Origin of the sequence: Streptococcus nasisuis (assembly GCF_040836615.1) — a bacterium.
GTDB classification, from domain to species: Bacteria; Bacillota; Bacilli; order Lactobacillales; family Streptococcaceae; genus Streptococcus; species Streptococcus suis_V.
In genome coordinates this window covers 2,475,320-2,529,399 of sequence record NZ_CP162268.1, presented here as the reverse complement: position 1 = coordinate 2,529,399, position 54,080 = coordinate 2,475,320, and the positions used below count along the sequence as shown (strand labels likewise).

The following is a 54,080-nucleotide window of genomic DNA, read 5'->3' as shown; positions in this document are numbered from 1 at the left end:
CCATACTTTTGCAGAATATATGGCTATCAAGGAGCATTTTGACAACAAGTCCTGGATTGATTGGGAGGATCAGGGGGCACGTTTGCGCTATCATGATACCTTGGAATACTACCGTCATCTCTTGGTGGAACGCATCGATTACCACCGCATCACCCAGTATTTATTCTTTAAGCAGTGGCAGGCTTTGAAGGCTTACGCCAATGCCAAAGGGATTGAGTTTGTTGGGGATATGCCCATTTATATCGCGGCAGATTCTGCTGATATGTGGGCCAATCCACATTTCTTTAAGATGGACGAAGAAGGGAAACCGAGCGTAGTTGCGGGTTGTCCACCAGACGCCTTTTCAGAAATCGGTCAGCTCTGGGGCAATCCAATTTATGACTGGGAAGCTATGAAGCAGGATGGTTTTACTTGGTGGGTGGCTCGTTTGCGTGAGTCCTTCAAGATTTATGACATGGTGCGGATCGACCACTTTATCGGCTTTGCCTCTTTCTGGGAAATTCCTGCGGGCGAAGAAACGGCTGTCAACGGCTATCGTGTTGAGGCGCCGGGCTTTGAATTGTTCGATACCATAAAACGCGAGCTGGGCGATTTGAATATCATCGCGGAAGATTTGGGAACAGTGACAGATAAGGTTATTCAATTGCGTGAAAGGACTGGTTTCCCAGGCATGAAAGTCTTGCAGTTTGCATTTGACCCAACTGGAGATAGTATTGAGATGCCACACAACCACCGCAATAATGTTGTTGCCTATACAGGCACCCACGATAACGATACAATTAGCGGTTGGTACGAAAGGGAAACAACCCCAGAATCCAGAGCGTTCTTAGACAAATACAGCAATCGAGCAGTAGGTGAAAGTATCCACCATGCCCTCTTCCGTCTTCTCTTTGGCTCACCAGCCTTTATGGCGATTGTGACCATGCAAGATTTGCTAGAATTGGACGGGACTGCCCGCATGAACCTACCAAACACCCTCGGTGGTAACTGGACTTGGCGAATGACAGCAGACCAGCTGACACCAGCAGTAGAAGCCAACTTGCTGGACTTGACCGTCACCTACCGACGTGAGAATGTTCTTGTAACAGCTAGTGAATAAGAAACCACAGGAACATCAGCTTAGGCTGGTGTTTTTTGTAAAGTCTTGCAAGATGTGGTATACTGTTTAGGTAAGGATAAATAGGTGCAGTGGGGGGGCTGGTATGGATTTAGGACAAAAAATCGAGCAACTGAGGCTAGAAAAGGGACTGAGCCGTCCAGATTTTTGTGGAGATGAATCCGAGTTGACGGTACGGCAATTAGCTCGGATAGAAAGTGGTCAATCGCAGCCTTCTATACCTAAGTTAGAGTACATTGCCCAGCGTTTAGGCATTCCAGCCTATAGCCTGATGCCAGACTATAAGGAATTGCCACAAGGTTATTTGGAACTCAAGTACAAGTTGCTGCGGGAGCCGATATATAATAAGGTCGAGGTGTTGGATAAACAGGATGGGTATATCGAAACCATATATAATACCTATTTTGAAGAACTACCTAAGACTGAGCAGCTTATCTGTGAGGCTATGCAGGCTATGGTTGATATGGTGCGGACCAATCAACCAGATTATGCAGTAGCTCTATTGACAGAAAACTTACCACTTCTTATGGCAAAGAAAGTGTGTGATGTCAATGACTTGATTCTTATTCGGCTCTTTTTTGTCCAGCAAACAATAGGAGAGAATACAGTCAGTAGAGTTCAAAACAACTTTGAATCTATCTCGTATTTAATGAAAAAACTAGCCAACAGTCAGACATTTGTTCGATTAGAAGATACTTTTTATTTAAGAGATGCGATTATCTCAGGGTTTGCCTGCTTTGAACTAGTAGAATACTATGACGATGCCCCTATCTATATTGATTGTCTTCGTGAAATAATGGAAGAGACACAAGATTATCAAAAGAAACCTCTCTTGTTTATGATGGAATGGAAAGCGGCTTTGAAATTAGAGGGGAATTATGAAAGAGCTGAAAAAGTTTACCAATCAGCAAAATTGTTTGCACAGGTTATTGGTAATGACTATCTGGCACAGAAATTAGCAGAGGAGTGGCAGAAGGATTTGAAAAAATATTTATAACTATAATTTATAGGTGACATGAATGTCATCATTGAAAGACCTAAGAGATATGATTGTTCGTCTTTTAGGTCTTTTTTGATCTCTTGAATGTCTTTTTACGATTTATAGACTATTTTCGATGACATTGTCGTCATTGGTGATTTTGTAAAAAGAGGATATACTAGGCACATAAAAAGTTATATGTAAGAAGGAGATACGAGATGCTTAAATATTTTTTTGGTAAGCTAGGCGATGTTTGGTGGACAATTTAATCACTTTTAGAAAGGTTAGGAGAAAATTAAAATGAAAAAGACACTTAAAAAATTTGCACTCATCGCGGGACTTGCAGCAACAATTGGCGGAACAGCAGTGGCTTCAGCGGCTGTACAGTATCCTGGCGGTGGAGTTTGGACGTACGGAGCAGCAAATGGTGGTGCTATTCAAACTATTACCACGGTAGTCGCTACCATAGTTCAACAGTGGTAAGTCGATGGACTGGAGCCTCAAGTAAAGGGTATGCACAGGCAGGACAGACCTCTCGTGCATGGATTAGTACAAAACTTGGAGAGCAAGCAGCTTTCTATTATAACTATTAACACAGTACACTTTGCTTGGAACTACTCTTGTAGTTCCAAGCAATTCTTTGGAGGAGATGATGAAACGTTTATTTATTCTAGTGTCGACTGTATTGGTAGCGATTTACCTGGGTATTTCTTTGGCTGGTCAGGTTAGTCTTGTAGAGTTTGGTTCTTATCAGGCAGTGGATGTCATCGGGAAAGATACCAATAGACAGACAGTCAATCGTGACCAGGTGACAGAGGTCTTGACCGACTTGGCAGAGGAACATAAGAGTGTGATTGCTAGACGGATTGTCGAGCCTAATGCTTCTGGGGAAACCAGTTTTACCTACGCCATCTATGGTAGCGGACAGGTTCCAGAAGGTTTGACCGTTTCCTCCAAGGAAAGTGCTGAAACCAGCGACTTGGTTAGTACTTATCTGATTGTTTCAGGAGATTTGGACAACCAAGTCTTGAAAGAAAGCTTGGAATCACTGGGTTACAGTGGCATGGTCCATCATGGCTATTCTCTCTTTAGCATCTTCCTATCCACAGTCGTTTCAGAAGTAGCCATGCTGAGTTTCTTTGTCTTTCTCTTGACCTTCATGGCTCTCACCTTAATCTATCGGATTAAGACCTTACGATTTGCAGGAATTCGTCTGATTTCAGGTGAAAGTTTCTTACAGGTGGTGGCTCGACCTTTATGGGAGGATATTCGTCAGATTGTGATGGCTACATCGGTGGGGGCTATAATCGGACCTCTTATTATCTATCTTCAAGCTGGATTTTTACTATCCATCTTGCAGGTCTTTTTCCTGGGGCTTTTCCTCTATGCACTGGCTCTTGCTAGTATTTCTGTCCTACTTAGCCTAGTGTATTTCCTGGGGTTGAGGCAAAATAGCTTGGTTGATTTGCTCAAGGGAAAACTTCCTCTCAAACGGATGTTGGCTATGATGATGGTTGGGCAACTTCTGGCTATTTTGGTAGTAGGTTTTAGCTCTAGCCGTCTATTGCAGGGCTATCAGGAAATTCGCTTGCTTGAACAGGCACAGGAAGAATGGGCATTGAGAGATGATTATTACAAATCTGTTTTTAGTTACAGCTCTGCTATGATGACCGAGGAGGAAGTGGCCCAGCAGAATAAAAAGTGGCGAGAGTTTGCGAAAGTACAGCTAGAGACGACAGAAGCCCTCTTTGTGAAAAGCAATGTCGACCAGTACGCCTTCGGTGGCGAGGTGGATCCTGAGGGCAATCGCCTGACGGATTATAATCCTCGTGGCAATGTCATCTACGTATCTCCTCGCTATCTGACAGAGCAGGGAGTGATGGTAGACCAAGCCTTCTTGGAGGAAATGAATCATCTGAGCCTGGGTGAGTATGGTTTGATTTTACCAGCTAGCTTGCGAGAACAAGCTGAGCAAGTACAAAATATGTTCCAGACAGAATTAGAGGCATTTTCCCGACAAAGCCTAGAAAGTAACAGCCAACAGATGTTCGCTACCAAGATAAGTCTGGCCTTTACAGACAGTGGTCAAGAGCGGTTTCTCTACAATGATGGCGATCGGAGCCAGACCCAATATCTGACAGACCCGATTATTGTTGTTTTGACTCCTGAGTCAACAGGTGTGACACCAGTTTCGGATATGTTCTGGGGAACTAGTCTGGATTTAGGGATGAAGTTTGTAGGCTATGAGGCGACTATTGAAGTCATGAAAGAGCAGGGTGTTTATAACTGGGTATCCTATTTGGTGAATCAGCGGTTGGCCTTTGTCAGCGTTTTGAACACCAAGCGAACAGAGTTTTATTCGCTTCTCATCGGTACAGTATTGACACTGGCAACGGCTGTTTTGCTTTTTGATGCGATGAGTTTGCTCTATTTTGAACAATTCAGACGAGAGCTGTTTATCAAGCGTTTGGCCGGAATGACCTTCTATGAACTTCATGGATCTTACCTCCTAGGCCAAGCTGGTGTGTTTGTACTGGGCTTGCTGGTATCAACTTGGTTGACAGGAGATGTGGTTATGAGCGGTCTGACTGTAGGCTTGCTCACCTTAAATGCCCTGGTCATACTGGGAAGACAAGATAAGAAAGAACAAACTGCCAACGTAGCAGTGTTGAAAGGACAATAAAATGATTGAAATTCAGGGATTGGAAAAGCGATTTGAAGAACGGGAGATTTTTTCAAACTTACATCTGACGTTGGAAAGGGGCAAGGTCTATGCTTTAATTGGAAAAAGCGGTAGCGGAAAGACTACCTTGCTAAATATGCTGGCCAAGTTGGAAAAAGCTGACGGCGGACGGATTGATTATCAGGGTCAAGATTTGTCGAAGCTAGCTTCCCAGCAGTTCTTTCGAGATCACATGGGCTACCTCTTCCAAACGATTGGTCTCCTGGATAATCAATCAATCGGAGACAATTTAGACTTGGGATTTGTCGGACAGAAGGTCAAAAAAGAGCAGCGGCAGCGACTACAAAATGAAGCTTTGGAGCAGGTGAACTTGGGCTACTTAGACTTAGAACAAAAGGTTTATACCTTATCGGGAGGTGAAGCCCAGAGGGTTGCCTTGGCCAAGCTTATCTTAAAAAATCCACCACTGATTTTGGCCGATGAACCGACTGCGGCACTCGACCCCAAAAATTCAGAAGAGGTCATGCAACTCTTGACAGGGCTAAAAAATGACAACCGTGTGATTGTCATTGCGACTCATAACCCTGCTGTCTGGGAAAAAGCAGATGTGGTCATTGACATGAAGGAGATTGGACATGGATAAAAAATTTCACTACTATAGAGTTCCAGAATATACGATCGGACGTAGAAAGATGGATATGTTGGTCATTGAAAATTTAACGGATAAGTTGATGTTGTATCAAGTTCGGGTGAATGGGTATTTGCTGGACTTTGTCAGTGCGGAGGGGCGCGTAATCAGACGTTATAGACTGAAGGATTTGCCCTTGGATGTGGAATTAACTGTGGCAGATGTGGAAGACGATGTAGATTTGACCTTACCGGAAAATCTGACCTATCGCCAATTTGACTTTTTCCAAAATATTGCCTCTAAATAAAAATCATCTCCTCTAGGTCGAACTTAGAGGAGATTGTTCTTATTTCTTCTGTTTACGTACATAGATCCAGTAGCTGATCCAGTAATAAATCAGGTAGAGTAGCCAGGCTAGAACCGTAAGAGTCAGTAGGCTGTTCAGGACCTTGGAGACGCTTGGGAGAAGCCAGTTTATCAGCAAAGTTGTTACAAAAATTGCTATTCCCGAATAAGTCGGTAATTTTTTCATCTCAAAGCCCTCCTTTGTGATTATTATATCAAAATTATATTGACAAAACAAATATAAGCGTGTAATATAATGTAAAAAGGAGTATTCTTATGAAAAGACCAATTCATCTCTATATTTTTGTAGCTCTATCAGCTATTGCCAGTCTCTTGCGGGTCTACAATGCATTTTTCTCACATTATAATGAGGAAGCCATGCTTCAACTGGTGCAAAGTGCTCCAAGTATAGACGAAAACTTCCTCATCTATACCAAGGAGGCTATCGGTTTCCAAACAAATCTTATCAATAAGGTTCTGGCAGCGCTTTTGCTGTTGACCGTAGTAGCAACAATCGTCTTCCTCTTCATGAAAAAGAACGAGCAGGCCTCCTTTACCTATCTCGGTTATGTCTTTGGAGCCTTGTTATTTAACACCTACGCCTTTATTGGTGGTAAGGGCTTAGTCTCTATCTTCACGGATGAATTGACCCGCCAAGGAACATCTGCAACCTTGATGGGAGGCTATATTGTCAATATTGTCTTGTTTGCTATCTATTTTGGTGTGACTGTATTTTTCCATTTGCGTAAGCCCAAGGAAAAGCCAAATGCAGCAACCAATGCAACCGATATCTAATAATTAGAAAATGCACAGCTGATGTAGCGTGTGCATTTTTTGTTGCTTAAGGTAGGGCAATGTAGCGACGAGCACCAGAATAGGATAAGTAGCTCAACCACTGCTTGCCTTCTGCCTGGACGATTCGGTCATAGTTGACGCTTTGACCGACGTCATAGTAGGCTAGAATCGAAGCTGATAAACTAGCTTGATTTCGAATGGCCAATCGGTTCTTGAAGGTATAGGTGCCCGACGAAGGTAGGGCAGGTGTGCTTGGGCTGGTTGGTGCAGGTTTTGGAGTAGGTGTGGTCGTAGTAGTAGCGGTTGTTGTCAATTTTTTAATCGGTATATAGCGACGATTTCCAGCAAAGCTGAGGTAGCTAATCCACTGGTAGCCGTCTGCTTCCAAGACACGGTCGTAGTTAACGCTTTGCCCTGCTTGATAGTTTGCCAAGGTTGGACTAGCTATTTTTGCCTCAGCCTTGATGGCGGTTTGGGCGGTGAAAGTGTAGGTTCCGCTCGGAGCTAGGTTGGTTGTTGAACTTGCAGGCTTGGTTGGTGTCATCGAGACCGGTGTAGTGGTAGTCGCTCCAGAATAGCCGGTCAAGTCCTTGAAATGAATATAGCCGCTGACTGAATTTTTATGAATCCAGCGTTTATTGTAACTTTCATTATAATTAATATTATATTCTTCAATCTCTACCATATCACCATTGATAGCGGATACCCAGGCCACGTGCATGCTATTCCACCAAGCAACAGAGCCGATGGCAGGGTTCATGTCTACGCGGTAGCCTTCACGTTGGGCGCGGTAACCCCAAACATCGGCATTACCGTAAGCACGCGGTAGGGTAAAGCCGTTTGTAGTACTGAGGCGGAAGGCGACGAAGGATGTGCACTGGCGCGTGTACATTCCCCAAGGGTCGACCTGCCAGCCAATTTTATAGGGATAGTTGTCCCCAAGGGCTACAGATGTGGTTGTTGTGCTAGCTGTTCGCGTTTGGTTACTTGGAGCGACCGCAGTGCGCGTGGTCCCAGTATTTGTCGTGGTATTGCTTGTCCCAGCTGTTTGCTGGATTGTTACGGTTCTGGCTTGGTTTTGGGAAATGGCAGAGCTACTGCTGGTAGTTGCAGGAGCTACTGCTTGTATCGTACTTGTATTTGTTTGTGGGGTAATCACTTCTTGTGGCTTGGAAATTATTCCTGCATCACTGGTCTTTGTAGCAGTCGTTTGCTGGCTGGCTTGGTTTGTATTGGTAGAAGATGTACTTGTTTGACTTGCCTGACTCGTTTGAACTGGGCTACCTGCTTGTGCCGTAGAAGGATTGGCGGTAGAAGCTGTCGTATTAGCCGCAACCAATTGGGCATTTAGCAGACTGACTGTTGCCAGCAGGACTGAGGCAGCACCGAAAGAATATTTTCGGATAGAAAAGCGTGATGCATGGTGTGTAAGTGATTGTTTTGTCATTCAGACTCCTTTGAAAAAATTTTTATGTGGAAGTTTCGGAGGCAGTCAATCATATTGTTCAGGATTGGGGGTTAGAACCTGTATTCACAGCTCGGCATTTGAGCTAATTAAAGTAGCTTACTTGTGACTACAGTTTCTTAGTTCTTTATGAAATTTAGATTTATATTGAATGAACTCACATTCAGATTCGTTGCTTATACTCAATGAAAATCAAAAGTAGCCTAGGAAACGACGCCGAAGGTAGAACTGGAGTCCACCAAGGCAAGTTGACAACGGATAAGATGATTTTCGAAGAGTATTAATCTGGATATGACCTTCATTGAGCATTCGGAGTTGATTGACTGCTCCTCGCCTCCTCACTTACTCTGTTCGCAAGTCGGCTGGAATTTTTCCAAAAGAATTTGAAAAAAATAAAAAATCCTTAACCAAAATGGTCAAGGATTGGGATGAATTACATTTTTTCAGGGGCTTGGACACCGAGAAGGCGGAGAGCCTCTTTGAGAACGACACCAGTTGCGTAGGCAAGGGCCAGACGGCTGTCACGTTCTGGGCTTTCGTCCAGGATACGTGTGTGGGCGTAGTATTTGTTGAAGGCTTGAGCCAGATTGATGGCGTATTTGGCAATCAAAGATGGGTCAAATTTGTCACCGGCACGTTCAATAACATTTGAGAAGTTTTGGATGTGCTTGATGATATCCCAGCTTTCTGCGTCAGCCAGCTTGTAGTCATTGTCAGCGCTTGGTATAAAGTCAGCCTTGCGCAGGATAGACTGGATGCGGGCGTATGCGTATTGAACATAAGGACCAGTCTCGCCTTCGAAGGATACCATAGCCTCTAGGTCAAAGTCATAGCCGTTGTCGCGGTCGGTTTTGAGGTCGTAGAACTTAACAGCTCCGACACCGACTGCATGCGCCACTTCTTCCTTGTTTTCCAGGTCTGGATTTTTAGCTTCGATTTGAGAAAGGGCGCGTGAGATAGCCTCATCAAGCGTCGGCTCGAGCAGGATAATATTTCCCTTACGAGTAGACAATTTTTTCTTGTCTTTTGTCACCAAGCCGAAGGTGACATGTTTCATATCGTCGCTCCAGTTGAAACCCATTTCCTTGAGAACAGCTTTCAGTTGCTTGAAGTGGTTAATTTGCTCCTGACCAACGACGTAGATGTTTTTCACAAAGTCATAAGTGCGCTTGCGGTACATAGCTGTAGCCATGTCGCGGGTGATATAAAGTGTGGCACCGTCTGTTTTCATAATGAGGGCTGGTGGTAGGTTGTAGCTTTCCAAATCTACAATGCGGGCACCTTTAGACTCATGGAGCAGGCCTTTTTCTTCTAAGATTTGAATTCCTTCATCCATCTTGTCATTGTAGAAGGCTTCACCGTTGAAACTGTCGAAGGTAACGCCTAGCTTGTCGTAGATGCGGTTAAATTCCACCAAACTTTCGTCGCGGAACCATTGCCACAATTCTTTTGCTTCAGGGTCGCCGTCTTCCAATTTTTTGAACCATTGGCGAGCTTCTTCGTCCAGTTCAGGTTTTTCTTCGGCCTCAGCATTGATACGGACATAGAGTTTGAGCAATTCAGAGATTGGGTCAGCTTCAACCGCTGCCTTGTCGCCCCAGAGTTTGTAAGCAACAATCAGCATACCGAACTGTTTGCCCCAGTCGCCCAGGTGGTTGATACGAATTGGCTTGTAGCCCAGTTTTGCATGGATATTTGCCAGAGCGTCCCCGATAACGGTCGAACGGAGGTGTCCAACAGAGAAGGGTTTTGCGATATTAGGACTAGACATATCGATAGTGACATTGCGGTCTTGACCGATAGCTAGTTGACCGTAGTCTGCCTTTTCGGTGATGACCTGGGTCAGGACATCGTGCGAAATTGCGGCCTTGTCCAAGAAGAAGTTGACATAAGGACCAGTTGCCACGACTTTTTCAAAACCTGCAGTATCTAGCTTTTCAACAATGTCAGCTGCGATGGCTTGTGGTGCCTTGCGCTCAACCTTTGCTAGTGAGAAAGCCGGAAAGGCGATGTCGCCCATTTCGGATGACTTTGGTTTTTCAAGCAGTGCATAAATGGCTTCAACTTCCAAGCTAGGAAGCACAGCAGCCAATTTTTCAGCAATCATTTGTTTATGATTCATAGAAATCCCTCCAGGAGTTATTGATTCTATTTTAACATAATTCTAAGTCAATAGTTGTGAAAAATGATATAATATTTATAAATATACATTCAGAGGTAAGATGATGAACAAGCTAGAACGCCATGACTTGATCAAGTCTATGATTCGTCAAGAAAAAATCGGTCGTCAAACAGATATTCAAAGAGGCCTGGAAGAGCAGGGGGTTGTGGTAACGCAGACCACTCTTTCTAGGGATTTGCGAGAGCTGGGAGTTGTGAAAGTGTATGAGGGTGGACGATCCTATTATTCCATGACTGTCGAGGATGACCAGGTCCACTTTGTCCAATTGCTGGCCCAGTATGCCTACAAGGTCGAGCGCGCTAGTTTTATCTTGGTACTCCACTCAGACTTGGGTGAAGCGGCCTTGATGGCCAATATTATTGACGCGGAAAAGCCTGCGCCAATCTTGGGAACCATTGCAGGAGCTGATACCCTCTTAGTCATTTGCCGAGACGAGTCAGCGGCCCAGCAGGTAGAGGCAGAGATTAACTCTTATTTAGTATAGAAATGTGAGAGACTATGGCAATAGAAAAAATTTCTCCAGGAATGCAGCAGTATCTGGATATTAAGGCACAATATCCAGATGCTTTTTTGCTTTTCCGTATGGGAGACTTTTACGAGTTATTTTATGAAGATGCGGTCGAGGCGGCACAGATTTTGGAGCTGTCTCTGACTAGTCGCAATAAGAATGCGGACAATCCTATTCCCATGGCCGGTGTGCCTTATCATGCGGCCCAGCAATATATTGACACGTTGGTGGAGCTGGGGCATAAGGTCGCCATTGCTGAGCAGATGGAGGATCCTAAGCAGGCTGTCGGTGTGGTCAAGCGTGAAGTAGTTCAGGTCATCACTCCGGGGACGGTGACGGATTCCTCGAAAATGGGATCCGACAGCAATTTCTTGGTTGCCATTGAGCGTAGCGGGGCTCATTTTGCCCTGTCTTATATGGACGTGGCAACCGGACAATTTTTCGTGACTAGTTTGGATGATTTTGCTAGTCTCTGCGGAGAAATCCGCAATCTGCGGGCGCGTGAAGTGGTCATCGGATTTACCCTTTCTGAAGAGGAAGAGCAGGTATTTGCCAATCAGATGAATCTGCTCCTGTCTTTTGAGGATGAGGTTGCAGATGATGTTCATCTGATTGACCAATCCTTGACGGACTTGGAGAAGGCTGCGGCAGGGAAATTGCTATCTTATTTGCATAGGACCCAGATGCGAGATTTGGCGCATTTGCAAAAGGTAGTCCACTATGAAATCAAGGATTATTTGCAGATGGATTATGCGACCAAGTCCAGTCTGGATTTGCTGGAAAATGGGCGGACTGGTAAAAAGCATGGCAGTCTTTACTGGCTCATGGATGAGACCAAGACGGCTATGGGGATGCGGCTCTTGCGGACTTGGATTGACCGTCCTTTGATTGATCAGGGGCGAATTGAGGCGCGGCAGGCAGTTGTGCAGGTCTTTTTGGATTATTTCTTTGAGCGTAGTGATTTGATTGAGGCGCTGAAAGGGGTCTATGATATTGAGCGCTTGGCCAGCCGAGTATCCTTCGGGAAAACCTTGCCCAAGGATCTCTTGCAACTTTCTCAGACCTTGGGAAATGTGCCGGCTATCAAAAATATCCTGTCGCAGATGGGAGAGCCTGCTCTGGCTAGCTTGGTTCAGGGGCTGGATCCTATCCCAGAACTTCATGCGCTGATTAGCTCTGCTATTGACCCAGAGGCCAATGGACCGATTACCGATGGCAATATCATCAAGACGGGCTTTGATGAAAGGCTGGATCAATACCGCCTAGTCATGCGTGAGGGTGCGGGCTGGATTGCGGAAATTGAGGCCAAGGAGCGGACGGCGTCTGGTATAAATAATCTCAAGATTGATTATAACAAAAAAGATGGTTATTATTTCCATGTGACCAATTCTAATTTGGGCAATGTGCCAGCTCATTTTTTCCGTAAGGCAACGCTGAAAAATTCGGAGCGCTATGGGACGGAAGAATTATCCAAAATCGAAGGTCAGATGCTGGAGGCGCGTGACAAATCAGCCAATCTGGAGTACGAGATTTTTATGCGCATCCGTCAAGAAGTGGAGAAATACATCGGTCGCCTGCAGAAATTGGCTCGTACCATTGCGACTATTGATGTCCTGCAGTCTTTTGCGGTTGTGGCGGAGCAAGAGCGCTTGGTTTGTCCGACCTTTAAGGAGCATCGCGAATTGACCATTGACCGAGGTCGCCATGCCGTAGTGGAAAAGGTTATGGGTAAGCAGGCCTATATTCCCAACTCAATCCATCTGGATGCGGAAACTCACATGCAGCTGATTACGGGGCCCAACATGTCTGGTAAATCGACCTATATGCGCCAGCTGGCTGTGATTGTTATCATGGCGCAGATGGGTTCCTATGTGCCGGCTGATCAGGCGGAATTGCCAATTTTTGATGCGATTTTCACTCGGATTGGTGCGGCGGATGATTTGGTCAGTGGGCAGTCGACCTTCATGGTAGAAATGATGGAGGCCAACAAGGCCGTGCGTTTGGCGACAGACCGCTCGCTCATTCTCTTTGACGAGTTGGGGCGTGGGACAGCGACTTACGACGGTATGGCTCTGGCCCAGTCCATTATTGAGTATATCCACGACAAGATTGGTGCTAAGACCTTATTTGCGACCCATTACCATGAATTGACCGAGCTAGGACAGACCTTGGAGAACTTGGAGAATGTCCATGTGTCGACCTTGGAGCAAAATGGTCAGGTGACCTTCCTTCACAAGATTGCGCCAGGTCCTGCCGACAAGTCTTACGGTATCCATGTGGCCAAAATCGCAGGTATGCCAGAGGACTTGCTCAAACGGGCGGATAGTATTTTGCAGCAATTGGAAAATCATGCGCCGTCCAGTCAGCCTAGTCAGCCAAATCAGCCAAATCTAGTGAGTGAACCAGCCTTGGGGCAGTTGGATTTGTTTACAGAAATTAGCAGCCATCCTGTGTTGGATGAATTGCAGGCTCTGGACATCTACAATATGACCCCGATGGAAGTCATGATGGTGGTGGCAGAGCTGAAGAAAAAGTTGTGAGATGAGTATCGGCAAGAAGAAACAATTGAGGTAAGGAATGAAGAAGATTACAACAACTCGTTTTATATGGTTGGTGGCTGATGCGGGCGAGACAAAAGATATTGATTTTTTGAAGGAAAACCTCCATTTGGACTCGGAGATCCTATCCTATGTATTGGACAAAAATGAATTCGCGCGCTTGGAATATGATAAACATAGTCAGGAGCTGTTGGTGATTTACAATGCCCTACGTTCAAATTCTAAGTCAGATTTGACCTACCAGACAGCTCCGGTGTCTTTCTTTGTATCTGGCAATCAGTTACTGACGATTTTTGGTGAGGATACCAATTATCTGCAGGCCAGTTTTGAACGAATATTGCAAAGGCGACAGGATGCGACCATGCTAGAATTTGTTTTCACTGCCCTGTTTCTGATTTCAAAAGCCTATTTCCCAGTTCTGGAGAAATTGAACCGCAAAAGTTCGGAATTGAACAGGGTCTTGCGCGATGAGACGACCAAAAAATCTCTTTTGGAATTGTCAGATTTGGGAACTGGTCTAGTTTATCTGGCCTCTGCCAGCAAGCAAAATGCTTTGTTATTGGAACAATTGCAGGGGCAGACCTTTTACAAAAGCTTGTCGGAAGATGAACTGGAACAATTGGAAGATGCCCACATCGAGGCCCGTCAGCTGATGGAAATGACCAATCTATCAGCCCAAGTCATCGAGAAGTTGGAAGGCACCTACAATAATGTCCTTAACAACAATTTGAACGATACCATGAAAACCATGACCAAATTATCTATCCTTTTGGCCATCCCAGCCATTGTGACAGGATTTTTCGGTATGAACGTGGAACTTCCTAGTATTTTCATGAACATCAGCCAGTCTTGGTTTTGGGTCATTGTCCTCTCGGCGGGGCTGTGGGTAGTGATTGCACTCTTTCTCAATCGCATTATGCGCAAGGAGACCAGACGTTAAAATGATGTTAGTCAGAACAGTGGTTCTGGCTTTTTTGCCGTTTAGACGTTGAATTTGACCGAATGGCGACAGGCTATTGAAATTCGTCTGTTAATGGGTTTTAATAGTCTTAGAAGTTAGCTGGCTTTGAAAAAAGAAAGGAGAGTTTATGAAAGTGAAGGTTGCTATCTCGTCCGAAATCCTAGAAGATTTGGTTACGGTTGAAGCGAGAAAATTAACAGCACAGATTAGTAGCTTGGTGGAAATGATTGAGACCTTTGGCAGGCAGGCGGAGCGTCTGACGGTCAAAAAAGGTGAGGAGGTTCACTTGTTGGAGTTATCGGAGATTTACCGGCTCTATTTGGAAAATAAAATATTGCAGATTGAGACGAGGGATGCAGTTTACCAGTCAGATTTGCGGCTTTATCAGGTCAAGGAGGTATTGTCATTGGATTTTCTGCAGGTCTCTCAGTCGGAAATCATCAACATGAGACGACTGGACCACTTGAAACTGACGTCCAATGGCTTGGTCAAGTTAGTCATGAAAAATGGGGCGGTGACCTATTCCTCTCGCCGTTATTTGAAAGTTATTAAAGAAAGGTTAGGATTATGAAAAAATATCTCTTATCGGCATCTTTGGGTGTCACCATTGGTAGTTTAATTTCAATTGTTATGGCAAGCTTCTTTGGCGAAGGGTACTATTTGCCAATTAATCCTCATTCGACCATGGGAGCCATTTATCTGGAGCGGTTTTCGCAGCCACTGATTATGCTGATTTCGGTTGTTATTTGGGGGGCAATTGGTGTGCTCTTCCAAGCTGCGGACAAGATTTTTGAGCAAGATTGGAGCTTGGTTCGGATGACGGTAATGCATTTTCTGGTAACGGCAATCGGTTTTACACCACTATCGATTTTAGCGGGATGGTTTCCAGTCAATCTTGCTGGACTGCTCTTTTTCTGGATGCTCTTTATCTTGATTTATGCCTTGATTTATTGGTTTAATATCCATCAGATGCGCCAACAAATTGAACGAATCAATCGTTCTTTGGACAAATAAGCAAAATTTGCTACAATGGATATAGGAGTAAACAAGGAGTTTTCATGAAGATAATTCAACTTGTATTTTTTGATTTTTTCTTATTGTTTAATAGTGGCTATATACTTTATAATTTAATCACAGGCTTTGATTGGTCTCAAATTCTCTTGCCAGTTGCCTTTGCCCTGTTTAGCGGATGGGGATGTTACTCGCTTTTTAAGGAGATAAAACAAACCAAGTAATCTCTCAGATGTAAAATATCCTTCAAAGGTTAGGGAGTATAGTCGTTTTTTATAAGTCGTCCATTTTTTGGCTGATACAGAAGAAATCGATGGGATATTGTCTTTGTGCTATAATAAAAGATATGACAAACGAGAGAATTAAAACAAATCATATTATTGAACTACCAGAAATTTTGGCCAACCAGATTGCAGCCGGAGAGGTCATCGAGCGTCCTGCCAGTGTCGTTAAGGAGCTTTTGGAAAATTCTATCGACGCAGGCGCGACCCAAATTCAGATTGTGATTGAAGAGGCGGGACTCAAGACCATTCAGATTACAGACAATGGCGAGGGAATTGCACCTGATGAGGTGCGCTTGGCCCTTCGCCGTCATGCGACTAGCAAGATAAAAAATCAAGCGGACCTTTTTCGTATTCGGACCTTGGGTTTTCGTGGCGAGGCTCTGCCCTCTATCGCGTCTGTCAGCCAGATGGTGATTGAAACGGCCACTGCGGACCATCCTCACGGCATCTTGCTGGAGGCTAAGGGCGGGGTGGTTGAAAAAGAAGAACCTATCAGCCGTCCAGTCGGGACTCAGATGACGGTTTCGGATTTATTTTACAATACCCCTGCTCGGCTCAAATATGTCCGTAGCCAGCAGGCCGAATTGTCTCACATTATCGACGTTGTCAACCGTCTCAGTCTAGCCCATCCAGAAATCAGCTTTACTCTGATAAATGAAGATCGGGAATTGCTTGCCACTGCTGGAACAGGCAATCTCCGTCAGGCCATTTCTGGTGTCTACGGCATTGCATCGGCTAAGAAAATGGTTGAAATTGTTGCCGAGGACTTGGATTTTCAGGTGTCAGGCTATGTTTCCTTGCCCGAATTGACCCGGGCCAACCGCAACTACATCAGCATTTTCATCAACGGCCGCTACATCAAGAATTTCCTGCTTAACCGAGCGATTTTGGAAGGATATGGCAGTAAGCTCATGGTCGGACGTTTTCCACTGGCGGTGATTGCCATTGAGATTGACCCTTATCTGGCTGATGTCAATGTCCATCCGACCAAGCAGGAAGTCCGTATTTCCAAGGAAAAGGAGCTGATGCAGCTTATTCGTGAGGCCATTTCCCAAGCCCTCAAAGAGCAAGATTTGATTCCAGATGCTTTGGAAAATCTGGCCAAATCTAGCACACGGACCAAGGTCAAAGCTGAGCAGACGACGTTACCGTTGCGTGAGACCAATCTCTACTACGACACGGTCAAGCAAGATTTCTTCCTCAAGCCAGAGGTTGTGGCGGAGGAGATTGCGCCATTGGAAATGGCAGAGCAGTCGAGTCAGCCTGAGCCTAAGGCTGCAGCTATCAAATTTGCCCAGCGTTTGTCAGCAGACGAGCAGGATGCCGAGCATCCAGCCCTCAGTCAGAAAGAATTAGCCAAGTTGGCCAATCAGCTGGACCAAGAACAGACGTCAACCTTCCCAGAATTGGAATATTTTGGTCAGATGCACGGAACCTATCTCTTCGCTCAAGGCAAGGGCGGTCTCTATATCATCGACCAGCACGCTGCTCAGGAGCGGGTCAAGTACGAATATTACCGTGAGAAAATTGGCGAGGTGGACAATTCTGCCCAGCAACTGTTGGTACCCTACATTTTTGAATTTCCGCAAAATGATGCCCTGACCCTGTCCAATAAGTTGGACAGCATGCGCCAGGTCGGCATCAATCTAGAAGAGTACGGTAACAACCAATTCATCCTGCGGGAACATCCGATATGGATGCAGGAAGAGGAGATTGAGTCTGGGGTCTATGAGATGTGTGACATGTTGCTCTTGACCGACCAAGTTTCCATCAAGCAGTATCGGGCTGAGTTGGCTATTATGATGTCCTGCAAGCGGTCGATTAAGGCTAACCATGCCTTGGATGACTATTCGGCGCGTGACCTCATTCGCCAGCTGTCCCACACGAAAAATCCTTATAACTGTCCGCACGGTCGCCCAGTTTTAATCAACTTCAGCAAGTCGGACATGGAAAAAATGTTCCGTCGCATTCAAGAAAATCACACCTCTTTACGAGAATTAGGAAAGTATTAGAAAATCATGTACGACTATATCAAAGGAAAACTTACGAAAATCACTGCTAAATACATCGTCATTGAAGTGGCGGGTATTGGCTACATTCTTCACGTGGCCAATCCTTACGCTTTTTCTGGCCATGTCAACCAAGAATTGACGGTGTACACCCATCAGGTCATCCGCGAAGATGCTCATCTGCTTTATGGTTTTCAATCCGAAAGTGAAAAAGCTGTCTTTCTCAGCCTGATTTCTGTGTCTGGTATCGGTCCGACAACAGCTCTGGCCATCATTGCTGTGGATGATAACGACGGGCTGGTTCGGGCCATTGAGCAGAAAAATATTACCTACCTGACCAAGTTTCCGAAAATCGGTAAAAAAACAGCCCAGCAAATGGTGCTGGACTTGGAAGGCAAGTTTGTTATGAGCGAAGAAACAGGTCCCGTCGAAACGTCGGCTCCGACCAGTGAAAATCATACCTTGGACGAAGCAATGGAGGCAATGGAGGCACTCGGCTACCGACCGGCTGAACTCAAGAAAATCAAGAAATTCTTCGACGGCACGACCGATACCGCTGAGAATTACATCAAGTCCGCCCTCAAGATGCTGATGAAGTGAGGATTGTGATGAGATTAAATTTGATACATGCTGGGACTAGCCACAGACCAAATTATCCTTTGTCAGGGAAAGAATTTTCTATTGATTATCACTATATGCCTCATGAAGAGGTTGTCATCATAGGACGCATAGACCCCAATTACCACTTTTTTGAAGCTCGAGCATCTTTGAAAGACACGGAAAAAATATCGTCCATCTATAAGGCCTTGATGGCGGATCAACAGGACTATGTTCGCCTTGGGACACTCCATCATCTCGGCTATACCTATTCTGGTCGTCTGACTGCTTCTCTAATACCGAATTATGTCGGTTATTGGGATACATACACGGGTCTGCAAATTAAGCAGAAAGATGAACATTCTGGCGGACATTTTGCTTATTTTTTACAAAGACACTATCGTGAACAAGTGAGAAAGGCGGAGCTACGCGATAGGAGTGGTTCGTATGTATCAATCCTGGAAAATTATAAAGCCTATCTAAAAACAGTTGATTATATGGCTTATGAGGGTAAGGTAGAACCTCTGAGGCAGATATTGGAGCAAGAGTCTTATGTGCTTCTGTCTCAAAATGAAGAGCTCGTTCAAGCTTATAAAGCTTGTCTAGATTTGATAGGATCGCTCTATAATGCTTATCAGACTGCCATTCGTTAATGCTAGAAAGGAAAAATATGAACCGTTGTTCTTGGGTCAATCTCAACAATCCCTTCTATATAGCCTATCACGATCAAGAATGGGGGCGCCCTTTGCATGAGGAGCGGGCTCTCTTTGAATTGCTCTGTTTGGAGACCTATCAAGCAGGTCTGTCTTGGGAAATTGTGCTCAACAAGCGACAGGCTTTCAAGGCTGTCTTTCATGATTATGACTATCATGCGGTTGCTAGCATGACTGACCAGCAGCTGGATGCCCTGATCGACAATCCAGCTATTATTCGGCACAAGGCTAAGCTCTACGCGACCCGTGCCAATGCCCAAGCCTTTCTCAAGTTACAGGAAGAATGCGGCAGTTTTGACCATTATATCTGGTCTTGGCTAGCAGGTCGCCCACAGGTCAATTCGGTTGGTGACTACCGTCAAGTTCCTGCTAAAACCTCCCTTTCCAAGGCTATTTCCAAGGACTTGAAAAAACGAGGTTTTAAATTTGTCGGTCCTGTCTGCGTCTATTCTTTCCTACAAGCAGCCGGGCTCATTAACGACCATGAAAATACGTGTGACTGGAAAAATATCTAAAACCACCACCCAATTACGAACTAATAGATAGGCAGGTAACTGCATGCTATCAAAAGTAGAAGGAGGATTATGAAAGCAGAACTCATCGCCGTAGGCACTGAAATTTTGACCGGTCAGATTGTAAATACCAACGCGCAATTTCTATCTGAAAAATGTGCTGAATTGGGTATTGACGTCTATTTTCATACAGCAGTAGGCGATAATGAAAAGCGTCTTTTGTCGGTGTTGGAGATTGCCAGCAAGCGAAGTGATATGGTCATTCTCTGTGGCGGTTTGGGACCGACGGAGGACGATTTGACCAAGCAGACCTTGGCTCAGTTTTTAGGACGCGACTTGGTCTTTGACAAGAGGGCTGTGGACAAGCTGAACCGCTTTTTTGCCAGTCGTCCCGGTCGTATTCGCACACCCAATAATGAGCGTCAGGCTCAATTGGTGGCTGGTTCTATTCCCTTGCACAATCCCACAGGGTTGGCCGTAGGGAGTATGATTGAACAAGACGGCGTTACCTATATTGTCTTGCCAGGACCGCCTAGCGAACTCAAGGCCATGTTTGCCCAGAGTTTGCTGCCGCTGTTGACCCAATCCGAGCAACAACTCTATTCGCGGGTCTTGCGGTTCTTTGGTATCGGCGAGAGTCAGTTGGTTACTATCTTGGCAGACTTGATTGACCAACAGATGGACCCGACTCTAGCCCCTTATGCTAAAACGGGGGAAGTCACCCTGCGCCTGTCTACCAAGGCGACCAGTCAGGCAGAGGCAGATGTCAAACTAACCCAGCTAGAAAAGACGATTCTGGAGCGAGATAATTTAGCAAAATACCTATATGCCTATGGTGAGGACAATAGTCTGGCTAAAACGGTTGCGGATTTGCTGGTTGACAAGCAGCAAACCTTGTCCATTTTGGAGCAGGGAACGGGAGGTCAGTTGCAAGCGGAATTGAGCGCAACCATGACAGACCAGATGTATTTTAGCGGGGGTCAGGTCAGAGGTCAGGGTCCAATCAGCTCGGACAGCTTGGTGACAGAAGCCAGTCAGTTGCGGAAGGAATTGGCGACAGATTTGACTCTGGCTGTTTCGGTGGCTGTCAAACCCCAATCGACTGTCGACAACGTCCTTGCCAAGGTCAGTCTGGTCTTGGTCAGCACCTCTGGGATTGTCCAAAAAGAAGTGGATTTAGGGGGCTATTCATGGCTCTATCTGCGTCAGTTAGCTTGCCTGCAGGCCTTAGACTTTGTACGAAATACTTTGTGAAATAGCAGAACTTTGCTATAATGGTTTGATTAGAAAAAGAGGAGAAAGAAATTGGCTAAGAAACCATCGAAAAAATTAGAAGAAATTACTAAAAAATATGGAGATGAGCGCAAAAAAGCTTTAGATGACGCTCTCAAGTCTATCGAAAAAGACTTTGGTAAGGGGGCAGTGATGCGCCTGGGTGAGCGTGCCGAGCAAAAGGTTCAGGTCATGAGCTCTGGTAGCTTGTCGATTGACATCGCTCTGGGCGCTGGTGGCTATCCGAAGGGTCGTATCGTCGAGATTTACGGTCCAGAATCATCTGGTAAGACGACGGTTGCCCTTCATGCGGTTGCCCAATGTCAAAAAGAAGGCGGTATTGCAGCCTTTATCGATGCCGAGCATGCTTTGGATCCTGCTTATGCAGCGGCTCTAGGCGTTAACATTGATGAATTGCTCTTGTCGCAGCCGGATTCTGGTGAGCAGGGCTTGGAAATCGCTGGTAAATTGATTGACTCTGGTGCTGTTGATTTGGTCGTTGTCGACTCAGTTGCGGCTCTTGTGCCGCGCGCGGAGATTGACGGTGACATCGGTGATAGCCACGTGGGTCTGCAGGCGCGTATGATGTCTCAGGCCATGCGCAAATTGGGTGCATCAATCAACAAAACCAAGACCATTGCTATTTTCATCAACCAACTCCGTGAAAAAGTGGGTGTCATGTTTGGTAACCCAGAAACCACGCCGGGTGGTCGTGCCTTAAAGTTCTATGCCTCTGTTCGTTTGGACGTTCGTGGCAATACCCAAATCAAGGGTACGGGTGAGCAGAAAGACCAGAACGTTGGTAAGGAAACCAAGGTCAAGGTCGTGAAAAATAAGGTCGCTCCGCCATTTAAAGAAGTCGTCGTGGAAATCATGTACGGAGAAGGGATTTCGCAGACGGGCGAGTTGATTCAAATCGGTAGCGACTTGGGTATCATCAAAAAAGCAGGCGCTTGGTATTCTTACAACGATGAGAAAATCGGTCAAGGTTCGGAAAATGCTAAGAAGTTCTTGGCTGAAAATCCAGAAATTTTTGCAGAAATCGACCGCAAAATCCGTATTCACTACGGTTTGATTGAAGATGATAACGCACCAGCTGAAACGGCTGATGCAAAGGCGGAAGCTACTGAAGAAGTTCCTGCTACTGAAACAGAAACCAATGTAGAATTGGAAGAAGTAGTACTTGACCTCGATGGCGGCATCGAATTAGAAGAATAATTCCGAAAAAGTCTAGTCTAGCTAGGCTTTTTTCTCATAAAAACCGAATTTTCCCCCTTAAATTTAAAGTTTTTTTGCAAAATAGGTCTGCAGACTGAGGGATTTTGTGGTATAATGGTTTATAATGTGTTTACGAAGATGTAGCAAAGGAGTGACTACATGATTAAAATTTATACTGTATCTAGTTGTACCTCTTGTAAAAAAGCAAAAAATTGGTTAAATGCTCACCAACTTTCATACAACGAGCATAACCTTGCAAAAGAAGCCATTACTAAGGAAGAAATTATGAACATTTTGACCAAGACAGAGAATGGTATTGCAAGTATTGTTTCTTCAAAAAACCGTTATGCTAAGAGCTTGGACTTCGATATTGAGGATTTAAGCGTTAATGAGGTTATTGATTTAATTACCTCAAATCCTCGGATTTTGAAAAGCCCGATTCTGATTGACGAGAAACGTCTTCAGGTAGGCTATAAGGAAGATGACATTCGTGCCTTCCTGCCACGCTCAGTGCGTAATGTAGAAAATGCTCAAGCTCGGATGAGAGCAGCCCTATAAAGTAGATGAAAGAACTCTAGCTCTAGGGTTCTTTTATGCTATATCATTGAGTTTAGGGGCTATATGTGGTATAATAGACTATAAGATAAGGAAAGAAGGTGTAAGTATGGGATTCACAGAAGAAACTGTCCGTTTTCGTCTGGACGATACAGATAAGCAAGAAATCAGCAAAACGCTGACCAGTGTTTATCGGTCGCTTGACGAGAAAGGCTACAATCCAATCAATCAGATTATCGGCTATGTCTTGAGTGGGGACCCTGCTTATATCCCTCGCTACAATGATGCCCGTAATCAGATTCGTAAACATGAGCGCGACGAAATCATTGAAGAATTGGTACGCTACTACTTGAAAGGGAATGGGATTGACCTCTAATGAGAATTATGGGATTAGATTTCGGTTCAAAAACCGTCGGTGTAGCCATTTCGGATCCCTTGGGCTTTACGGCCCAGGGTTTAGAAATTATTCCTATAAATGAAGAAAAAGGTGAGTTCGGTTTTGAAAGGCTGAGCGAACTTGTTTCCCAGTATAAGGTGGACAAGTTTGTTGTTGGCCTACCCAAGAACATGAACAATACTAGCGGTCCGCGTGTTGAGGCCAGTCAAGCCTACGGTGATTTATTGGTGGAACAGTACGGACTGCCTGTTGATTACCAGGATGAGCGCTTGACCACTGTAGCGGCTGAACGTATGTTGATTGAGCAGGCAGACATTAGCCGCGGCAAGCGCAAAAAAGTGATTGATAAATTGGCAGCCCAGCTGATTTTGCAAAATTATTTAGATAGAACATTTTAAAATATAAAGGAGATAAACATGGCACATCATCACGACCATGAACATGACCACAACCACGACGAGCGTGAATTGATTACTTTGGTAGACGACCAAGGTAATGAAACCTTGTTTGAAATTTTATTGACAATTGACGGTCAAGAAGAATTTGGTAAAAACTACGTTCTCTTAATTCCTGCAAGTGCAGAAGAAGATGAGAACGGTGAGGTGGAAATCCAAGCTTACTCGTATATCGAAAACGAGAACGGCACAGAAGGCGATTTGCAACCAATCCCGGAAGATGCAACAGCAGAATGGGATATGATTGAAGAAGTCTTCAACAGCTTTATGGATGAATAAAAAGGTCCGGGGGACCTTTTTATCTTTTGCTTGAAAACAGGAGGGCAAAACTAGGTCCGGGGGACCTTTTTATCATGAGTTTGAAAACCAAAGAACGAATCAAGGTCCAGTGGACCTTTTTATCTGGCTCTTTGTCAACTGTAGTGGGTAGATGAAAAGCTAACACCTAGAGAGGACGAACTTCGTTCTCTCTTTCTTTATGTTCAAAGCAATCAAAATGCGTTTTTTAAAGTTCTCAAAGTTCCTGAAACCAAAGGCATTTCTTTTAATGACTTTGATGAGATTATTGGTAGCTTCCAGTTTGGCGTTGGAATAAGGCAATTCTAGGGCATTCAAAACCTTGTCTTTATCCTTTAGAAATGTCTTAAATACCGTCTGGAAAATAGGATTAACAGTGGTTATTTCTTGTTCAATTAGGTCAAAGAAATGGTCTGAGTTCTTCTCTTGGAAATGGAATAAGAGAAGCTGATAGAGTTCATAGTGCTGTCGTAGTTCCTCAGAGAAAGACAAGAGTTTTTCCAGGATTTCCTTGTTAGTCAAATGCATTCGAAACATAGGGCGATAAAATCGTTTATCATTGATTTTACGGCTATCTTGTTGTATCAATTTCCAGTAGCGTTTCAAAGCACGGTATTCCTGCGATTTTCTGTCGAATTGATTCATGATTTGAATACGGACACGGTTCATAGCACGGCTAAGGTGTTGAACAATATGAAAGCGGTCGAGTACAATTTTTGCATTCGGAAAAAGCTGTTTAGCAAGTTGATAATAGGGACTAAACATATCCATGGTAATCACTTTGACTCGATTTCTAACCTTTCTAGGATAGCGTAGAAAGTGGTTTCGGATGGTTGCTTGAGTTCTTCCGTCGAGAATGGTGATGACATTTAGGGAGTCGAAATCTTGAGCGATGAAGCTCATTTTCCCCTTCTTGAAGGCATACTCGTCCCAACTCATCACCTCAGGTAGGGTATTCCAATCCGTTTCAAACTTGAACTCATTGAGCTTTCTCATAACTGATGATGTTGAGATAGCTAGCCTGTGTGCAATATGTGTCATTGCTTGATTTTCGATGAGTAACTGGGCGATCTTCTGACTAACAGCGACAGATATTTGATGGTTTTTCTTAACAAGAGGAGTTTCAGCGACAGCCATTTTCCCACATTCTTTACACTTGAAACGACGCTTTTTAAGGCGGATAAGGAGTGGGTAACCAGCAGTTTCTAGGTAAGGGATTTTTGATGCTTTCTGGTAGTCGTACTTAGCCATTTGTCCCTTGCATTCTGGACATTTAGGAGCCATGTAATCCAAGTAACCGTGGAGTTCTAAGTGAGTTCCCATATCATATTCATCAGTGATAGTAATATTTTTGTCTTTAATTCTGAGAAAATTAGTGATAAGATTTAGTTGTTCCATATGAGTCTTTCTAAAATGATAGTTTGAGCACTTTTCATTATAGGTCATATGGGACTTTTTGTATATACTCAAAAAGGCTCCATAATTTCCATGGTGGTTTTACCCACTACAGAAATTATAGAGCCTTTTATCTTTTGCTTGAAAACAGGAGGGTAAAACTAGGTCCGGGTGGACCTTTTTATCATGGTACCGAGGCCTTTGGATCATGATAAAAAAGAAAGTGAATAAAGGTCCGGTGAATATTTTATCCCTCTTTCTTTTTCTTTTGGAAGCTAGTAAAAATAACACTAAAATCAATGAACAACTTGAAGGTAGAGGATTGTATGAAAGATGAGTTAGAAAGATATTTGTTAAAAGATCCTGATATCATTAGGATTTTGGGGATTGTAAAGGATTTAGACTTAGCGGACTCGTGGATTTGTGCAGGAACAATTCGTAATTTTATCTGGAATCATTACCGTTTTGATAAAAATACGGATGTTGATCTTATCTTTTACGATGAGCAAGTGTCGTATCAAGCAACAAAAGAATTAGAAGCAAATTTGCGTCAAAGATATCCGGAATATCAGTGGGAAGTTAAGAATCAAGTATTTATGCATATTCATAGCCCGGATACCTCTCCTTATCAATCGTCAAAAGATGCAATAGAAAAATTTCCTGAAAGGTGTACCGCAATTGGTGTTCGTCAGACAGAGAAAGGGGATATAGAACTATTTGCACCTTATGGATTGACTGATATTTATAATTATTTGGTGCGACCAACTCCTCATTTTATTGGCAATTCTAAACGTATGGATGTATATGAGAAGAGAGTAAAAAAGAAAAACTGGAAAGAACAATGGCCTGTAATAACCATAGAATACGATTGATAAACTATCTTCATTAAAAATAGACAAAAATGTCCTGTAGAAAGTTAGCTCTTTTCGATAAACTTAAACCATCAAACAAAGGAGATGGGATGATGAAATTTGAAAAGGTCTATGATGGCGTAAAAGGGATTGTCAACAAGGCTCGAAAAGAGTTTTATATCAAACTGTGGGACAGAGATGACTGGGAGCAGGAAGGCATGATAACCTTGTTTGAATTATTGGAGGATCAACCATGGTTGATTGGGGAAAGAGCCCAGTTGTATTGTTATTTCAAGGTTAAATTCAGAAATCGGATTAAGGACTATGTTCGCAGACAGGAAAGTAAAAAGCGCAAGTTTGACCGAATGTCTCATGAAGACATACATGAACTATCACAAGTAATACAATCGCCAGGTTTAGTCAATGACGAGCTATTGTTGTTGAGAGGTGACTGGAGAGATTATCGAAAAAATTTGTCTATGGACCAATTGGAAAATTATGAAAAACTAATTAGTGGTCAGAGTTTCAATGGTCGTAAGAATATGCTTAGGGGGTTACAAGAACATTTAAAGGACTTTCGATGATTGTTTTCTACTAATGCTATAAGAATAATGGCGATAGAATACACGAACCGCCTCCCAAAACAGAAGTTTTGGGATTTTTAAAATTTTAAGTAAAAACTCTTGCAATGACGGATAGAATTTGGTAGACTATTCTAGTGCCGTAAAAATTACGGCTGTAGCTTTGATGCAAGAGGTTGCGACACGCTCGGTTGCATTGCCACGCAACTCGTGTTGGTTTTCTTGTGGAGCTAGCCTATTATCTTAAATAGACGCAAAGGAGAAAAAGATGGCAAACAAAAAAATCCGCATCCGCTTGAAAGCGTACGAACACCGTACACTTGATACAGCAGCTGCAAAAATCGTTGAAACTGCAACACGTACAGGTGCTCAAGTAGCAGGTCCAGTTCCACTTCCAACAGAACGTAGCCTCTACACAATCATCCGTGCGACTCACAAGTATAAAGACTCTCGTGAGCAGTTCGAAATGCGTACACACAAACGTTTGGTAGATATCATTAACCCAACTCAAAAAACAGTTGATGCTTTGATGAAATTGGATCTTCCAAGTGGTGTAAACGTAGAAATCAAACTTTAATCAGCTAGATACGACTGAGTAAAGCGAGTGTTCTAATTGAACACAGGCTAAACTCTGTGTGAAAAAAGACAAATCTTCCTGGAAACTACCGTTTCTTCGTCGGATTTCTTATTTTCATCTTGAGTTTGACGCCGTTAGTATCTTGATTTGAGCATGAAAAACGCTCGTTAAAAACTTTTTAAATACAAAATTAAGAAAAGGAATATTTTTCTCATGACAAAAGGAATCTTAGGGAAAAAAGTGGGAATGACTCAAATCTTCACTGAATCTGGTGAATTTATCCCTGTAACTGTCATCGAAGCAACTCCAAACGTTGTTCTTCAAGTGAAAACAGTTGAAACTGACGGTTATGCGGCAGTTCAAGTTGGTTTTGATGACAAACGTGAAGTATTGAGCAACAAACCTGCCAAAGGCCATGTAGCTAAAGCTAACACAGCTCCTAAGCGCTTCATTCGTGAATTCAAAAACATTGAAGGCTTGGAAGTTGGACAAGAAATTACAGTTGAAACTTTCGCAGCTGGTGATGTTGTTGATGTAACTGGTACATCTAAAGGTAAAGGTTTCCAAGGTGTTATTAAACGCCATGGTCAATCACGTGGTCCTATGGCTCACGGTTCTCGTTACCACCGTCGTCCAGGTTCTATGGGTCCTGTTGCACCTAACCGTGTATTTAAAGGTAAAAACCTTGCAGGTCGTATGGGTGGCAACCGTGTAACAATCCAAAACCTTGAAGTTGTACAAGTTGTTCCAGAAAAGAACGTTATCCTTATCAAAGGTAACGTACCAGGTGCTAAGAAATCTCTTATCACTATCAAATCAGCAGTTAAAGCTGGTAAATAATAAGGAAAGGGGAAATCAGTCGAAATGGCAAACGTAACATTATTTGACCAAACTGGTAAACAAGCTGGTGAAGTAGTTCTTAACGATGCGATCTTTGGTATCGAGCCAAACCAAGCAGTTGTATTTGATGTCATCATCAGCCAACGTGCTAGCCTTCGTCAAGGTACTCACGCAGTTAAAAACCGTTCAGCAGTCTCAGGTGGCGGACGCAAACCATGGCGTCAAAAAGGAACTGGACGTGCTCGTCAAGGTTCTATCCGCTCACCACAATGGCGTGGCGGTGGCGTAGTCTTCGGACCAACTCCACGTTCATACGCGTACAAACTTCCACAAAAAGTTCGTCGCTTGGCACTTAAATCTGTTTACTCAGAAAAAGTTGCTGAAAACAAATTTGTAGCTGTTAACTCACTTGAATTCACAGCTCCAAAAACTGCTGAATTTGCAAAAGTACTTGCAGCATTGAGCATTGATTCTAAAGTCCTTGTTATTCTTGAAGAAGGCAACGAATTCGCAGCTCTTTCTGCTCGTAACATCCCAGGAGTGAAAGTTGCAACTGCAACTACTGCAAGCGTACTTGACATCGCAAATGCAGACAAACTTCTTGTAACTCAAGCAGCTATCTCTAAAATTGAGGAGGTTCTTGCATAATGAATTTGTATGATGTTATCAAAAAACCTGTCATCACAGAAAGCTCAATGGGCCAACTCGAAGCAGGAAAGTATGTATTTGAAGTGGACACTCGTGCACACAAACTCTTGATCAAGCAAGCTGTTGAAGCTGCATTCGAGGGTGTTAAAGTTGCGAATGTGAACACAATCAACGTGAAACCTAAAACAAAACGCGTAGGTCGTTATGTAGGTCGCACAAACAAAGTGAAAAAAGCAATCATCACATTGGCTGCTGATTCAAAAGCGATCGAATTGTTCGCTACAGCTGACGCTGAATAATCAAAGGAGGAATTAACGTGGGTATTAAAGTTTATAAACCAACGACAAATGGCCGTCGTAACATGACTTCTTTGGACTTCGCTGAAATCACAACAAGTACTCCAGAAAAAAGCTTGCTTGTTGCTTTGAAGAGCAAAGCTGGTCGTAACAACAACGGTCGCATCACTGTTCGTCACCAAGGTGGCGGTCACAAACGTTTCTACCGTTTGGTAGACTTCAAACGTAACAAAGATGGCGTTGAAGCAATCGTTAAAACTATCGAATACGATCCAAACCGTTCAGCAAACATCGCTCTTGTACACTACACAGACGGTGTTAAAGCTTACATCATTGCTCCTAAAGGTCTTGAAGTTGGTCAACGCATCGTTTCAGGCCCAGAAGCAGATATCAAAGTTGGTAACGCACTTCCACTTGCAAACATCCCAGTCGGTACTGTTGTTCACAACATCGAGTTGAAACCAGGTCGCGGTGGTGAATTGGTTCGTGCTGCTGGTGCATCTGCACAGGTTCTTGGTCAAGAAGGTAAATACGTTCTTGTTCGCCTCCAATCAGGTGAAGTTCGTATGATCCTTGGTACTTGCCGTGCTACTGTTGGTACTGTAGGTAACGAACAACATGGCCTTGTTAACCTTGGTAAAGCAGGTCGTAGCCGTTGGAAAGGTATCCGTCCAACAGTTCGCGGTTCTGTAATGAACCCTAACGATCACCCACACGGTGGTGGTGAAGGTAAAGCACCAGTTGGTCGTAAAGCACCATCTACACCATGGGGTAAACCAGCTCTTGGTTTGAAAACTCGTAACAAGAAAGCTAAATCTGACAAACTTATCGTTCGTCGTCGCAACCAAAAATAATCTATTTTTAGTTGCATAGCATTCTATATCATCCGCCAACTCGGTAGCCCGCAAAGCGGGCAAGCCGCTGTGGTACATATTTTAAAGGAGAAAACACTAAAATGGGACGTAGTCTTAAAAAAGGACCTTTCGTCGATGAGCATTTGATGAAAAAAGTTGAAGCTCAAGCAAATGACGAAAAGAAAAAAGTAATTAAAACTTGGTCACGTCGTTCAACGATTTTCCCAAGTTTCATCGGCTATACAATCGCAGTTTACGATGGACGTAAACACGTACCTGTATATATTCAAGAAGACATGGTAGGTCACAAACTTGGTGAATTCGCACCAACTCGTACTTACAAAGGTCATGCTGCTGACGACAAGAAAACTCGTCGTAAATAATTTAGGAGGAAAACACAATGGCAGAAATTACTTCAGCTAAAGCAACTGCTCGCACAGTACGTGTTTCACCTCGTAAATCACGTCTTGTCTTGGATAATATCCGTGGCAAAAGCGTAGCAGACGCAATCGCAATCTTGAAATTCACACCAAACAAAGCTGCAAGCATTATCGAGGGAGTTTTAAACTCAGCAATCGCTAACGCTGAAAACAACTTTGGTTTGGAAAAAGCTAACTTGGTAGTCAGCGAAGCATTCGCAAACGAAGGACCAACGTTGAAACGTTTCCGTCCACGTGCGAAAGGTTCAGCTTCACCAATCAACAAACGCACAGCTCACATCACTGTAGTTGTGGCAGAGAAATAAGGAGGTAAAAACGTGGGTCAAAAAGTACATCCAATTGGTATGCGTGTTGGCATCATCCGTGATTGGGATGCTAAATGGTATGCTGAAAAAGAATACGCGGATTACCTTCATGAAGATCTTGCAATCCGCAACTTTATCAAAAAAGAATTGGCTGATGCGTCAACATCAACAATCGAAATCGAACGTGCTGTAAACAAAGTTATCGTTTCTATCCACACTGCTAAACCAGGTATGGTTATCGGTAAAGCTGGTAGCAACGTTGATGCGCTTCGTGCTCAATTGAACAAATTGACTGGTAAGCAAGTACACATCAACATCATCGAAATCAAACAACCTGATTTGGATGCACACCTTGTTGGTGAGTCAATCGCTCGTCAATTGGAGCAACGTGTGGCTTTCCGCCGTGCTCAAAAACAAGCTATCCAACGTGCGATGCGCGCTGGTGCAAAAGGTATCAAAACACAAGTTTCTGGTCGTTTGAACGGTGCGGATATCGCTCGTGCAGAAGGCTACTCAGAAGGAACAGTTCCTCTTCATACACTTCGTGCGGATATCGACTACGCTTGGGAAGAAGCTTTGACAACTTACGGTAAACTTGGTGTTAAAGTTTGGATCTACCGTGGTGAAGTTCTTCCAGCTCGTAAAGACGCTAAAGGAGGTAAATAACAAATGTTAGTACCTAAACGTGTAAAACACCGTCGCGAATTCCGTGGAAAAATGCGCGGTGAAGCTAAAGGTGGAAAACAAGTAGACTTTGGTCAATACGGTCTTCAAGCAACTACTAGCTCATGGATTACAAACCGCCAAATCGAAGCTGCCCGTATCGCTATGACGCGTTACATGAAACGTGGTGGTAAAGTTTGGATTAAAATCTTCCCACACAAATCATACACTGCTAAAGCTATCGGTGTGCGTATGGGTTCTGGTAAAGGTGCTCCTGAAGGTTGGGTAGCTCCAGTTAAACGTGGTAAGGTGATGTTTGAGGTAGCTGGCGTTTCTGAAGAAATCGCTCGTGAAGCATTCCGCCTTGCTGGTCACAAATTGCCAGTTAAAGTTAAATTCGTAAAACGTGAAGCAGAGTAAGGAGAAGACATGAAACTTCAAGAAATTAAAGATTTTGTAAAAGAACTTCGTGGCCTTTCTCAAGAAGAACTTGCTAAGAAAGAAAACGAATTGAAGAAAGAACTCTTCGAACTTCGTTTCCAAGCTGCTGCTGGTCAACTTGAGCAAACTGCTCGTTTGAACGAAGTGAAGAAACAAATTGCACGTATCAAAACTGTGCAATCTGAAACTAAATAATAGATTGGGAAAGGAGAATTTCAATGGAACGCAATAATCGTAAAGTTCTTGTTGGACGCGTAGTATCTGACAAAATGGACAAAACAATCACAGTTGTAGTTGAAACTAAACGTAACCACCCAGTCTATGGTAAACGTATTAACTACTCTAAAAAGTACAAAGCTCATGATGAAAACAATGTTGCTAAAGAAGGCGATATCGTTCGTATCATGGAAACTCGCCCACTTTCAGCTACAAAACGCTTCCGTCTTGTAGAAGTTGTGGAAGAGGCAGTTATCATTTAATCAACCTGAAAGGAGAAAATTGACATGATTCAAACAGAAACTCGTTTGAAAGTTGCTGACAACAGTGGCGCACGCGAAATCTTGACAATCAAAGTTCTTGGTGGTTCAGGACGTAAATTCGCGAACATCGGCGACATCATCGTTGCTTCAGTAAAACAAGCTACTCCTGGTGGTGCGGTTAAAAAAGGTGACGTTGTAAAAGCCGTTATCGTTCGTACTAAGACAGGTGCTCGTCGTGCTGATGGGTCTTACATCAAATTCGATGAGAATGCTGCAGTTATCATCCGTGAAGACAAAAACCCTCGCGGTACTCGTATTTTTGGCCCAGTGGCACGTGAATTGCGTGACGGCGGTTTCATGAAAATCGTTTCATTGGCACCAGAAGTACTTTAATCTAACAAACTAAGTCCCCTGGCTGTTTACAAGGTCAGGGTGCCCTCTAGGGCGTAAGAAATATAGGAGAAATCAAATGTTTGTAAAAAAAGGCGATAAAGTTCGCGTAATCGCTGGCAAAGACAAAGGCGTTGAAGCAGTTGTCGTAACAGCACTTCCAAAAGTTAATAAAGTGATTGTTGAAGGTGTTAACATCGTTAAGAAACACCAAAAACCAAACAACGAAAACCCTCAAGGTGCAATCGTTGAAAAAGAAGCTCCAATCCATGTGTCAAACGTACAAGTTCTTGACAAAAATGGTGTTGCAGGACGCGTTGGTTACAAATTTGTAGACGGCAAAAAAGTTCGCTACAACAAAAAATCAGGCGAAGTGCTTGATTAATCACGAAGGAAAGGAGAAGTATAATGGCAAATCGTTTAAAAGAAAAATATCTTAATGAAGTAGTTCCTGCTTTGACTGAACAATTCAACTATTCTTCAGTTATGGCTGTGCCAAAAGTTGATAAGATCGTTTTGAACATGGGTGTTGGTGACGCTGTTTCTAACGCTAAAAACCTTGAAAAAGCTGCTCAAGAATTGGCTTTGATTTCAGGTCAAAAACCACTTATCACTAAAGCTAAGAAATCAATCGCCGGCTTCCGTCTTCGTGAGGGTGTTGCAATCGGTGCGAAAGTTACTCTTCGTGGCGAACGCATGTATGAATTCTTGGATAAATTGGTTTCAGTTTCACTTCCTCGTGTACGTGACTTCCACGGTGTTCCAACTAAGTCATTTGATGGACGTGGTAACTACACACTTGGTGTGAAAGAGCAATTGATCTTCCCAGAAATCAACTTCGACGATGTTGATAAAACTCGCGGTATGGATATCGTTATCGTTACAACTGCTAACACTGACGAAGAATCACGTGCATTGCTTACTGGCCTTGGTATGCCGTTTGCAAAATAAGAGGGAGAGAATAAATGGCTAAAAAATCAATGATCGCTAAGAACAAACGCCCAGCTAAGTTCTCTACACAAGCTTACACACGCTGTGAAAAATGTGGACGTCCACACTCAGTTTACCGCAAATTCAAACTTTGCCGTGTATGCTTCCGCGACTTGGCTTACCTTGGACAAATTCCTGGCGTAACAAAAGCTTCTTGGTAAGATAAGATGTGAGAGCGTTTAGCAACCAACGCAAAGATAGGAGATTTGACAATGAAGTTTACTTCTAGGAAAATCTATCTTCTTTGCTAAGGTTGTAGCTCGAACTCAATTAAAACAACCCCGATACAAAGTTTGCTTGCCGATTTGAACACGGGCGAAAGCCTGTATGAAAAAGACAAACTTTCCTAGAAACTAAAGTTTCTACGTCAAGTTTTCTATTTTCACTTTGGCTTTTTAGCGCCCTTTGTATCATGAATTAACTAGCAAGTGCATCTTGCAAACTACTAGTAAGAGGAGAAAAAACAAAATGGTTATGACTGACCCAATTGCAGATTTTTTGACACGTATTCGTAACGCTAACCAAGCGAAACACGAAGTGCTTGAAGTACCTGCATCAAATATCAAAAAAGGGATTGCTACAATCCTTAAAAACGAAGGTTTTGTAAAAAACGTTGAATTTATCGAAGATGACAAGCAAGGCATCATCCGCGTATTCTTGAAATACGGTGTGAACGGCGAGCGTGTTATCACAAACTTGAAACGCGTTTCAAAACCAGGTCTTCGTGTTTACTCAAAACGTGAAGATATTCCTAAAGTTCTTAACGGACTTGGAATCGCAATTATCTCTACATCCGAAGGTCTTTTGACTGACAAACAAGCTCGTCAAAAGAACGTTGGTGGAGAGGTTGTTGCTTACGTTTGGTAATTGGATGATACCTTCAAATCGAATAACTTGATTTGAAGGTATCATAAAACCTGCTCAATCGAACACGGGCTATTGTCCGTGTTTAAATGAGCCCCCGTGAAAACTAGTCGCTTGACGGCTTGACAATTTAACAGGAGAAAATAAAACATGTCACGTATTGGTAACAAAATTATTACGTTGCCTGCTGGTGTTGAGATTGCTCAAAACAACGGCGTGGTAACTGTAAAAGGACCAAAAGGGGAATTGACTCGTGAATTCCCAACTGCTATTGAAATCCGTGTGGAAGGTACTGAAGTAACCCTTCACCGTCCAAACGATTCAAAAGAAATGAAGACTATTCACGGTACTAGCCGTGCTAACCTCAACAACATGGTTGTTGGTGTTTCTGAAGGCTTCAAAAAAGAACTTGAAATGCGTGGTGTCGGTTACCGTGCTCAATTGGCTGGTAACAAATTGACACTTGCTGTTGGTAAATCACATCCAGATGAAGTGGTTGCACCAGAAGGTATTACATTTGAAGTTCCAACACCAACACAAATCGTCGTGTCTGGTATCAACAAAGAAGTTGTTGGTCAAACAGCAGCTTACATCCGTAGCCTTCGCGCTCCTGAGCCATACAAAGGTAAAGGTATCCGCTACGTTGGTGAATTCGTTCGCCGTAAAGAAGGTAAAACAGGTAAATAATAGCTTGCTGGGGTGGCTAGCCCACCTGGCTGACTATTTCTCAAATTGTTTCGTAAGAAACAGAATCATACATTAAGAGGTGAATATTGTGATTTCAAAACCAGATAAAAACAAAATCCGCCAAAAACGCCACCGTCGCGTTCGCGGTAAAATCTCTGGAACTGCTGCTCGCCCACGTTTGAACATTTTCCGTTCTAATACAGGCATCTACGCTCAAGTGATTGATGACGTAGCGGGTGTAACGCTCGCAAGCGCTTCTACTCTTGATAAAGAAGTTTCAAAAGGTACTAAGACAGAACAAGCTGTTGTTGTAGGTAAACTCGTTGCTGAACGCGCGGTAGCTAAAGGTATTTCTGAAGTGGTCTTTGACCGCGGTGGATATCTCTATCACGGACGTGTGAAAGCTTTGGCTGAATCAGCTCGTGAAAACGGATTGAAATTCTAATAGGGAGGACACTAAGAAATGGCATTCAAAGATAACGCAGTTGAAATTGAAGAACGCGTAGTAGCCATCAACCGTGTTACAAAAGTTGTTAAGGGTGGACGTCGTCTTCGTTTTGCAGCTCTTGTGGTTGTTGGTGACCGTAACGGTCGCGTAGGTTTCGGTACTGGTAAAGCTCAAGAAGTACCAGAAGCTATCCGTAAAGCAGTTGAATCTGCTAAGAAAAACATGATCGAGGTACCAATGGTTGGTACAACTATTCCTCACGAAGTTCGTTCAGAATTCGGTGGAGCTCGTGTTATGTTGAAACCAGCTTCAGAAGGTTCTGGGGTTGCTGCCGGTGGTGCAACTCGTGCTGTAATCGAATTGGCTGGTATCGCTGATGTGACATCTAAGTCACTCGGTTCAAACACACCAATCAACATCGTTCGTGCAACTGTTGAAGGTTTGAAACAATTGAAACGTGCTGAAGAAGTGGCTGCACTTCGTGGCATCTCAGTTTCTGATTTAGCATAAGAAAGGAGATACCCATGGCTCAAATTAAAATTACTTTGACTAAGTCTCCAATCGGTCGCAAACCAGAGCAACGTAAAACAGTTGTTGCACTTGGACTTGGTAAATTGAACTCTTCAGTTGTTAAGGAAGATAACCCAGCTATTCTTGGAATGGTGAACGCTATCTCTCACTTGGTAACTGTTGAAGAAGTTAAGTAACTTATACTAAAGTTAACAATAAACAGACTAGGTCGCATGGAGAAATCTTTGCGACTTCTAGTCAATTTTGATAGAAGCGAGTTTGTGGGCGGCTTACTCTAACTCCCCACAGGCGCTAGCATATAAAAGAGGAGAAATATATAATGAAACTTCATGAATTGCAACCTGCAACAGGTTCACGTAAAGTTCGCAACCGTGTAGGTCGTGGTACTTCATCAGGTAACGGTAAAACTTCTGGTCGTGGTCAAAAAGGTCAAAAAGCTCGTAGCGGTGGCGGCGTTCGTCCAGGTTTTGAAGGTGGACAAACTCCATTGTTCCGTCGTCTTCCAAAACGTGGATTTACAAACATCAACGCTAAAGAATACGCAATCGTTAACCTGGATCAATTGAACGCTTTTGAAGATGGTGCTGAAGTAACACCAGTTGTACTTATCGAGGCTGGTATCGTTAAAGCTGAAAAATCAGGTGTTAAAATCCTTGGTAACGGCGAATTGACGAAGAAATTGACAGTGAAAGCTGCTAAATTCTCTAAATCAGCTGAAGAAGCAATCACTTCTAAAGGTGGCTCAGTAGAAGTCATCTAAGAGGTGACCGCCTATGTTTTTTAAACTTTTAACAGATGCTCTAAAAGTAAAAGCTGTTCGTAAGAAAATCTTATTTACAATTTTTGTCCTTTTGGTGTTCAGGATTGGTACACATATCACCGTTCCTGGTGTCAATGCCAAAAGCTTAGAAGCATTGTCAAACGTTCCCTTCCTAAACATGATGAGTTTGGTTTCGGGTAACGCTTTGAAAAATTTCTCTGTTTTTGCACTGGGTGTCAGCCCTTATATCACGGCTTCGATTATTGTTCAACTGCTTCAGATGGACATTTTGCCGAAGTTTGTAGAATGGGGCAAGCAGGGCGAGGTTGGTCGTCGGAAATTAAACCAGGCGACTCGCTATATTTCCTTGTTTTTGGCCTTTGTCCAATCCATGGGGATTATCGCCAGCTTTAATGCCCTATCAGGAGCACAACTGACAAATATGCCAATGACTTGGCAGACCTATCTTTTGCTGGGTTCTATCTTGGCAACCGGTTCTGTCATTGTGACTTGGTTGGGAGAACAAATTTCAGATAAGGGCTATGGTAACGGAACATCAATGATTATCTTTGCGGGTATCATTTCATCCTTGCCAGATACTTTTAGAGAAATTTATATCGACCGTTTTGTCAATATTGAGGCTAGTCGGATTACAGAATCCATCATTTATGTTGGACTTTTGATTGTACTCATCTTGTTTGTAGTCTACTTTACAACCTACATTCAACAAGCTGAATACAAGATTCCGATTCAATATACAAAACGTGCTCAAGGTGCGCCATCTAGCTCATATCTTCCCTTAAAATTGAATCCTGCAGGCGTTATCCCCGTTATCTTTGCCGGGTCTATCACTGCACTACCAAGTTCTTTGATTCAATTTTTTGCTAGTCAAAACAGAAGTGCGGGTTGGTTACTAGGTATTCAAGAGTATTTTGATTATTCCACTGTTAAAGGGATGCTGGTATATGCTGGATTGATTATCATTTTTACCTTTTTCTATACATTTGTACAGGTAAATCCTGAGAAAACGGCAGAGAGTCTTCAAAAAAGTGCGGCATATATCCACGGTGTTCGTCCAGGTAATGGAACGGAGAAGTATTTCTCTGTCCTGTTGAAACGTCTGGCGACAGTTGGTGCCTTGTTCTTGAGTTTTGTAGCCTTGTTACCAATTCTTGCTCAAAATATTTTTGGTCTTTCTTCCAATATTGCCTTCCTGGGTACTAGTTTGATTATCTTGATTATGACAAGTATCGAGGGTATCAAGCAATTGGAGGGATATCTTCTCAAGAGAAAATATGTAGGCTTTATGAACGTAACAGAATAGAATATAGGTTGACCTAGTCAACCTTCTATTTTGTTTTTAGATAAGTTTGTCAATTGTGGCAAATTTATGTGAAAACAAAATAAGGAGTTTGTCATGAATCTTTTAATTATGGGTTTGCCAGGTGCTGGTAAAGGGACTCAAGCGGCTAAGATTGTTGAAAAATTTAATGTTGCTCACATTTCTACAGGAGATATGTTCCGTGCTGCTATGGCTAATCAAACGGAAATGGGGCTACTTGCTAAATCGTATATCGACAAAGGCGACTTGGTTCCGGACGAAGTAACCAATGGTATCGTCAAAGAGCGTTTGGTGCAAGACGACATCAAGGAAAAGGGGTTCTTGCTAGATGGTTACCCACGCACGATTGAACAAGCACATGCCTTGGATGCCAACCTAGCAGATTTAGGAATTGAACTGCAGGGTGTTATCAACATTGAAATCGATCCATCTAAATTGGTTGAGCGACTTAGCGGTCGAATCATCCATAAAGAAACTGGTGAAACCTTCCATAAAATCTTTAACCCACCTGTTGGAGATTATAAAGAAGAAGATTTCTATCAGCGTGAAGATGATAAGCCTGAATCTGTTCAACGCCGTTTGGAGGTCAATATTGCCCAAGGTCAACCAATTATTGACCACTATCGTGCCAAAGGTTTGGTCCATGATATTGAGGGAGACCAAGACATCGAACTTGTTTTCCGAGCAATTGACACAGTCTTGTCAAATTTAAAATAATCTAATGGATTTGGCTTGCATTTTTCATGTGAAAGTGATAAAATAGCCTAGTCTGACTTATAATTGTTACCTCTGTATTCAGAGGGCATCAAATCGATATTTAGAGAGGGGATACTTTTGCATGGCAAAAGAAGATGTGATTGAAATTGAAGGCAAAGTAGTTGATACAATGCCAAATGCTATGTTTACTGTTGAGTTGGAAAATGGACACCAAGTCCTTGCAACTGTTTCTGGTAAAATCCGTAAGAACTACATTCGTATTTTGGTCGGAGACCGCGTAACTGTTGAGCTTAGTCCGTATGACTTGACTCGTGGACGTATCACATACCGCTTTAAATAGTCGAAATACTTGGAGGGATAAAACATGAAAGTAAGACCATCGGTCAAACCAATTTGCGAATACTGCAAAGTTATTCGTCGTAATGGTCGTGTTATGGTGATTTGCCCAGCAAACCCTAAACACAAGCAACGTCAAGGTTAAAATATAGAAAGGAGAAAACATGGCTCGTATTGCTGGAGTTGACATTCCAAATGACAAACGTGTAGTTATTTCATTGACATACGTATATGGTATCGGTCTTGCAACATCTAAAAAAATTCTTGCAGCAGCAGGCATTTCAGAAGATGTACGCGTAAAAGATTTGACATCAGATCAAGAAGATGCTATCCGTCGTGAAGTTGATGCAATCAAAGTTGAAGGTGACCTCCGTCGTGAAGTTAACTTGAACATCAAGCGTTTGATGGAGATCGGTTCATACCGTGGTATCCGTCACCGTCGTGGACTTCCTGTCCGTGGACAAAACACTAAAAACAATGCCCGCACTCGTAAAGGTAAAGCTGTTGCGATCGCAGGTAAGAAAAAATAATATAGGAGGTAGAAAAATTGGCTAAACCAACACGTAAACGTCGTGTGAAAAAGAATATCGAATCTGGTATTGCACATATTCACGCTACATTTAATAACACTATTGTTATGATTACTGATGTGCATGGTAACGCTATTGCTTGGTCATCAGCTGGTGCTCTTGGTTTCAAAGGTTCTCGTAAATCTACACCATTCGCAGCTCAAATGGCTTCAGAAGCAGCTGCTAAATCTGCACAAGAACACGGTCTTAAAACAGTTGAAGTTACCGTTAAAGGCCCAGGTTCAGGTCGTGAGTCTGCTATCCGCGCTCTTGCTGCCGCTGGTCTTGAAGTAACAGCAATTCGTGATGTGACTCCTGTACCACACAATGGTGCTCGTCCTCCAAAACGTCGCCGTGTATAATCATACCAACCATACACAGCTTTTCGTTTAAGAGGGAGTAAGAAATGATTGAGTTTGAAAAACCAACAATAACAAAAATTGATGAAAATAAAGATTACGGCAGATTTGTAGTCGAACCGCTTGAACGTGGGTACGGAACAACTCTTGGTAACTCTCTTCGTCGTGTACTTCTTGCTTCACTTCCGGGTGCTGCAGTAACATCAATTAAGATTGATGGTGTACTCCACGAATTCGACACAGTTCCAGGTGTCCGTGAAGATGTCATGCAGATTATTCTCAACATCAAAGGCATTGCTGTAAAATCTTATGTCGAAGACGAAAAGAAAATTGAACTTGATGTAGTAGGTCCAGCTGCGGTAACAGCAGGTGACATTCTTACAGATAGTGATATTGAAATTGTAAATCCTGATCATTATCTCTTCACAATTGCTGAAGGTGCAACATTTAAAGCGATTTTAACTGTAAATGCAGGTCGCGGTTATGTACCAGCTGAAGGCAATAAGAAAGATGATGCACCAGTAGGTACACTTGCGGTAGATTCAATCTATACGCCAGTTACAAAAGTCAATTATCAAGTTGAGCCAGCTCGTGTTGGTAGCAACGATGGATTTGACAAATTGACACTTGAAATCAGTACAAACGGTACAATTATTCCTGAAGATGCACTTGGGCTTTCTGCTCGTATCTTGATGGAGCACTTGGGTCTCTTTACAGATTTGACTGAAGTTGCAAAATCAGCTGAAGTGATGAAAGAATCTGAAACAGCATCTGATGACCGTATGCTCGATCGTACGATCGAAGAATTGGACCTTTCTGTTCGCTCATACAACTGTCTTAAACGTGCAGGCATCAATACTGTGTTTGACTTGACAGAGAAAACTGAGCCAGAAATGATGAAAGTGCGCAATCTGGGCCGTAAGAGTCTTGAGGAAGTGAAGATTAAACTTGCTGAACTCGGTCTTGGATTGAAAAATGATAAATAAATATAGGAGGAAATCATGGCATACCGTAAACTAGGACGCACTAGCTCACAACGTAAAGCAATGTTGCGCGATTTGACAACTGACCTTTTGATCAACGAATCAATCGTTACAACTGAAGCTCGTGCTAAAGAAATCCGTAAAACAGTTGAAAAAATGATCACACTTGGTAAACGTGGTGACTTGCACGCACGTCGTCAAGCTGCTGCATTTGTTCGTAACGAAATTGCATCTGAAAACTACGATGAAGCAACTGATAAGTACACAGCTACTACAGCTCTTCAAAAATTGTTCTCAGAAATCGCACCTCGTTATGCTGAGCGCAATGGTGGATACACTCGTATCCTTAAAACTGAACCACGTCGTGGTGATGCTGCCCCAATGGCAATTATCGAACTTGTATAAGATCATCAATTTTGTTGAGTGTTATGATGATGGAAGAGAAATCTTCTTAGTCTAGCTCTGGTCTACCGCTGGGCCTGCCCCAGCGGTAACACTCATCATATTGATTTGACGCTTGTTTACGAAATTACTCTAAGCTAGAATAATTTCGTAAGCAGGCGTTTTTTAGCTCTTGTTAACTATGAAACTCGGAGAATTCTTGTGATTCAATAAGTCTGTAGTGTTAGACGCAACCGCCCAATAACGAAGTATATTGGGCGGTTGCACTTGTCCTAAATCACTGAGCTGGATGGTCATGGTGCAGTACCTTATCCAAGAGTGTTTCTAGTGTCTCTTGGTGGATTGCTTGAAAGAATGTGAGTTCCACTTTTCCGAGACGAATTTTGATTAGAATATCGTTTCTGCCTTTCTTCTCAAAGCGACGAGATTTGGGAACAGTCAATGGGACGATGGGGTGTGACATAAAAAAATCCTCCAGTGCTGAAAAGATACTCCGTTATTGGGCGGTTACGTTAGACTCATCTGTTAGCCCAATACGGTGCCCAGTTTAAGTGATGAGGGGGAATCAAAGCTATCAGATGGCCTGGATAATGAATTTTAGGTCTATTAGCTAAGTGATATTGAGAGTGGGGTTAGTTGATGATAGGATGTTGATGAAGAATATCTATCTCTGAGTATGAACTTATTTCTCATTTTCAGGAAGCTTGAAGTTGAGAAAAATATTGAATTTTAGTGAATTTGTGATATAATAATAAATGGAGCAAGGTTCGTGCGTGAAGCGGGTCAGGGGAGGAATCCAGCAGCCCTAAGCGATGTCGAGTCGGTGCTCTTTTTGTATACATTCTAAAAACCCTTTGAAATCAAGCTTTCAGAGGGTTTTATTGTCATATTTCTAGAAACAGGGGCGATTAGATTATTTGCATCATATTCGGCCTCTCGGGTTATTGGTGAGTACAAAAAATACGGCTGGATTTCCAACCGCATTCTCTAGATTAGTCGACATAGAGTTTTGATTTATCGCTGAGCCAGCTGTAAAGGAGACCGATAAGGAGACCACCGCCGACGTAGTTTCCAAGTCCTGAGAAGAGGAAATTCCTTAGGACACTGAGGATAGTCATGCCCTCGACTGGACCACCATTTGAGAAAAGGGCCAAGGAGAAGGTAGAGAAGTTGGCAATAACGTGCTCAAAGCCTAGGAAGGCAAAGATAAAGATGATAAAGATGAGGGAAATAACACGGCCCGCATCGTCTTTCATGCGCATAGAGATAAAGACAGCGATGTTTACTACGATGTTGGCAAAGATGCCCTCGACAAACTGTGTCAGAGGTGTTTTTTCCAGTTTTGCGACAACAGCTTCAATCAGGTAACTATCATGTTCCAAATGTCCAACCTGGTAAGGAGTTGTGAAGGAGAGCATATAGGCTACAATGATTGCCCCAACAAAGTTGAAAAAGATACAAGTAGCTAGAATCTTGAGGGCTGTTTTGGTAGGGATCACTTTCCGGTGGATAGCAGAGGTCATGTACATCATATTAGAAGTACCTAGTTCAGCGTTCATATAAAGAATCATGACCAAGCACCAGCCGAACATGAGTCCGTAGCTGAATTTACCGAGGCCATCTACAATATGATTGAGCTTATCAGCTGTATAAACTGATATAGCCAAACCAATTGCTAGGTAAACACTGGCCATAGCTGAGCGAATTGCATAGGCGAAGAAGTTGTTTTCAATCAAGTCTGCTTTTTTCTTGATACTTTTGTCAATATTGTAAATGAGCGTGTCATTTTGGGAAGCCATATAAATCTCCTTTGGCATTTGAAAAATAGTGTAAGTAATCATCTGTTTTTCAGAAAGTAAACGCTTCACTTTCTAGTTAATGCTTTACTTTGTATATTATACTTGATAAAATAGAGAATATCAATACTATTCATAAATTGGAAGGATACACTCATGGATATCACATGGACAGTGAAATATATCACTGAATTTCTTGCGACTGCCTTGCTCATTATCATCGGTAATGGTACAGTTGCCAACGTTGACCTTAAAGGTACTAAAGGAAACAACTCAGGTTGGATCTTGATCGCTATCGGCTACGGTTTGGCTGTTATGATGCCAGCCCTCATGTTTGGTAATGTTTCTGGTAACCATATCAACCCAGCCTTCACACTTGGTTTGGCTGTTTCAGGTCTATTCCCTTGGGCACATGTGGCTCAATACATTATCGCTCAGGTCTTGGGTGCAATGCTTGGTCAATTGGTCGTTGTCACCGTTTACAAACCATATTTCTTGAAAACAGAGAATTCAAACCATGTCTTGGGTTCTTTCTCTACTATCAATGCTTTGGACAATGGCAAAGCGGAAAGCCGTAAAGCAGCAACCATCAATGGTTTCTTAAATGAGTTTGTTGGGTCATTCGTCTTGTTCTTCGGTGCGCTTGCTTTGACAAAGAACTTCTTCGGTGCAGAGTTGGTTGGTAAGTTGATTGAGCAAGGCTATGATAAGACTGCTGCTGAAACAATGGTTGCGCCATATACTGCCGGTTCCATTGCAGTAGCCCATGTCGGTATCGGTTTCCTTGTTATGGCCCTTGTTGCAGCTGTCGGTGGTCCAACTGGTCCTGGTCTCAACCCAGCGCGTGACCTTGGTCCTCGTATCGTTCACCACTTCTTGCCAAAATCAATTCTTGGTCAAGCCAAGGCTGATTCAAAATGGTGGTATGCATGGGTCGGCGTTGTTGCTCCAATCCTTGCGTCAATCGCTGCGGTTGCCCTGTTTAAATATTTGTATTTGTAATATGAAAAAGTCTGCTCGTCAGGCTTTTCTTTTTTTCTTGTTGCGGTGAACTTGCAAGCTGTCTGCTCTGCTATTTTCCTAAAAACTATGCTAGAATATAGACAGAACAATCGGAAAAGAGGGCAGATTATGTCAGAAGTTATTGCATTTGGGTACGGGCGTGCGCAGGCGGAAATCCAGCTCAAGCGCCTCAATCGGCACGGTGTGATTGCCGGGGCGACGGGGACAGGTAAGACGGTGACGCTCAAGGTTTTGGCGGAGCAACTGAGTGAGGCGGGAATTCCTGTCTTTCTATCGGACATCAAGGGTGACCTCAATAGTTTGGTCCAGGCCAATACCATGGAAATTGACCCAAGTCGTTTGGAGCGGACTCAGTATGCAGATTATTCGCCGAGGAGTTATCCCGTTGAGCTGTGGGATGTTTTCGGTGAAAATGGGATTCCAGTACGGATGACCATTTCTGAGTTGGGGCCGGTGCTTTTGACCCGTTTGCTGGGGCTCAATGATACGCAGGAATCCATCCTCAATATCGTCTTTAGTGTGGCGGATGAACGTGGTCTGCTGTTGCTGGACCTTATGGACTTGCGGGCCATGCTCAATTTTGTGGCTGAAAATGCTCAAGAGCTTAGTCAATATTATGGCAATATTCCAGCTCGTTCGGTCGGTGCCATCTTGCGGAGTTTGGTGGTCTTGGAACAGCAGAGCGGGAAACTGTTCTTCGGTGAGCCCAGCTTGGAGATTGCGGATTTGATGCGGACAACTGCTGATGGACAAGGGGTTATCAATGTCTTGCAGGCGACAGAACTTTTCAATCGGCCGACGCTTTATTCGACCGTTCTGCTCAGTCTTTTGTCGGAACTCTACGAAGTTTTACCGGAAGTAGGCGACCTAGATAAGCCCAAGATGGTCTTCTTCTTTGACGAGGCCCATGTGCTCTTCAAGGATGCACCCAAGGTCTTGCTGGAGAAGATTGAGTTGATAGTTCGCCTGATTCGTTCAAAAGGTGTTGGTGTCTTTTTCGTTACGCAAAATCCGACCGATATTCCTGATAGCATCGCTAGCCAGCTGGGCAACCGTATCCAGCATGGGCTCCGCGCTTTCACGCCTAAGGAACTAAAAACGGTGGCGACAGTGGCGGATACCTTCCGTCAAGAAGGAGCTGAGGACTTGGCCAAGGTCATTCAGGAATTGCAGGTCGGAGAGGCAGTTGTCTCGACCTTGCAGGCGGATGGAACACCAAGCTTTGCAGACCGGGTGATGATTTATCCGCCGAAGAGTCAGTTGGGAACAGCTGATGCGACTCTGGTCTTGTCTGCCATCAATAATTCTTCTCTGATGGACAAATATGCGGACGCGGTTGACCGAGAATCTGCCCATGAGCAAATTCTAGCGCTGACCCAAGAAAAAGAGGCTCAGTTGATCAAGCAAGCAGAGCAGGCGGAGGCGGAAAAAGCAGCAGAAAAAGCCGCCAAAGAAACAGCAAAATTGGAAGAAAAGGCTGCCAAGGAAAGAGCAAAAGCAGAGGCCAAGGCCAGCAAACCATCTGCCAAGCGTTCCGATTCGATGATGGACCGCTTTACCAAAAATCTCATGAGCCAAGTCGGCCGGGAAGTCGGACGTGTGGTGACCAGAGGTATTATGGGCATGCTGAAAGGGAAGTAAGTCTGCTAAAACTGAGAACACACCGTCTCAGTTTTTCTTTGCTATTTCACTTGCTATTTGGCTGGAAATAGAGTAAAATGATTTTATCACTAGTTAGTAAGGAGTTGGTTCTATGCCTCGTCAGATTCAGGAAATTCTCGATAACTACAAACCTCAGCCTCTAGGTGAGAAAAGGTCTTTTGCGGTTTTTCTGCCTCTAGTCTGGTCAGATGATAAGTGGCAGGTTTTGTACGAAGTCCGCTCGGAGTCTATTTCTCAACCTGGGGAGGTCTCTTTTCCTGGAGGAGGTATCGAAGAGGGGGAATCGGCTGAGATGGCGGTGGTCCGTGAGGTAGTAGAAGAGCTGAATCTTGCAGAGGAATCTATAGAAATCTTAGGGGAAATTGACTATCTAGTCTTTGGCAAATCAACTATCCGCTGTTTTGTCGGTCGCTTAAACGTAGACTGGAAAGAGATTGTACCCAATGAAGAGGTGGCCCGCTTGTTCACCGTGCCTCTGGCAACACTCCTTGAGCAGGACCCAATCTACTATCCCCTCTATCTTCGTCTGGATCCGGAGCAAGATTTTCCCTTCGAGCGAATTCGTGGTGGTCGGGACTACCCTTTCAAGCACCACAAACGGTCTATCCCCTTTTATGATAACCTGCCAGAAACAGTTTGGGGAATCACGGCTCAATTTACCCATTGCTTTACAGAAATCATCAGGACAAGCCAGATTGATTTAGGAATGGGAGAGTCAAGGTAAAGTTGACTAGAGAAGAGTGAAGTATAGCTTTGTTGCTCTTAATTCTCAAGGCTATCTGGAAAATGTTACCAAAAAATGATAATGGAAACTGGACTTTGTGCCAGTTTCTTTTGGTTGCTGTAGCTGATTGTTCGTACTTGGTCTTAGATTGATCATTATCTTGTGAAAAATTTTTCTTTGAATGGGAAAAATGTTAAAAATGTGGTACAATAATGGGGATAAAAATTTTATAAGGAGTCTATCTAATGGCTAAATTGACTGTTAAAGACGTTGAATTGAAGGGCAAAAAAGTCCTTGTCCGTGTGGACTTTAACGTTCCTTTGAAAGATGGCGTTATCACTAACGACAACCGTATCACTGCAGCACTTCCAACTATCAAGTACATCCTTGAGCAAGGCGGACGCGCAATCCTCTTCTCACACCTTGGTCGTGTGAAAGAAGAAGCAGACAAAGAAGGTAAATCATTGGCTCCTGTAGCAGCTGACCTGGCGGCTAAATTAGGTCAAGACGTTGCTTTCATCGCTGGCGCTACTCGTGGTGCTGAATTGGAAGCAGCTATCAATGCTTTGGAAGATGGACAAGTCCTCCTTGTCGAAAACACTCGTTTCGAAGACGTTGATGGTAAGAAAGAATCTAAAAACGACGAAGAACTTGGTAAATACTGGGCTTCACTTGGTGATGGTATCTTCGTTAACGACGCGTTTGGTACTGCACACCGTGCACACGCATCAAACGTTGGTATCTCAGCAAACGTAGAAAAAGCAGTAGCTGGTTTCCTTTTGGAAAACGAAATTGCTTACATCCAAGAAGCTGTTGAAACTCCAGAGCGTCCATTCGTGGCAATCCTTGGTGGTTCAAAAGTATCTGATAAGATTGGTGTTATCGAGAACCTTCTTGAAAAAGCAGACAAAGTTCTTATCGGTGGTGGTATGACGTACACATTCTACAAAGCGCAAGGTATCGAAATCGGTAACTCACTTGTAGAAGAAGACAAGCTTGATGTGGCAAAAGCACTTCTTGAAAAAGCAAACGGTAAATTGATCTTGCCAGTTGACTCAAAAGAAGCTAACGCATTTGCTGGATATACTGAAGTTCGCGATACAGAAGGCGAAGCAGTTTCAGAAGGATTCCTTGGTCTTGACATCGGTCCTAAATCAATCGCTAAGTTTGACGAAGCCTTGACTGGTGCAAAAACAGTTGTTTGGAATGGTCCTATGGGTGTATTTGAAAACCCAGACTTCCAAGCTGGTACAATCGGTGTAATGGACGCTATCGTGAAACAACCAGGTGTGAAATCAATCATCGGTGGTGGTGACTCAGCAGCAGCAGCGATCAACCTTGGCCGTGCAGACAAGTTCTCATGGATCTCAACAGGTGGTGGTGCTTCTATGGAGTTGTTAGAAGGTAAAGTATTGCCAGGACTTGCAGCATTGACTGAGAAATAAGCTAGCAAAAAACGACGGGTGACCGTCGTTTTTTGCTAGCTTATCTAGTCTTTGAAAAGTATTGAGTTCAGCCAATATCATCCATTTGTCACAATCTTTGCAGGCATTTGATAAACATTTTTGCTAAATCATGTTAGAATAGTAGTATGTTTAAGAGATATCGATTTGACCCCAAGAAGTTTAAGTTAGGGATGCGGACCCTTAAGTCGGGATTGGCAGTTTTCTTTGTTATATTACTGTTTCACCTCTTAAAATGGGATGGGTTCCAGATAGCAGCTCTGTCTGCGGTCTTTAGTCTGCGGGAGGATTTTGGCAAGAGTGTGCATTTTGGCTCTTCTCGTGTCCTCAGCAATTCTATCGGTGGTTTTTATGCCCTGCTCTTTTTCATCCTCAGCGATTTCTTTTCACAGAGTTTTTGGGTAACCTTGATTGCCATACCGATTTTTACCATGTTGACCATTATGACCAATGTGGCTTTCAATAATACTGCCGGGGTTGTCAGTGGTGTTGCTACTCTGTTAATCATTGCTTTGTCGGTACCTGCAGGGAATTCGACTATTGTCTATGCTTTGACAAGGGTTTTTGAGACATTTGTAGGAGTTTTTGTAGCAATTTTGGTTAATTATGACCTGGAAAAGCTGAAAAGGCGCTTTTCGAGATAAAACATGTCACAAAATGTGACACCACATATTGACGCCCAGAAAAATTTCCCCTATAATAGTGTGCAGAAAGGAGTTCATTATGAGAGAAAAAGAGTTCCGTCGTTCCTTAGCCATTTTTCCGATTGGTAGTGTGATGAAGTTGACTGACCTGACGGCCCGACAGATTCGCTATTATGAGGACCAGGGCTTGATTAAGCCTGAGCGTAATGAAGGAAACCGTCGCTTGTATTCTCTAAATGATATGGACTTGCTCTTGGAAATCAAGGATTTCTTGGATGAGGGTTTGAATATTGCTGCGATTAAGAAGGAATATGCTAATCGTCAGGTAAAAGAAAAAGTCAAACAGGAAACCAAGACCTTGACGGACGAGGATGTTCGCCGTATCTTGCATGATGAATTCAGTCGACAAGGACGATTTTCAAGTCCGAGTTCCATTTTTCGGTCATCTTAAAGAGCATAAATATAGAGGAGAAAGCAATGTCAATTACAGTAGCGGATATTAAACGTGATATTAAAGAGAAAAACGTTACCTTCCTACGTCTCATGTTTACAGATATTATGGGTATCATGAAGAACGTGGAAATTCCTGCAACAGATGAGCAGGTGGATAAGGTTTTGTCAAACAAGGTTATGTTTGATGGATCTTCTATCGAGGGTTTTGTTCGTATCAATGAATCAGATATGTATCTCTACCCTGACTTGAATACCTGGACTATTTTCCCTTGGGGAGATGAAAATGGCCGTGTAGCTGGTTTAATCTGTGATATTTACACAACTGATGGCAAGCCTTTTGCGGGTGACCCACGTGGAAATTTGAAGAAATCTCTTCGCCATATGGAAGAAGCAGGTTTCTCATCATTCAACCTTGGTCCAGAACCAGAGTTCTTCCTCTTTAAGATGGATGAACACGGAAACCCAACACTTGAAGTGAATGATAAGGGTGGTTATTTTGACCTTGCTCCAACAGACCTTGCTGATAATACACGTCGTGAAATCGTAAACGTTCTGACAGAAATGGGCTTTGAAGTGGAAGCGAGTCACCACGAAGTGGCAGTAGGTCAGCACGAAATCGACTTCAAATATGAGGATGTCTTAAAAGCTTGTGACAATATCCAAATCTTTAAGTTGGTTGTTAAGACCATTGCTCGTAAGCACGGGATGTATGCGACCTTTATGGCCAAACCTAAGTTTGGTATCGCAGGCTCTGGTATGCACTGTAACATGTCCTTGTTTGATAAGGATGGAAACAATGCTTTCTATGATCCAGAAGATCCGAATGGTATGCAATTGTCTGAAACAGCCTACTATTTCCTTGGTGGTTTGATCAAGCATGCCTATAACTATACTGCTATTACCAACCCAACGGTTAACTCTTACAAGCGTTTGGTTCCAGGTTTCGAGGCGCCAGTTTACATTGCTTGGGCTGGTAAGAACCGCTCGCCATTGGTGCGCGTACCTGCATCTCGTGGAATGGGAACTCGCCTGGAATTGCGTTCTGTAGACCCAACTGCTAACCCTTACTTGGCTATGGCCGTTCTGTTGGAAGTTGGTTTAGAAGGAATCAAAAATAAGATTGAAGCCCCAGCTCCTGTAGAGTCAAATATTTATGCCATGTCTGATGAAGAGCGTCGTGAAGCAGGCATCACTGATCTTCCTTCAACTCTGCATAATGCCCTCAAGGCTCTCCGCAAGGACGAAGTGGTGCGTGCAGCCCTAGGTGAGCACATCTACACCAACTTCATTGAAGCTAAGAAAATCGAGTGGGCAAGCTACGCAACCTACGTTTCTAAGTGGGAAATTGATAACTACTTGGATTTATATTAAGAGGAAAGAAGCCTTCGGGTTTCTTTTTCTATCGATGGAGGTGGAAAATGATTAATGAGTTTGTAAATCAGGTGTTTGACCAGCAATTTGTAGAGGAATTTGGCCCGGAGTCTTTAGAGAAACTGTCGCCGACTGAGCTTGTATTGACCAAAGAACAGGACGGTCAGTTGGTCGGTGTCCTGCAGGCGGTGAAGACATTGGAAACTATTCATGTCAAAGCTTTGGTAGTGGCTAAAGAAGCGCAAGGTTTGGGGCTAGGTAGTCAATTGTTGTCAGAATTGGAGGAGCAGGCCAGAGAACTGGAAGTGACCAGCATTACCCTATCCACCAAATCCTACCAAGCTAAGGATTTCTACTTGAAAAATGGCTATGAACTATACGCGAGTTTAGAGGACGTTCCCCTCAAAGGTGTCATCAAATATCACTTCATAAGGAGAATAGGAAAAGGTTGAGGTTGGGCATAAAGTCCAACCTCAACCTCATTGATTAGTAAAAACATATTGACGCAGGGGTTGATTGTTCATAAGGTTCGGGGAACCTTTTAAAGTTGGAAATAAGGGTTGCGTAGAAAGCCTCATTTCCTTCGCGTTTGATACTCCGAACCTGATCTAACGAATGATACGAACTCCGTTCGTTCAATTTCCAACCTCCAACAGTCACTACTCTGACTTAACGACTGATGCGAACTTTGTTCGCTATATCTCCAGCCTCCAAAGGTTTCCCAAACCTTTGGAGCTATGCGGGGGCGGGAGTTTAAAAGGTCTGGGAGACCTTTTAAAGTGGGAGATATAAGCTGACGGCAGTCAGCTCACATAAATTGAAGTCTGGGGATAGACTGTTTCAGCTCAACAACTGGAAATAAGGACTTGTTGACGAACTCTCTTTTCATTAGTCGAGTTCTTTCCCGCTCCCAATTTTACAAATTGGGAATAAAAAAATCGAAGAGGAACCTTGCTTCGATTTAGTTTGTTTAGCGATCGGGGGTTAGAATCATTGGAATGATGATTGGCTCCCGTTCTGTTTTTTCATAAAGGAATGGTCGCAGGGCGTTGACAATAGCGCCGTTGACCGTTTGGATATTGGCATCCTTGTTGCGCAGGGCGATACGGATGGCGTTGAAGAGAACGCGCTGGCTCTCACGAATCAGGTCGCCTGATTCACGCATGTAGATGAAACCTCGGCTGAGGACATCTGGTCCAGCCAAAATCATCTTGGTCTTGAAGTCTACGGTTGCGACTGCAAGGACTACACCGTCTTCAGATAAATCACGACGATCTTTGAGGACAGCAGCTCCGATTTCACCGATACGGTTTCCGTCAACGTAGATATCTTGGGCGTTGAATTGACCGGCCATGCGGGCTCTGTCCTTGGTCAGAGCCAGGACATCTCCGTTTTCCATGATGAAGATATTATCCTTAGGAACTCCAGTATCAACAGCTAGACTGGCATGGATTTTTTGCATGCGGTATTCGCCATGCACAGGCATGAAGAATTTTGGCTTAATCAAGCGGAGCATGAGTTTTTGTTCCTGCTGGCCACCGTGTCCGGAGGTATGGATGTTGTTAATCTTACCGTGGATGACATCGACACCGGCCTCAATTAAGATATTGATGAGCTTGTTGACACCTGTGGTATTTCCCGGAATCGGCGAAGATGAGAAGATAACCGTATCGCCTGGCTGGAGTTGGACCTGACGGTGGGTACCGTGGGCAATCCGCGAGAGGGCCGCCATTGGCTCTCCTTGACTACCTGTACAGAGAATCATTATCTCGTTGGCAGGGTATTCCTTGATTTCATTTGGCTCGATAAAGGTATCTTTCGGCACCTTGATGTAGCCCAGCTCAATACCGTTGACAATGGCTTTTTCCATGGAGCGGCCAAAGACAGCAATCTTACGACCGGTCTTGACAGCGGCATCTGCAGCCTGCTGGAGGCGGAAGATGTTGGAGGCAAAGGATGCGAAGATAATGCGCCCGTGGATGCCTTCAATCAGCTTCATGATGGACTGACCGACCACTTTTTCAGAGTTGGTAAAGGTCGGAACTTCAGCGTTAGTCGAGTCAGAGAGGAGGCAGAGAACGCCTTCTTCTCCCAGGGCTGCCATACGGTGCAAATCAGCTGGCTCACCAACTGGGGTAAAGTCAAACTTGAAGTCACCGGTACAGACGATTTTTCCTTGCGGTGTATCTACCACAACACCCAGGGGTTCTGGAATGGAGTGGGTGGTGCGGAAGAAGCTGACCTTGAGGTGTTTAAAAGTCAATTCTGTATTGTGGTTAATTTCAAACAGTTTGGCATCACGAAGGAGACCGTGCTCTTCTAATTTGCCACGAATAAGGGCTAGGGCTAGGGGACCTGCGTAGATAGGGACATTGGCTTGTTTGAGTAGGAAAGGAATCCCCCCGATGTGGTCCTCGTGCCCGTGGGTAATGACCAAGCCTTTGACGCGGTCGATATTTTCAACAATATAGGAGTAGTCTGGGATAACGTAGTCGATACCCAATAGGTCATCTTCGGGGAACTTGATACCGGCATCAACGATGAGGATGTCGTCCTGGTACTCGATACCGTAGGTGTTCTTCCCGATTTCTCCCAAACCACCGATGGCGAAGACACCAACTTCATGAGGTTTTAGATTGACTGATGGCATAGATTAGAACTCCGTAAGTTTGAAATCTGCGTGCTCTTTCTCGTATTCGAGGTGCTTGTCAGATAGGAGGTCGACAAATTCGACGTTGTAGGCTGGGAACTTGTTTTCAACCAATTCCTTGACCTTGATACGACCTTGCAATTCGTCAGCAGCATCTACTTGAACATAGAGAACTTGGGTCTGCTCACGGCGTGGGCTGACTTTGGTTTCTTGGTAAAATACTTTAAAAATCATGTGTAGTGTAGTTTCCTTTCTCCTTTTGACTGTGTCTATGAAAAAGATACAAATAGGGATGCTATTTGTTGGGTCTATTCAATTTTTTTGAGTTATTAGGTTTCACAGCCGGTATATTACTCTTCATTATACCATAAAATAAAGCCTTGGTAAATTGAATTGACGGAGAATTGAAAATGATATGGTTTTCAATTTGTTGGGCAAATTTAAATTCCGAGTTAGCCACCTATAAGAAATTCTCTCGGTGACTTGTAACCCAAACATTTTTTGGGATAGTTATTGATCCAATTTTCGATAAAAGCGACTTCTTTCGGGGTCGTTTTTGTGGTTCCTTTCGGCAACCACCGTCGGATAAGTCTATTGTGATTCTCGTTCGTGCCTCTCTCCCAAGAGGAATAAGGGTGAGCGTAGTAGATATGTTTCTCCGGAAACACTTCTGACAAGCGGTTAAACTCGGTTCCATTATCTGTAGTAATGGATTTGATTTGGAACTCCTTCAAGATGATTTTCAAGGCCTGATTCACAGCCTCAGCCGATTTATTTGGAATCAATCGAATGATTTGGTGGCGACTTCGCCTGTCCGTCAAGACCAAAAGGCATTGTTTATGACCAGGTCATTGACCTGACAGAGCTGAAGGAGGCTGGGTGAGACAACCTAGCCTTTTCAATTTGAATTTCTCTCTCAAATAGCTTACAATAGAGAGATAGCAGTTCAAAGGAAGAAAATCATGAAAATTTTAGCATTAGATAGTTCCAACCAGGCTCTTTCGG

The 54,080-nt window shown here is 43.5% G+C and carries 69 protein-coding genes, 1 other RNA gene and 2 pseudogenes (2 of these 72 running past the window's edge); 64 read left to right on the top strand and 8 right to left on the bottom strand.

Annotated features, from left to right (window positions below; all coding sequences use genetic code 11):
• The 7 genes and pseudogenes from malQ to AB1F57_RS12730 all read left to right on the top strand — a co-directional run.
• A protein-coding gene (malQ, locus tag AB1F57_RS12760; RefSeq protein WP_367985831.1) for a 4-alpha-glucanotransferase crosses the window boundary here: on the top strand, window positions 1–1,099 show its 3' portion. It extends 416 nt beyond the left edge of the window; 1,099 of the gene's 1,515 nt are visible here — the last part of the coding sequence; its start codon lies beyond the left edge, outside the window; its stop codon occupies window positions 1,097–1,099.
• Between the two features lie 103 nt (window positions 1,100–1,202).
• Window positions 1,203–2,114 carry a helix-turn-helix domain-containing protein gene (locus AB1F57_RS12755; RefSeq protein ID WP_367985829.1) on the top strand — a complete coding sequence of 304 codons (912 nt, stop codon included), beginning with the start codon at window positions 1,203–1,205 and terminating at the stop codon, window positions 2,112–2,114.
• Between the two features lie 282 nt (window positions 2,115–2,396).
• Window positions 2,397–2,689, top strand: a pseudogene (locus AB1F57_RS12750) (lactococcin 972 family bacteriocin).
• 59 nt (window positions 2,690–2,748) lie between these two features.
• Complete coding sequence (locus AB1F57_RS12745; protein WP_367985828.1) at window positions 2,749–4,779, top strand: bacteriocin-associated integral membrane family protein; 2,031 nt, start codon at window positions 2,749–2,751, stop codon at window positions 4,777–4,779.
• A 1-nt stretch (window position 4,780) separates the two neighbouring features.
• The gene (locus AB1F57_RS12740; RefSeq protein ID WP_105110248.1) at window positions 4,781–5,422 is read left to right on the top strand and encodes an ABC transporter ATP-binding protein; all 642 of its coding nucleotides are present in this window, start codon (window positions 4,781–4,783) and stop codon (window positions 5,420–5,422) included.
• The gene (locus AB1F57_RS12735) at window positions 5,415–5,714 is read left to right on the top strand and encodes a hypothetical protein (RefSeq protein WP_167786105.1); all 300 of its coding nucleotides are present in this window, start codon (window positions 5,415–5,417) and stop codon (window positions 5,712–5,714) included. Before AB1F57_RS12740 ends, AB1F57_RS12735 begins: the two co-directional genes overlap by 8 nt.
• Before the next feature lie 314 nt (window positions 5,715–6,028).
• Complete coding sequence (locus AB1F57_RS12730) at window positions 6,029–6,547, top strand: hypothetical protein (RefSeq protein WP_105110245.1); 519 nt, start codon at window positions 6,029–6,031, stop codon at window positions 6,545–6,547.
• A 46-nt stretch (window positions 6,548–6,593) separates the two neighbouring features.
• Here the strand turns inward: AB1F57_RS12730 and AB1F57_RS12725 are convergent, their stop codons facing one another.
• Window positions 6,594–7,994 (bottom strand): SH3 domain-containing protein, encoded by a 1,401-nt coding sequence (locus AB1F57_RS12725; RefSeq protein ID WP_167786103.1) that lies wholly within the window; start codon window positions 7,992–7,994, stop codon window positions 6,594–6,596.
• Window positions 7,995–8,445: 451 nt separating this feature from the next.
• Window positions 8,446–10,134 (bottom strand): arginine--tRNA ligase, encoded by a 1,689-nt coding sequence (argS, locus tag AB1F57_RS12720; protein ID WP_167786102.1) that lies wholly within the window; start codon window positions 10,132–10,134, stop codon window positions 8,446–8,448.
• A 103-nt stretch (window positions 10,135–10,237) separates the two neighbouring features.
• On the opposite strand from argS, the gene argR reads away from it, so the two are divergent.
• The 16 genes from argR to AB1F57_RS12640 all read left to right on the top strand — a co-directional run bounded on the left by argR (window position 10,238) and on the right by AB1F57_RS12640 (window position 23,523).
• A complete protein-coding gene (gene argR / locus AB1F57_RS12715) occupies window positions 10,238–10,678 on the top strand; it encodes an arginine repressor (RefSeq protein ID WP_105110242.1) in 441 nt (146 codons plus the stop codon).
• Between the two features lie 14 nt (window positions 10,679–10,692).
• A complete protein-coding gene (gene mutS / locus AB1F57_RS12710; protein ID WP_367985827.1) occupies window positions 10,693–13,242 on the top strand; it encodes a DNA mismatch repair protein MutS in 2,550 nt (849 codons plus the stop codon).
• A 37-nt stretch (window positions 13,243–13,279) separates the two neighbouring features.
• The gene (locus AB1F57_RS12705) at window positions 13,280–14,200 is read left to right on the top strand and encodes a magnesium transporter CorA family protein (RefSeq protein ID WP_105138606.1); all 921 of its coding nucleotides are present in this window, start codon (window positions 13,280–13,282) and stop codon (window positions 14,198–14,200) included.
• 148 nt (window positions 14,201–14,348) lie between these two features.
• Window positions 14,349–14,792, top strand: a complete 444-nt coding sequence (locus AB1F57_RS12700) for a LytTR family DNA-binding domain-containing protein (protein WP_105138607.1) — start codon at window positions 14,349–14,351, stop codon at window positions 14,790–14,792.
• Window positions 14,789–15,235 (top strand): DUF3021 domain-containing protein, encoded by a 447-nt coding sequence (locus AB1F57_RS12695; protein ID WP_125266297.1) that lies wholly within the window; start codon window positions 14,789–14,791, stop codon window positions 15,233–15,235. Before AB1F57_RS12700 ends, AB1F57_RS12695 begins: the two co-directional genes overlap by 4 nt.
• A gap of 44 nt (window positions 15,236–15,279) precedes the next feature.
• Window positions 15,280–15,456: a hypothetical protein gene (locus tag AB1F57_RS12690; RefSeq protein ID WP_167786100.1), complete on the top strand. Its 177-nt coding sequence runs from the start codon at window positions 15,280–15,282 to the stop codon at window positions 15,454–15,456.
• A gap of 122 nt (window positions 15,457–15,578) precedes the next feature.
• Window positions 15,579–17,528 carry a DNA mismatch repair endonuclease MutL gene (mutL, locus tag AB1F57_RS12685; protein ID WP_367985826.1) on the top strand — a complete coding sequence of 650 codons (1,950 nt, stop codon included), beginning with the start codon at window positions 15,579–15,581 and terminating at the stop codon, window positions 17,526–17,528.
• A 6-nt stretch (window positions 17,529–17,534) separates the two neighbouring features.
• A complete protein-coding gene (ruvA, locus tag AB1F57_RS12680; protein ID WP_167786098.1) occupies window positions 17,535–18,125 on the top strand; it encodes a Holliday junction branch migration protein RuvA in 591 nt (196 codons plus the stop codon).
• Window positions 18,126–18,133: 8 nt separating this feature from the next.
• Window positions 18,134–18,775: a hypothetical protein gene (locus tag AB1F57_RS12675; RefSeq protein ID WP_174852925.1), complete on the top strand. Its 642-nt coding sequence runs from the start codon at window positions 18,134–18,136 to the stop codon at window positions 18,773–18,775.
• Window positions 18,775–19,350: a DNA-3-methyladenine glycosylase I gene (locus AB1F57_RS12670; protein WP_367985825.1), complete on the top strand. Its 576-nt coding sequence runs from the start codon at window positions 18,775–18,777 to the stop codon at window positions 19,348–19,350. Before AB1F57_RS12675 ends, AB1F57_RS12670 begins: the two co-directional genes overlap by 1 nt.
• Window positions 19,351–19,419: 69 nt before the next feature.
• A complete protein-coding gene (locus tag AB1F57_RS12665) occupies window positions 19,420–20,601 on the top strand; it encodes a competence/damage-inducible protein A (RefSeq protein ID WP_105138615.1) in 1,182 nt (393 codons plus the stop codon).
• Between the two features lie 51 nt (window positions 20,602–20,652).
• Complete coding sequence (gene recA, locus AB1F57_RS12660; RefSeq protein WP_105138616.1) at window positions 20,653–21,837, top strand: recombinase RecA; 1,185 nt, start codon at window positions 20,653–20,655, stop codon at window positions 21,835–21,837.
• 159 nt (window positions 21,838–21,996) lie between these two features.
• Window positions 21,997–22,395, top strand: coding sequence for a transcriptional regulator Spx (gene spx, locus AB1F57_RS12655; protein WP_105111770.1), 399 nt, complete (start codon window positions 21,997–21,999; stop codon window positions 22,393–22,395).
• 106 nt (window positions 22,396–22,501) lie between these two features.
• On the top strand, window positions 22,502–22,768 hold the full coding sequence (locus AB1F57_RS12650) for an IreB family regulatory phosphoprotein (RefSeq protein WP_105111771.1): 267 nt from the start codon (window positions 22,502–22,504) through the stop codon (window positions 22,766–22,768).
• Complete coding sequence (ruvX, locus tag AB1F57_RS12645; RefSeq protein ID WP_170239043.1) at window positions 22,768–23,187, top strand: Holliday junction resolvase RuvX; 420 nt, start codon at window positions 22,768–22,770, stop codon at window positions 23,185–23,187. The genes AB1F57_RS12650 and ruvX overlap by 1 nt, the downstream gene beginning before the upstream one ends.
• Before the next feature lie 18 nt (window positions 23,188–23,205).
• Window positions 23,206–23,523, top strand: a complete 318-nt coding sequence (locus AB1F57_RS12640) for a DUF1292 domain-containing protein (protein WP_105138618.1) — start codon at window positions 23,206–23,208, stop codon at window positions 23,521–23,523.
• 159 nt (window positions 23,524–23,682) lie between these two features.
• On the opposite strand, the gene AB1F57_RS12635 is transcribed toward AB1F57_RS12640, so the two are convergent.
• A complete protein-coding gene (locus tag AB1F57_RS12635; protein WP_174853283.1) occupies window positions 23,683–24,939 on the bottom strand; it encodes an ISL3 family transposase in 1,257 nt (418 codons plus the stop codon).
• 323 nt (window positions 24,940–25,262) lie between these two features.
• Between AB1F57_RS12635 and AB1F57_RS12630 the strand changes: the two genes are divergently transcribed.
• The 31 genes from AB1F57_RS12630 (at window position 25,263) to rplQ (ending at window position 41,292) form a co-directional block, all read left to right on the top strand.
• The gene (locus AB1F57_RS12630) at window positions 25,263–25,808 is read left to right on the top strand and encodes a nucleotidyltransferase family protein (RefSeq protein ID WP_245170008.1); all 546 of its coding nucleotides are present in this window, start codon (window positions 25,263–25,265) and stop codon (window positions 25,806–25,808) included.
• A gap of 89 nt (window positions 25,809–25,897) precedes the next feature.
• Window positions 25,898–26,371: a sigma-70 family RNA polymerase sigma factor gene (locus tag AB1F57_RS12625; protein WP_249339114.1), complete on the top strand. Its 474-nt coding sequence runs from the start codon at window positions 25,898–25,900 to the stop codon at window positions 26,369–26,371.
• A 265-nt stretch (window positions 26,372–26,636) separates the two neighbouring features.
• On the top strand, window positions 26,637–26,945 hold the full coding sequence (gene rpsJ / locus AB1F57_RS12620) for a 30S ribosomal protein S10 (protein ID WP_024391481.1): 309 nt from the start codon (window positions 26,637–26,639) through the stop codon (window positions 26,943–26,945).
• 213 nt (window positions 26,946–27,158) lie between these two features.
• Window positions 27,159–27,785, top strand: a complete 627-nt coding sequence (gene rplC, locus AB1F57_RS12615; protein WP_011921686.1) for a 50S ribosomal protein L3 — start codon at window positions 27,159–27,161, stop codon at window positions 27,783–27,785.
• Window positions 27,786–27,809: 24 nt separating this feature from the next.
• Window positions 27,810–28,433: a 50S ribosomal protein L4 gene (rplD, locus tag AB1F57_RS12610; protein ID WP_004195490.1), complete on the top strand. Its 624-nt coding sequence runs from the start codon at window positions 27,810–27,812 to the stop codon at window positions 28,431–28,433.
• Window positions 28,433–28,732, top strand: a complete 300-nt coding sequence (locus tag AB1F57_RS12605; protein WP_004195491.1) for a 50S ribosomal protein L23 — start codon at window positions 28,433–28,435, stop codon at window positions 28,730–28,732. Before rplD ends, AB1F57_RS12605 begins: the two co-directional genes overlap by 1 nt.
• 17 nt (window positions 28,733–28,749) lie before the next feature.
• Window positions 28,750–29,583 carry a 50S ribosomal protein L2 gene (gene rplB / locus AB1F57_RS12600; protein ID WP_002936663.1) on the top strand — a complete coding sequence of 278 codons (834 nt, stop codon included), beginning with the start codon at window positions 28,750–28,752 and terminating at the stop codon, window positions 29,581–29,583.
• A gap of 101 nt (window positions 29,584–29,684) precedes the next feature.
• The gene (rpsS, locus tag AB1F57_RS12595) at window positions 29,685–29,966 is read left to right on the top strand and encodes a 30S ribosomal protein S19 (protein ID WP_000533766.1); all 282 of its coding nucleotides are present in this window, start codon (window positions 29,685–29,687) and stop codon (window positions 29,964–29,966) included.
• Window positions 29,967–29,983: 17 nt separating this feature from the next.
• On the top strand, window positions 29,984–30,328 hold the full coding sequence (gene rplV / locus AB1F57_RS12590) for a 50S ribosomal protein L22 (protein WP_023369052.1): 345 nt from the start codon (window positions 29,984–29,986) through the stop codon (window positions 30,326–30,328).
• A 12-nt stretch (window positions 30,329–30,340) separates the two neighbouring features.
• Window positions 30,341–30,994: a 30S ribosomal protein S3 gene (rpsC, locus tag AB1F57_RS12585; protein WP_105138621.1), complete on the top strand. Its 654-nt coding sequence runs from the start codon at window positions 30,341–30,343 to the stop codon at window positions 30,992–30,994.
• Window positions 30,995–30,997: 3 nt separating this feature from the next.
• On the top strand, window positions 30,998–31,411 hold the full coding sequence (gene rplP, locus AB1F57_RS12580; protein ID WP_002936660.1) for a 50S ribosomal protein L16: 414 nt from the start codon (window positions 30,998–31,000) through the stop codon (window positions 31,409–31,411).
• A gap of 9 nt (window positions 31,412–31,420) precedes the next feature.
• Window positions 31,421–31,627: a 50S ribosomal protein L29 gene (rpmC, locus tag AB1F57_RS12575; RefSeq protein WP_002936659.1), complete on the top strand. Its 207-nt coding sequence runs from the start codon at window positions 31,421–31,423 to the stop codon at window positions 31,625–31,627.
• 23 nt (window positions 31,628–31,650) lie between these two features.
• Window positions 31,651–31,911, top strand: coding sequence for a 30S ribosomal protein S17 (gene rpsQ / locus AB1F57_RS12570; RefSeq protein WP_000440801.1), 261 nt, complete (start codon window positions 31,651–31,653; stop codon window positions 31,909–31,911).
• 24 nt (window positions 31,912–31,935) lie between these two features.
• The gene (gene rplN / locus AB1F57_RS12565; protein ID WP_002936658.1) at window positions 31,936–32,304 is read left to right on the top strand and encodes a 50S ribosomal protein L14; all 369 of its coding nucleotides are present in this window, start codon (window positions 31,936–31,938) and stop codon (window positions 32,302–32,304) included.
• Window positions 32,305–32,380: 76 nt separating this feature from the next.
• Complete coding sequence (gene rplX, locus AB1F57_RS12560; RefSeq protein WP_024391476.1) at window positions 32,381–32,686, top strand: 50S ribosomal protein L24; 306 nt, start codon at window positions 32,381–32,383, stop codon at window positions 32,684–32,686.
• Window positions 32,687–32,709: 23 nt separating this feature from the next.
• Complete coding sequence (gene rplE, locus AB1F57_RS12555) at window positions 32,710–33,252, top strand: 50S ribosomal protein L5 (RefSeq protein ID WP_029176426.1); 543 nt, start codon at window positions 32,710–32,712, stop codon at window positions 33,250–33,252.
• Window positions 33,253–33,266: 14 nt separating this feature from the next.
• Entirely contained in the window at window positions 33,267–33,452 is a 186-nt protein-coding gene (locus AB1F57_RS12550; protein WP_002936651.1) for a type Z 30S ribosomal protein S14, read from the top strand.
• Window positions 33,453–33,759: 307 nt separating this feature from the next.
• A complete protein-coding gene (gene rpsH, locus AB1F57_RS12545) occupies window positions 33,760–34,158 on the top strand; it encodes a 30S ribosomal protein S8 (RefSeq protein WP_105138623.1) in 399 nt (132 codons plus the stop codon).
• Window positions 34,159–34,305: 147 nt separating this feature from the next.
• Window positions 34,306–34,842, top strand: a complete 537-nt coding sequence (gene rplF / locus AB1F57_RS12540) for a 50S ribosomal protein L6 (protein WP_105138624.1) — start codon at window positions 34,306–34,308, stop codon at window positions 34,840–34,842.
• Between the two features lie 88 nt (window positions 34,843–34,930).
• Window positions 34,931–35,287, top strand: a complete 357-nt coding sequence (gene rplR / locus AB1F57_RS12535) for a 50S ribosomal protein L18 (RefSeq protein ID WP_002936641.1) — start codon at window positions 34,931–34,933, stop codon at window positions 35,285–35,287.
• Between the two features lie 18 nt (window positions 35,288–35,305).
• Complete coding sequence (gene rpsE, locus AB1F57_RS12530; RefSeq protein ID WP_105111775.1) at window positions 35,306–35,800, top strand: 30S ribosomal protein S5; 495 nt, start codon at window positions 35,306–35,308, stop codon at window positions 35,798–35,800.
• 14 nt (window positions 35,801–35,814) lie between these two features.
• Window positions 35,815–35,997, top strand: a complete 183-nt coding sequence (rpmD, locus tag AB1F57_RS12525; protein ID WP_002936638.1) for a 50S ribosomal protein L30 — start codon at window positions 35,815–35,817, stop codon at window positions 35,995–35,997.
• A 143-nt stretch (window positions 35,998–36,140) separates the two neighbouring features.
• Window positions 36,141–36,581 carry a 50S ribosomal protein L15 gene (gene rplO / locus AB1F57_RS12520; RefSeq protein ID WP_105107796.1) on the top strand — a complete coding sequence of 147 codons (441 nt, stop codon included), beginning with the start codon at window positions 36,141–36,143 and terminating at the stop codon, window positions 36,579–36,581.
• Between the two features lie 13 nt (window positions 36,582–36,594).
• A complete protein-coding gene (gene secY, locus AB1F57_RS12515; protein ID WP_105138625.1) occupies window positions 36,595–37,905 on the top strand; it encodes a preprotein translocase subunit SecY in 1,311 nt (436 codons plus the stop codon).
• 93 nt (window positions 37,906–37,998) lie between these two features.
• Complete coding sequence (locus AB1F57_RS12510) at window positions 37,999–38,640, top strand: adenylate kinase (RefSeq protein WP_105138626.1); 642 nt, start codon at window positions 37,999–38,001, stop codon at window positions 38,638–38,640.
• A 121-nt stretch (window positions 38,641–38,761) separates the two neighbouring features.
• On the top strand, window positions 38,762–38,980 hold the full coding sequence (gene infA / locus AB1F57_RS12505) for a translation initiation factor IF-1 (RefSeq protein WP_002936627.1): 219 nt from the start codon (window positions 38,762–38,764) through the stop codon (window positions 38,978–38,980).
• A gap of 24 nt (window positions 38,981–39,004) precedes the next feature.
• Complete coding sequence (gene rpmJ / locus AB1F57_RS12500) at window positions 39,005–39,121, top strand: 50S ribosomal protein L36 (RefSeq protein ID WP_001808836.1); 117 nt, start codon at window positions 39,005–39,007, stop codon at window positions 39,119–39,121.
• Between the two features lie 19 nt (window positions 39,122–39,140).
• Window positions 39,141–39,506, top strand: coding sequence for a 30S ribosomal protein S13 (gene rpsM, locus AB1F57_RS12495; RefSeq protein WP_002936622.1), 366 nt, complete (start codon window positions 39,141–39,143; stop codon window positions 39,504–39,506).
• A 17-nt stretch (window positions 39,507–39,523) separates the two neighbouring features.
• Window positions 39,524–39,907 (top strand): 30S ribosomal protein S11, encoded by a 384-nt coding sequence (gene rpsK / locus AB1F57_RS12490; RefSeq protein WP_004195509.1) that lies wholly within the window; start codon window positions 39,524–39,526, stop codon window positions 39,905–39,907.
• Between the two features lie 44 nt (window positions 39,908–39,951).
• Window positions 39,952–40,890, top strand: a complete 939-nt coding sequence (locus AB1F57_RS12485; protein WP_105111778.1) for a DNA-directed RNA polymerase subunit alpha — start codon at window positions 39,952–39,954, stop codon at window positions 40,888–40,890.
• 15 nt (window positions 40,891–40,905) lie between these two features.
• A complete protein-coding gene (rplQ, locus tag AB1F57_RS12480) occupies window positions 40,906–41,292 on the top strand; it encodes a 50S ribosomal protein L17 (protein WP_024532345.1) in 387 nt (128 codons plus the stop codon).
• Window positions 41,293–41,566: 274 nt separating this feature from the next.
• Here the strand turns inward: rplQ and AB1F57_RS12475 are convergent, their stop codons facing one another.
• Complete coding sequence (locus tag AB1F57_RS12475; protein WP_105138628.1) at window positions 41,567–41,752, bottom strand: hypothetical protein; 186 nt, start codon at window positions 41,750–41,752, stop codon at window positions 41,567–41,569.
• A gap of 284 nt (window positions 41,753–42,036) precedes the next feature.
• On the opposite strand from AB1F57_RS12475, the gene ffs reads away from it, so the two are divergent.
• Window positions 42,037–42,134, top strand: an RNA gene (gene ffs / locus AB1F57_RS12470) — signal recognition particle sRNA small type.
• Window positions 42,135–42,281: 147 nt separating this feature from the next.
• Here ffs and AB1F57_RS12465 read toward each other — a convergent pair.
• Window positions 42,282–43,088: a formate/nitrite transporter family protein gene (locus AB1F57_RS12465; protein WP_105138629.1), complete on the bottom strand. Its 807-nt coding sequence runs from the start codon at window positions 43,086–43,088 to the stop codon at window positions 42,282–42,284.
• A gap of 153 nt (window positions 43,089–43,241) precedes the next feature.
• Between AB1F57_RS12465 and gla the strand changes: the two genes are divergently transcribed.
• The 8 genes from gla to AB1F57_RS12425 all read left to right on the top strand — a co-directional run bounded on the left by gla (window position 43,242) and on the right by AB1F57_RS12425 (window position 50,877).
• Window positions 43,242–44,087, top strand: a complete 846-nt coding sequence (gene gla / locus AB1F57_RS12460) for an aquaglyceroporin Gla (protein ID WP_105138630.1) — start codon at window positions 43,242–43,244, stop codon at window positions 44,085–44,087.
• Window positions 44,088–44,216: 129 nt separating this feature from the next.
• Window positions 44,217–45,749 (top strand): helicase HerA-like domain-containing protein, encoded by a 1,533-nt coding sequence (locus AB1F57_RS12455; RefSeq protein ID WP_105138631.1) that lies wholly within the window; start codon window positions 44,217–44,219, stop codon window positions 45,747–45,749.
• Window positions 45,750–45,861: 112 nt separating this feature from the next.
• Entirely contained in the window at window positions 45,862–46,494 is a 633-nt protein-coding gene (locus tag AB1F57_RS12450; protein ID WP_105138632.1) for a CoA pyrophosphatase, read from the top strand.
• Between the two features lie 245 nt (window positions 46,495–46,739).
• Entirely contained in the window at window positions 46,740–47,939 is a 1,200-nt protein-coding gene (gene pgk / locus AB1F57_RS12445; protein WP_014637337.1) for a phosphoglycerate kinase, read from the top strand.
• Between the two features lie 146 nt (window positions 47,940–48,085).
• On the top strand, window positions 48,086–48,601 hold the full coding sequence (locus AB1F57_RS12440) for an aromatic acid exporter family protein (protein ID WP_105138633.1): 516 nt from the start codon (window positions 48,086–48,088) through the stop codon (window positions 48,599–48,601).
• Between the two features lie 79 nt (window positions 48,602–48,680).
• Window positions 48,681–49,052, top strand: coding sequence for a MerR family transcriptional regulator (locus AB1F57_RS12435; protein ID WP_105138634.1), 372 nt, complete (start codon window positions 48,681–48,683; stop codon window positions 49,050–49,052).
• Window positions 49,053–49,078: 26 nt separating this feature from the next.
• On the top strand, window positions 49,079–50,425 hold the full coding sequence (gene glnA, locus AB1F57_RS12430; RefSeq protein ID WP_105111125.1) for a type I glutamate--ammonia ligase: 1,347 nt from the start codon (window positions 49,079–49,081) through the stop codon (window positions 50,423–50,425).
• Between the two features lie 47 nt (window positions 50,426–50,472).
• Window positions 50,473–50,877: a GNAT family N-acetyltransferase gene (locus AB1F57_RS12425; protein WP_367985820.1), complete on the top strand. Its 405-nt coding sequence runs from the start codon at window positions 50,473–50,475 to the stop codon at window positions 50,875–50,877.
• A 518-nt stretch (window positions 50,878–51,395) separates the two neighbouring features.
• Here the strand turns inward: AB1F57_RS12425 and AB1F57_RS12420 are convergent.
• The 3 genes and pseudogenes from AB1F57_RS12420 to AB1F57_RS12410 form a co-directional block, all read right to left on the bottom strand.
• Window positions 51,396–53,075 (bottom strand): ribonuclease J, encoded by a 1,680-nt coding sequence (locus tag AB1F57_RS12420; protein WP_367985819.1) that lies wholly within the window; start codon window positions 53,073–53,075, stop codon window positions 51,396–51,398.
• Window positions 53,076–53,078: 3 nt separating this feature from the next.
• Window positions 53,079–53,309, bottom strand: a complete 231-nt coding sequence (locus AB1F57_RS12415) for a DNA-dependent RNA polymerase subunit epsilon (protein WP_105111122.1) — start codon at window positions 53,307–53,309, stop codon at window positions 53,079–53,081.
• 218 nt (window positions 53,310–53,527) lie between these two features.
• Window positions 53,528–53,908: pseudogene (locus tag AB1F57_RS12410) on the bottom strand (IS30 family transposase); the annotation flags it as partial.
• A gap of 129 nt (window positions 53,909–54,037) precedes the next feature.
• Between AB1F57_RS12410 and tsaB the strand changes: the two are divergent.
• Window positions 54,038–54,080 carry the beginning of a tRNA (adenosine(37)-N6)-threonylcarbamoyltransferase complex dimerization subunit type 1 TsaB gene (gene tsaB / locus AB1F57_RS12405; protein WP_367985818.1) on the top strand. The gene runs 641 nt beyond the window's last position, so the window shows 43 of its 684 coding nt (coding positions 1–43); the start codon lies at window positions 54,038–54,040; the stop codon falls past the right edge of the window.

What these genes read in the sequence shown, in the direction of transcription:
- rpsE (WP_105111775.1), top strand. Translation starts at nt 35,306, where the DNA reads ATGGCATTCAAAGATAACGCAGTTGAAATTGAAGAACGCGTAGTAGCC.
- AB1F57_RS12465 (WP_105138629.1), bottom strand. Translation starts at nt 43,088, where the DNA reads ATGGCTTCCCAAAATGACACGCTCATTTACAATATTGACAAAAGTATC.
- rpsJ (WP_024391481.1), top strand. Translation starts at nt 26,637, where the DNA reads ATGGCAAACAAAAAAATCCGCATCCGCTTGAAAGCGTACGAACACCGT.
- rpsQ (WP_000440801.1), top strand. Translation starts at nt 31,651, where the DNA reads ATGGAACGCAATAATCGTAAAGTTCTTGTTGGACGCGTAGTATCTGAC.
- rplF (WP_105138624.1), top strand. Translation starts at nt 34,306, where the DNA reads ATGTCACGTATTGGTAACAAAATTATTACGTTGCCTGCTGGTGTTGAG.
- AB1F57_RS12700 (WP_105138607.1), top strand. Translation starts at nt 14,349, where the DNA reads ATGAAAGTGAAGGTTGCTATCTCGTCCGAAATCCTAGAAGATTTGGTT.
- rplP (WP_002936660.1), top strand. Translation starts at nt 30,998, where the DNA reads ATGTTAGTACCTAAACGTGTAAAACACCGTCGCGAATTCCGTGGAAAA.
- rplV (WP_023369052.1), top strand. Translation starts at nt 29,984, where the DNA reads ATGGCAGAAATTACTTCAGCTAAAGCAACTGCTCGCACAGTACGTGTT.
- AB1F57_RS12735 (WP_167786105.1), top strand. Translation starts at nt 5,415, where the DNA reads ATGGATAAAAAATTTCACTACTATAGAGTTCCAGAATATACGATCGGA.
- AB1F57_RS12605 (WP_004195491.1), top strand. Translation starts at nt 28,433, where the DNA reads ATGAATTTGTATGATGTTATCAAAAAACCTGTCATCACAGAAAGCTCA.
- mutL (WP_367985826.1), top strand. Translation starts at nt 15,579, where the DNA reads ATGACAAACGAGAGAATTAAAACAAATCATATTATTGAACTACCAGAA.
- rplD (WP_004195490.1), top strand. Translation starts at nt 27,810, where the DNA reads ATGGCAAACGTAACATTATTTGACCAAACTGGTAAACAAGCTGGTGAA.
- pgk (WP_014637337.1), top strand. Translation starts at nt 46,740, where the DNA reads ATGGCTAAATTGACTGTTAAAGACGTTGAATTGAAGGGCAAAAAAGTC.
- AB1F57_RS12725 (WP_167786103.1), bottom strand. Translation starts at nt 7,994, where the DNA reads ATGACAAAACAATCACTTACACACCATGCATCACGCTTTTCTATCCGA.
- spx (WP_105111770.1), top strand. Translation starts at nt 21,997, where the DNA reads ATGATTAAAATTTATACTGTATCTAGTTGTACCTCTTGTAAAAAAGCA.
- argR (WP_105110242.1), top strand. Translation starts at nt 10,238, where the DNA reads ATGAACAAGCTAGAACGCCATGACTTGATCAAGTCTATGATTCGTCAA.
- AB1F57_RS12550 (WP_002936651.1), top strand. Translation starts at nt 33,267, where the DNA reads ATGGCTAAAAAATCAATGATCGCTAAGAACAAACGCCCAGCTAAGTTC.
- AB1F57_RS12730 (WP_105110245.1), top strand. Translation starts at nt 6,029, where the DNA reads ATGAAAAGACCAATTCATCTCTATATTTTTGTAGCTCTATCAGCTATT.
- rplQ (WP_024532345.1), top strand. Translation starts at nt 40,906, where the DNA reads ATGGCATACCGTAAACTAGGACGCACTAGCTCACAACGTAAAGCAATG.
- rpsH (WP_105138623.1), top strand. Translation starts at nt 33,760, where the DNA reads ATGGTTATGACTGACCCAATTGCAGATTTTTTGACACGTATTCGTAAC.
- AB1F57_RS12670 (WP_367985825.1), top strand. Translation starts at nt 18,775, where the DNA reads ATGCTAGAAAGGAAAAATATGAACCGTTGTTCTTGGGTCAATCTCAAC.
- rpmD (WP_002936638.1), top strand. Translation starts at nt 35,815, where the DNA reads ATGGCTCAAATTAAAATTACTTTGACTAAGTCTCCAATCGGTCGCAAA.
- rpsS (WP_000533766.1), top strand. Translation starts at nt 29,685, where the DNA reads ATGGGACGTAGTCTTAAAAAAGGACCTTTCGTCGATGAGCATTTGATG.
- rpmC (WP_002936659.1), top strand. Translation starts at nt 31,421, where the DNA reads ATGAAACTTCAAGAAATTAAAGATTTTGTAAAAGAACTTCGTGGCCTT.
- AB1F57_RS12640 (WP_105138618.1), top strand. Translation starts at nt 23,206, where the DNA reads ATGGCACATCATCACGACCATGAACATGACCACAACCACGACGAGCGT.
- ruvX (WP_170239043.1), top strand. Translation starts at nt 22,768, where the DNA reads ATGAGAATTATGGGATTAGATTTCGGTTCAAAAACCGTCGGTGTAGCC.
- AB1F57_RS12630 (WP_245170008.1), top strand. Translation starts at nt 25,263, where the DNA reads ATGAAAGATGAGTTAGAAAGATATTTGTTAAAAGATCCTGATATCATT.
- AB1F57_RS12635 (WP_174853283.1), bottom strand. Translation starts at nt 24,939, where the DNA reads ATGGAACAACTAAATCTTATCACTAATTTTCTCAGAATTAAAGACAAA.
- AB1F57_RS12665 (WP_105138615.1), top strand. Translation starts at nt 19,420, where the DNA reads ATGAAAGCAGAACTCATCGCCGTAGGCACTGAAATTTTGACCGGTCAG.
- AB1F57_RS12650 (WP_105111771.1), top strand. Translation starts at nt 22,502, where the DNA reads ATGGGATTCACAGAAGAAACTGTCCGTTTTCGTCTGGACGATACAGAT.
- AB1F57_RS12695 (WP_125266297.1), top strand. Translation starts at nt 14,789, where the DNA reads ATGAAAAAATATCTCTTATCGGCATCTTTGGGTGTCACCATTGGTAGT.
- AB1F57_RS12420 (WP_367985819.1), bottom strand. Translation starts at nt 53,075, where the DNA reads ATGCCATCAGTCAATCTAAAACCTCATGAAGTTGGTGTCTTCGCCATC.
- ruvA (WP_167786098.1), top strand. Translation starts at nt 17,535, where the DNA reads ATGTACGACTATATCAAAGGAAAACTTACGAAAATCACTGCTAAATAC.
- AB1F57_RS12435 (WP_105138634.1), top strand. Translation starts at nt 48,681, where the DNA reads ATGAGAGAAAAAGAGTTCCGTCGTTCCTTAGCCATTTTTCCGATTGGT.
- AB1F57_RS12455 (WP_105138631.1), top strand. Translation starts at nt 44,217, where the DNA reads ATGTCAGAAGTTATTGCATTTGGGTACGGGCGTGCGCAGGCGGAAATC.
- AB1F57_RS12690 (WP_167786100.1), top strand. Translation starts at nt 15,280, where the DNA reads ATGAAGATAATTCAACTTGTATTTTTTGATTTTTTCTTATTGTTTAAT.
- AB1F57_RS12475 (WP_105138628.1), bottom strand. Translation starts at nt 41,752, where the DNA reads ATGTCACACCCCATCGTCCCATTGACTGTTCCCAAATCTCGTCGCTTT.
- mutS (WP_367985827.1), top strand. Translation starts at nt 10,693, where the DNA reads ATGGCAATAGAAAAAATTTCTCCAGGAATGCAGCAGTATCTGGATATT.
- AB1F57_RS12705 (WP_105138606.1), top strand. Translation starts at nt 13,280, where the DNA reads ATGAAGAAGATTACAACAACTCGTTTTATATGGTTGGTGGCTGATGCG.
- AB1F57_RS12440 (WP_105138633.1), top strand. Translation starts at nt 48,086, where the DNA reads ATGTTTAAGAGATATCGATTTGACCCCAAGAAGTTTAAGTTAGGGATG.
- AB1F57_RS12415 (WP_105111122.1), bottom strand. Translation starts at nt 53,309, where the DNA reads ATGATTTTTAAAGTATTTTACCAAGAAACCAAAGTCAGCCCACGCCGT.
- AB1F57_RS12675 (WP_174852925.1), top strand. Translation starts at nt 18,134, where the DNA reads ATGAGATTAAATTTGATACATGCTGGGACTAGCCACAGACCAAATTAT.
- rpmJ (WP_001808836.1), top strand. Translation starts at nt 39,005, where the DNA reads ATGAAAGTAAGACCATCGGTCAAACCAATTTGCGAATACTGCAAAGTT.
- infA (WP_002936627.1), top strand. Translation starts at nt 38,762, where the DNA reads ATGGCAAAAGAAGATGTGATTGAAATTGAAGGCAAAGTAGTTGATACA.
- argS (WP_167786102.1), bottom strand. Translation starts at nt 10,134, where the DNA reads ATGAATCATAAACAAATGATTGCTGAAAAATTGGCTGCTGTGCTTCCT.
- rplE (WP_029176426.1), top strand. Translation starts at nt 32,710, where the DNA reads ATGGCAAATCGTTTAAAAGAAAAATATCTTAATGAAGTAGTTCCTGCT.
- secY (WP_105138625.1), top strand. Translation starts at nt 36,595, where the DNA reads ATGTTTTTTAAACTTTTAACAGATGCTCTAAAAGTAAAAGCTGTTCGT.
- glnA (WP_105111125.1), top strand. Translation starts at nt 49,079, where the DNA reads ATGTCAATTACAGTAGCGGATATTAAACGTGATATTAAAGAGAAAAAC.
- AB1F57_RS12625 (WP_249339114.1), top strand. Translation starts at nt 25,898, where the DNA reads ATGATGAAATTTGAAAAGGTCTATGATGGCGTAAAAGGGATTGTCAAC.
- rplC (WP_011921686.1), top strand. Translation starts at nt 27,159, where the DNA reads ATGACAAAAGGAATCTTAGGGAAAAAAGTGGGAATGACTCAAATCTTC.
- AB1F57_RS12745 (WP_367985828.1), top strand. Translation starts at nt 2,749, where the DNA reads ATGAAACGTTTATTTATTCTAGTGTCGACTGTATTGGTAGCGATTTAC.
- gla (WP_105138630.1), top strand. Translation starts at nt 43,242, where the DNA reads ATGGATATCACATGGACAGTGAAATATATCACTGAATTTCTTGCGACT.
- AB1F57_RS12510 (WP_105138626.1), top strand. Translation starts at nt 37,999, where the DNA reads ATGAATCTTTTAATTATGGGTTTGCCAGGTGCTGGTAAAGGGACTCAA.
- rplO (WP_105107796.1), top strand. Translation starts at nt 36,141, where the DNA reads ATGAAACTTCATGAATTGCAACCTGCAACAGGTTCACGTAAAGTTCGC.
- rplN (WP_002936658.1), top strand. Translation starts at nt 31,936, where the DNA reads ATGATTCAAACAGAAACTCGTTTGAAAGTTGCTGACAACAGTGGCGCA.
- rpsM (WP_002936622.1), top strand. Translation starts at nt 39,141, where the DNA reads ATGGCTCGTATTGCTGGAGTTGACATTCCAAATGACAAACGTGTAGTT.
- AB1F57_RS12425 (WP_367985820.1), top strand. Translation starts at nt 50,473, where the DNA reads ATGATTAATGAGTTTGTAAATCAGGTGTTTGACCAGCAATTTGTAGAG.
- AB1F57_RS12740 (WP_105110248.1), top strand. Translation starts at nt 4,781, where the DNA reads ATGATTGAAATTCAGGGATTGGAAAAGCGATTTGAAGAACGGGAGATT.
- AB1F57_RS12450 (WP_105138632.1), top strand. Translation starts at nt 45,862, where the DNA reads ATGCCTCGTCAGATTCAGGAAATTCTCGATAACTACAAACCTCAGCCT.
- rplX (WP_024391476.1), top strand. Translation starts at nt 32,381, where the DNA reads ATGTTTGTAAAAAAAGGCGATAAAGTTCGCGTAATCGCTGGCAAAGAC.
- AB1F57_RS12485 (WP_105111778.1), top strand. Translation starts at nt 39,952, where the DNA reads ATGATTGAGTTTGAAAAACCAACAATAACAAAAATTGATGAAAATAAA.
- AB1F57_RS12755 (WP_367985829.1), top strand. Translation starts at nt 1,203, where the DNA reads ATGGATTTAGGACAAAAAATCGAGCAACTGAGGCTAGAAAAGGGACTG.